This is a genomic window from Parabacteroides caeci (assembly GCF_023656795.1).
Classification (GTDB): domain Bacteria; phylum Bacteroidota; class Bacteroidia; order Bacteroidales; family Tannerellaceae; genus Parabacteroides; species Parabacteroides segnis.
Genome location: NZ_JAMOKT010000004.1, coordinates 115,343 through 170,300, shown reverse-complemented (window position 1 = coordinate 170,300; position 54,958 = coordinate 115,343). Strand labels below are relative to the sequence as shown.

At 43.6% G+C, this 54,958-nt stretch carries 73 protein-coding genes (2 of these 73 cut by a window edge); 7 read left to right on the top strand and 66 right to left on the bottom strand.

The genetic code is table 11. From position 1 onward, the window contains the following. The 10 genes from NBH15_RS03715 to NBH15_RS03670 all read right to left on the bottom strand — a co-directional run. On the bottom strand, positions 1–2,619 hold the 5' portion of the coding sequence (locus NBH15_RS03715; protein WP_250822029.1) for a hypothetical protein. The gene continues 1,875 nt to the left of window position 1, outside the view; the window shows 2,619 of its 4,494 coding nt (coding positions 1–2,619); it begins with the start codon at positions 2,617–2,619; its stop codon lies beyond the left edge, outside the window. A 300-nt stretch (positions 2,620–2,919) separates the two neighbouring features. Continuing rightward, entirely contained in the window at positions 2,920–3,396 is a 477-nt protein-coding gene (locus NBH15_RS03710) for a hypothetical protein (RefSeq protein ID WP_250822028.1), read from the bottom strand. 76 nt (positions 3,397–3,472) lie between these two features. After that, positions 3,473–3,787, bottom strand: coding sequence for a hypothetical protein (locus tag NBH15_RS03705; protein ID WP_250822027.1), 315 nt, complete (start codon positions 3,785–3,787; stop codon positions 3,473–3,475). 266 nt (positions 3,788–4,053) lie between these two features. Continuing rightward, positions 4,054–4,584 carry a hypothetical protein gene (locus NBH15_RS03700; RefSeq protein ID WP_250822026.1) on the bottom strand — a complete coding sequence of 177 codons (531 nt, stop codon included), beginning with the start codon at positions 4,582–4,584 and terminating at the stop codon, positions 4,054–4,056. 21 nt (positions 4,585–4,605) lie between these two features. Further along, a complete protein-coding gene (locus NBH15_RS03695) occupies positions 4,606–5,658 on the bottom strand; it encodes a YbjQ family protein (protein ID WP_250822025.1) in 1,053 nt (350 codons plus the stop codon). 242 nt (positions 5,659–5,900) lie between these two features. Then, complete coding sequence (locus NBH15_RS03690) at positions 5,901–6,308, bottom strand: pilus assembly protein HicB (RefSeq protein ID WP_250822024.1); 408 nt, start codon at positions 6,306–6,308, stop codon at positions 5,901–5,903. A 55-nt stretch (positions 6,309–6,363) separates the two neighbouring features. After that, complete coding sequence (locus tag NBH15_RS03685) at positions 6,364–6,546, bottom strand: type II toxin-antitoxin system HicA family toxin (protein ID WP_250822023.1); 183 nt, start codon at positions 6,544–6,546, stop codon at positions 6,364–6,366. Between the two features lie 200 nt (positions 6,547–6,746). Beyond that, a complete protein-coding gene (locus NBH15_RS03680) occupies positions 6,747–7,127 on the bottom strand; it encodes a hypothetical protein (protein ID WP_250822022.1) in 381 nt (126 codons plus the stop codon). A gap of 216 nt (positions 7,128–7,343) precedes the next feature. Next, the gene (locus tag NBH15_RS29485) at positions 7,344–8,720 is read right to left on the bottom strand and encodes an LPD29 domain-containing protein (RefSeq protein ID WP_443146934.1); all 1,377 of its coding nucleotides are present in this window, start codon (positions 8,718–8,720) and stop codon (positions 7,344–7,346) included. A gap of 48 nt (positions 8,721–8,768) precedes the next feature. Continuing rightward, entirely contained in the window at positions 8,769–9,011 is a 243-nt protein-coding gene (locus NBH15_RS03670; RefSeq protein WP_250822021.1) for a hypothetical protein, read from the bottom strand. 173 nt (positions 9,012–9,184) lie between these two features. On the opposite strand from NBH15_RS03670, the gene NBH15_RS03665 reads away from it, so the two are divergent. After that, positions 9,185–9,484, top strand: coding sequence for a helix-turn-helix domain-containing protein (locus NBH15_RS03665; protein ID WP_250822020.1), 300 nt, complete (start codon positions 9,185–9,187; stop codon positions 9,482–9,484). Between the two features lie 78 nt (positions 9,485–9,562). Here NBH15_RS03665 and NBH15_RS03660 read toward each other — a convergent pair whose 3' ends face one another. From NBH15_RS03660 to NBH15_RS29480, 5 genes are all read right to left on the bottom strand, one after another. Beyond that, entirely contained in the window at positions 9,563–9,787 is a 225-nt protein-coding gene (locus NBH15_RS03660; RefSeq protein WP_250822019.1) for a hypothetical protein, read from the bottom strand. A 20-nt stretch (positions 9,788–9,807) separates the two neighbouring features. Beyond that, positions 9,808–9,963 carry a helix-turn-helix domain-containing protein gene (locus tag NBH15_RS29320; RefSeq protein WP_350472264.1) on the bottom strand — a complete coding sequence of 52 codons (156 nt, stop codon included), beginning with the start codon at positions 9,961–9,963 and terminating at the stop codon, positions 9,808–9,810. 23 nt (positions 9,964–9,986) lie between these two features. Beyond that, on the bottom strand, positions 9,987–10,400 hold the full coding sequence (locus NBH15_RS03655; protein WP_250822018.1) for a hypothetical protein: 414 nt from the start codon (positions 10,398–10,400) through the stop codon (positions 9,987–9,989). Between the two features lie 207 nt (positions 10,401–10,607). Further along, positions 10,608–10,796: a helix-turn-helix transcriptional regulator gene (locus NBH15_RS03650; protein WP_250822017.1), complete on the bottom strand. Its 189-nt coding sequence runs from the start codon at positions 10,794–10,796 to the stop codon at positions 10,608–10,610. A gap of 192 nt (positions 10,797–10,988) precedes the next feature. Beyond that, the gene (locus NBH15_RS29480) at positions 10,989–12,947 is read right to left on the bottom strand and encodes an LPD29 domain-containing protein (protein ID WP_443146933.1); all 1,959 of its coding nucleotides are present in this window, start codon (positions 12,945–12,947) and stop codon (positions 10,989–10,991) included. Between the two features lie 196 nt (positions 12,948–13,143). Here NBH15_RS29480 and NBH15_RS03635 point away from each other — a divergent pair, with 196 nt between their 5' ends. Further along, complete coding sequence (locus tag NBH15_RS03635) at positions 13,144–13,458, top strand: helix-turn-helix domain-containing protein (protein WP_250822016.1); 315 nt, start codon at positions 13,144–13,146, stop codon at positions 13,456–13,458. 50 nt (positions 13,459–13,508) lie between these two features. Here NBH15_RS03635 and NBH15_RS03630 read toward each other — a convergent pair whose 3' ends face one another. From NBH15_RS03630 to NBH15_RS03600, 7 genes are all read right to left on the bottom strand, one after another. Then, positions 13,509–13,925, bottom strand: a complete 417-nt coding sequence (locus tag NBH15_RS03630) for a helix-turn-helix transcriptional regulator (protein WP_195286867.1) — start codon at positions 13,923–13,925, stop codon at positions 13,509–13,511. A 13-nt stretch (positions 13,926–13,938) separates the two neighbouring features. Further along, positions 13,939–14,232 (bottom strand): type II toxin-antitoxin system HigB family toxin, encoded by a 294-nt coding sequence (locus tag NBH15_RS03625; protein WP_195286868.1) that lies wholly within the window; start codon positions 14,230–14,232, stop codon positions 13,939–13,941. A 521-nt stretch (positions 14,233–14,753) separates the two neighbouring features. After that, positions 14,754–15,863: a hypothetical protein gene (locus NBH15_RS03620; protein ID WP_250822015.1), complete on the bottom strand. Its 1,110-nt coding sequence runs from the start codon at positions 15,861–15,863 to the stop codon at positions 14,754–14,756. Positions 15,864–16,504: 641 nt separating this feature from the next. Next, positions 16,505–17,158, bottom strand: coding sequence for a hypothetical protein (locus tag NBH15_RS03615; protein ID WP_250822014.1), 654 nt, complete (start codon positions 17,156–17,158; stop codon positions 16,505–16,507). 127 nt (positions 17,159–17,285) lie between these two features. Continuing rightward, positions 17,286–17,732 (bottom strand): hypothetical protein, encoded by a 447-nt coding sequence (locus tag NBH15_RS03610; RefSeq protein ID WP_250822013.1) that lies wholly within the window; start codon positions 17,730–17,732, stop codon positions 17,286–17,288. Beyond that, positions 17,729–17,962: a hypothetical protein gene (locus NBH15_RS03605; RefSeq protein WP_250822012.1), complete on the bottom strand. Its 234-nt coding sequence runs from the start codon at positions 17,960–17,962 to the stop codon at positions 17,729–17,731. Before NBH15_RS03605 ends, NBH15_RS03610 begins: the two co-directional genes overlap by 4 nt. Before the next feature lie 237 nt (positions 17,963–18,199). After that, entirely contained in the window at positions 18,200–18,643 is a 444-nt protein-coding gene (locus NBH15_RS03600; RefSeq protein ID WP_250822011.1) for a hypothetical protein, read from the bottom strand. A gap of 88 nt (positions 18,644–18,731) precedes the next feature. On the opposite strand from NBH15_RS03600, the gene NBH15_RS03595 reads away from it, so the two are divergent. Beyond that, positions 18,732–18,893: a hypothetical protein gene (locus NBH15_RS03595; RefSeq protein WP_250822010.1), complete on the top strand. Its 162-nt coding sequence runs from the start codon at positions 18,732–18,734 to the stop codon at positions 18,891–18,893. Here the strand turns inward: NBH15_RS03595 and NBH15_RS03590 are convergent. The 35 genes from NBH15_RS03590 to NBH15_RS03420 all read right to left on the bottom strand — a co-directional run bounded on the left by NBH15_RS03590 (position 18,890) and on the right by NBH15_RS03420 (position 42,952). After that, positions 18,890–19,216: a hypothetical protein gene (locus tag NBH15_RS03590; protein ID WP_250822009.1), complete on the bottom strand. Its 327-nt coding sequence runs from the start codon at positions 19,214–19,216 to the stop codon at positions 18,890–18,892. The two genes, NBH15_RS03595 and NBH15_RS03590, sit on opposite strands and share 4 nt — an antisense overlap. A 166-nt stretch (positions 19,217–19,382) precedes the next feature. Beyond that, positions 19,383–19,895 carry a hypothetical protein gene (locus NBH15_RS03585; RefSeq protein WP_250822008.1) on the bottom strand — a complete coding sequence of 171 codons (513 nt, stop codon included), beginning with the start codon at positions 19,893–19,895 and terminating at the stop codon, positions 19,383–19,385. Then, a complete protein-coding gene (locus NBH15_RS03580; protein WP_250822007.1) occupies positions 19,888–20,775 on the bottom strand; it encodes a hypothetical protein in 888 nt (295 codons plus the stop codon). The genes NBH15_RS03585 and NBH15_RS03580 overlap by 8 nt, the downstream gene beginning before the upstream one ends. Before the next feature lie 96 nt (positions 20,776–20,871). Further along, entirely contained in the window at positions 20,872–21,465 is a 594-nt protein-coding gene (locus NBH15_RS03575) for a hypothetical protein (RefSeq protein ID WP_250822006.1), read from the bottom strand. A gap of 2 nt (positions 21,466–21,467) precedes the next feature. Further along, the gene (locus NBH15_RS03570; protein ID WP_250822005.1) at positions 21,468–22,709 is read right to left on the bottom strand and encodes an InlB B-repeat-containing protein; all 1,242 of its coding nucleotides are present in this window, start codon (positions 22,707–22,709) and stop codon (positions 21,468–21,470) included. Positions 22,710–22,734: 25 nt separating this feature from the next. Continuing rightward, positions 22,735–24,144: a S49 family peptidase gene (locus NBH15_RS03565; protein WP_250822004.1), complete on the bottom strand. Its 1,410-nt coding sequence runs from the start codon at positions 24,142–24,144 to the stop codon at positions 22,735–22,737. 135 nt (positions 24,145–24,279) lie between these two features. After that, positions 24,280–24,726 carry a hypothetical protein gene (locus NBH15_RS03560; protein ID WP_250822003.1) on the bottom strand — a complete coding sequence of 149 codons (447 nt, stop codon included), beginning with the start codon at positions 24,724–24,726 and terminating at the stop codon, positions 24,280–24,282. A gap of 79 nt (positions 24,727–24,805) precedes the next feature. Next, a complete protein-coding gene (locus NBH15_RS03555) occupies positions 24,806–25,387 on the bottom strand; it encodes a hypothetical protein (protein ID WP_250822002.1) in 582 nt (193 codons plus the stop codon). A gap of 11 nt (positions 25,388–25,398) precedes the next feature. Then, positions 25,399–25,788 carry a hypothetical protein gene (locus tag NBH15_RS03550; protein ID WP_250822001.1) on the bottom strand — a complete coding sequence of 130 codons (390 nt, stop codon included), beginning with the start codon at positions 25,786–25,788 and terminating at the stop codon, positions 25,399–25,401. Positions 25,789–26,587: 799 nt separating this feature from the next. After that, entirely contained in the window at positions 26,588–27,130 is a 543-nt protein-coding gene (locus NBH15_RS03545) for a hypothetical protein (RefSeq protein ID WP_250822000.1), read from the bottom strand. Positions 27,131–27,263: 133 nt separating this feature from the next. Beyond that, the gene (locus NBH15_RS03540) at positions 27,264–27,710 is read right to left on the bottom strand and encodes a hypothetical protein (RefSeq protein WP_250821999.1); all 447 of its coding nucleotides are present in this window, start codon (positions 27,708–27,710) and stop codon (positions 27,264–27,266) included. Next, positions 27,707–27,928: a hypothetical protein gene (locus NBH15_RS03535; protein ID WP_250821998.1), complete on the bottom strand. Its 222-nt coding sequence runs from the start codon at positions 27,926–27,928 to the stop codon at positions 27,707–27,709. The genes NBH15_RS03540 and NBH15_RS03535 overlap by 4 nt, the downstream gene beginning before the upstream one ends. 521 nt (positions 27,929–28,449) lie before the next feature. Further along, positions 28,450–29,034, bottom strand: coding sequence for a KilA-N domain-containing protein (locus NBH15_RS03530; RefSeq protein ID WP_250821997.1), 585 nt, complete (start codon positions 29,032–29,034; stop codon positions 28,450–28,452). An 11-nt stretch (positions 29,035–29,045) separates the two neighbouring features. After that, a complete protein-coding gene (locus NBH15_RS03525) occupies positions 29,046–29,267 on the bottom strand; it encodes a hypothetical protein (RefSeq protein ID WP_250821996.1) in 222 nt (73 codons plus the stop codon). A 155-nt stretch (positions 29,268–29,422) separates the two neighbouring features. Next, positions 29,423–29,671 carry a hypothetical protein gene (locus NBH15_RS03520; RefSeq protein ID WP_250821995.1) on the bottom strand — a complete coding sequence of 83 codons (249 nt, stop codon included), beginning with the start codon at positions 29,669–29,671 and terminating at the stop codon, positions 29,423–29,425. A 17-nt stretch (positions 29,672–29,688) separates the two neighbouring features. After that, on the bottom strand, positions 29,689–29,847 hold the full coding sequence (locus NBH15_RS03515) for a hypothetical protein (protein ID WP_250821994.1): 159 nt from the start codon (positions 29,845–29,847) through the stop codon (positions 29,689–29,691). A 241-nt stretch (positions 29,848–30,088) separates the two neighbouring features. Further along, a complete protein-coding gene (locus tag NBH15_RS03510) occupies positions 30,089–30,571 on the bottom strand; it encodes a TRM11 family methyltransferase (RefSeq protein WP_250821993.1) in 483 nt (160 codons plus the stop codon). 4 nt (positions 30,572–30,575) lie between these two features. Further along, on the bottom strand, positions 30,576–30,818 hold the full coding sequence (locus NBH15_RS03505; protein ID WP_250821992.1) for a hypothetical protein: 243 nt from the start codon (positions 30,816–30,818) through the stop codon (positions 30,576–30,578). A gap of 363 nt (positions 30,819–31,181) precedes the next feature. After that, the gene (locus NBH15_RS03500) at positions 31,182–31,580 is read right to left on the bottom strand and encodes a hypothetical protein (protein ID WP_250821991.1); all 399 of its coding nucleotides are present in this window, start codon (positions 31,578–31,580) and stop codon (positions 31,182–31,184) included. A gap of 1 nt (position 31,581) precedes the next feature. Beyond that, complete coding sequence (locus NBH15_RS03495; protein ID WP_250821990.1) at positions 31,582–32,100, bottom strand: hypothetical protein; 519 nt, start codon at positions 32,098–32,100, stop codon at positions 31,582–31,584. Between the two features lie 3 nt (positions 32,101–32,103). Then, positions 32,104–32,460: a hypothetical protein gene (locus NBH15_RS03490; protein ID WP_250821989.1), complete on the bottom strand. Its 357-nt coding sequence runs from the start codon at positions 32,458–32,460 to the stop codon at positions 32,104–32,106. Then, positions 32,457–33,761, bottom strand: a complete 1,305-nt coding sequence (locus tag NBH15_RS03485) for a hypothetical protein (protein ID WP_250821988.1) — start codon at positions 33,759–33,761, stop codon at positions 32,457–32,459. The genes NBH15_RS03490 and NBH15_RS03485 overlap by 4 nt, the downstream gene beginning before the upstream one ends. A gap of 28 nt (positions 33,762–33,789) precedes the next feature. Further along, entirely contained in the window at positions 33,790–36,789 is a 3,000-nt protein-coding gene (locus NBH15_RS03480; protein ID WP_250821987.1) for a CHC2 zinc finger domain-containing protein, read from the bottom strand. After that, on the bottom strand, positions 36,786–37,526 hold the full coding sequence (locus NBH15_RS03475) for a CHC2 zinc finger domain-containing protein (RefSeq protein WP_250821986.1): 741 nt from the start codon (positions 37,524–37,526) through the stop codon (positions 36,786–36,788). The genes NBH15_RS03480 and NBH15_RS03475 overlap by 4 nt, the downstream gene beginning before the upstream one ends. Positions 37,527–37,641: 115 nt before the next feature. Beyond that, positions 37,642–37,899, bottom strand: coding sequence for an HU family DNA-binding protein (locus NBH15_RS03470; protein WP_250821985.1), 258 nt, complete (start codon positions 37,897–37,899; stop codon positions 37,642–37,644). Positions 37,900–38,196: 297 nt separating this feature from the next. Then, positions 38,197–38,460: a phage antirepressor N-terminal domain-containing protein gene (locus tag NBH15_RS03465; protein ID WP_250821984.1), complete on the bottom strand. Its 264-nt coding sequence runs from the start codon at positions 38,458–38,460 to the stop codon at positions 38,197–38,199. 62 nt (positions 38,461–38,522) lie between these two features. Next, positions 38,523–38,888: a hypothetical protein gene (locus NBH15_RS03460; RefSeq protein WP_250821983.1), complete on the bottom strand. Its 366-nt coding sequence runs from the start codon at positions 38,886–38,888 to the stop codon at positions 38,523–38,525. Between the two features lie 318 nt (positions 38,889–39,206). Beyond that, positions 39,207–39,779, bottom strand: coding sequence for a KilA-N domain-containing protein (locus NBH15_RS03455; RefSeq protein ID WP_250821982.1), 573 nt, complete (start codon positions 39,777–39,779; stop codon positions 39,207–39,209). A gap of 64 nt (positions 39,780–39,843) precedes the next feature. Next, positions 39,844–40,032, bottom strand: coding sequence for a hypothetical protein (locus NBH15_RS03450; RefSeq protein ID WP_250821981.1), 189 nt, complete (start codon positions 40,030–40,032; stop codon positions 39,844–39,846). A gap of 247 nt (positions 40,033–40,279) precedes the next feature. Further along, positions 40,280–40,651, bottom strand: a complete 372-nt coding sequence (locus NBH15_RS03445) for a hypothetical protein (protein ID WP_250821980.1) — start codon at positions 40,649–40,651, stop codon at positions 40,280–40,282. A 6-nt stretch (positions 40,652–40,657) separates the two neighbouring features. Next, positions 40,658–40,903, bottom strand: a complete 246-nt coding sequence (locus NBH15_RS03440) for a hypothetical protein (protein ID WP_250821979.1) — start codon at positions 40,901–40,903, stop codon at positions 40,658–40,660. A 23-nt stretch (positions 40,904–40,926) separates the two neighbouring features. Then, positions 40,927–41,355, bottom strand: a complete 429-nt coding sequence (locus NBH15_RS03435; protein ID WP_250821978.1) for a hypothetical protein — start codon at positions 41,353–41,355, stop codon at positions 40,927–40,929. 60 nt (positions 41,356–41,415) lie between these two features. Continuing rightward, positions 41,416–41,607: a crAss001_48 related protein gene (locus NBH15_RS03430; protein WP_250821977.1), complete on the bottom strand. Its 192-nt coding sequence runs from the start codon at positions 41,605–41,607 to the stop codon at positions 41,416–41,418. A gap of 32 nt (positions 41,608–41,639) precedes the next feature. Beyond that, a complete protein-coding gene (locus NBH15_RS03425; protein ID WP_250821976.1) occupies positions 41,640–42,539 on the bottom strand; it encodes a hypothetical protein in 900 nt (299 codons plus the stop codon). A gap of 188 nt (positions 42,540–42,727) precedes the next feature. After that, the gene (locus NBH15_RS03420; RefSeq protein WP_250821975.1) at positions 42,728–42,952 is read right to left on the bottom strand and encodes a hypothetical protein; all 225 of its coding nucleotides are present in this window, start codon (positions 42,950–42,952) and stop codon (positions 42,728–42,730) included. A gap of 105 nt (positions 42,953–43,057) precedes the next feature. On the opposite strand from NBH15_RS03420, the gene NBH15_RS03415 reads away from it, so the two are divergent. Beyond that, the gene (locus NBH15_RS03415; RefSeq protein ID WP_250821974.1) at positions 43,058–43,465 is read left to right on the top strand and encodes a hypothetical protein; all 408 of its coding nucleotides are present in this window, start codon (positions 43,058–43,060) and stop codon (positions 43,463–43,465) included. Between the two features lie 413 nt (positions 43,466–43,878). Next, positions 43,879–44,187, top strand: a complete 309-nt coding sequence (locus NBH15_RS03410; protein ID WP_128133226.1) for a hypothetical protein — start codon at positions 43,879–43,881, stop codon at positions 44,185–44,187. 76 nt (positions 44,188–44,263) lie between these two features. On the opposite strand, the gene NBH15_RS03405 is transcribed toward NBH15_RS03410, so the two are convergent. The 9 genes from NBH15_RS03405 to NBH15_RS03365 form a co-directional block, all read right to left on the bottom strand. Continuing rightward, entirely contained in the window at positions 44,264–44,521 is a 258-nt protein-coding gene (locus NBH15_RS03405; protein ID WP_128133227.1) for a hypothetical protein, read from the bottom strand. A gap of 96 nt (positions 44,522–44,617) precedes the next feature. Then, positions 44,618–45,361, bottom strand: coding sequence for an alpha/beta hydrolase (locus NBH15_RS03400; RefSeq protein ID WP_128133228.1), 744 nt, complete (start codon positions 45,359–45,361; stop codon positions 44,618–44,620). 49 nt (positions 45,362–45,410) lie between these two features. Further along, positions 45,411–46,268: a helix-turn-helix transcriptional regulator gene (locus NBH15_RS03395; RefSeq protein WP_233566795.1), complete on the bottom strand. Its 858-nt coding sequence runs from the start codon at positions 46,266–46,268 to the stop codon at positions 45,411–45,413. A 292-nt stretch (positions 46,269–46,560) separates the two neighbouring features. Next, entirely contained in the window at positions 46,561–47,961 is a 1,401-nt protein-coding gene (fumC, locus tag NBH15_RS03390; protein WP_128133230.1) for a class II fumarate hydratase, read from the bottom strand. A gap of 56 nt (positions 47,962–48,017) precedes the next feature. Further along, the gene (locus NBH15_RS03385; RefSeq protein ID WP_128133231.1) at positions 48,018–49,337 is read right to left on the bottom strand and encodes an MATE family efflux transporter; all 1,320 of its coding nucleotides are present in this window, start codon (positions 49,335–49,337) and stop codon (positions 48,018–48,020) included. Between the two features lie 380 nt (positions 49,338–49,717). Beyond that, a complete protein-coding gene (locus NBH15_RS03380; RefSeq protein ID WP_250821973.1) occupies positions 49,718–50,086 on the bottom strand; it encodes a VOC family protein in 369 nt (122 codons plus the stop codon). An 89-nt stretch (positions 50,087–50,175) separates the two neighbouring features. Next, on the bottom strand, positions 50,176–51,015 hold the full coding sequence (locus tag NBH15_RS03375) for an AraC family transcriptional regulator (protein ID WP_250821972.1): 840 nt from the start codon (positions 51,013–51,015) through the stop codon (positions 50,176–50,178). A gap of 42 nt (positions 51,016–51,057) precedes the next feature. Next, on the bottom strand, positions 51,058–51,429 hold the full coding sequence (locus NBH15_RS03370; protein ID WP_350472262.1) for a DUF4907 domain-containing protein: 372 nt from the start codon (positions 51,427–51,429) through the stop codon (positions 51,058–51,060). Continuing rightward, positions 51,404–52,405 (bottom strand): Kelch repeat-containing protein, encoded by a 1,002-nt coding sequence (locus NBH15_RS03365; protein WP_186961955.1) that lies wholly within the window; start codon positions 52,403–52,405, stop codon positions 51,404–51,406. Before NBH15_RS03365 ends, NBH15_RS03370 begins: the two co-directional genes overlap by 26 nt. 416 nt (positions 52,406–52,821) lie before the next feature. On the opposite strand from NBH15_RS03365, the gene NBH15_RS03360 reads away from it, so the two are divergent. Beyond that, positions 52,822–54,144 carry a DUF4270 family protein gene (locus NBH15_RS03360; RefSeq protein ID WP_250821970.1) on the top strand — a complete coding sequence of 441 codons (1,323 nt, stop codon included), beginning with the start codon at positions 52,822–52,824 and terminating at the stop codon, positions 54,142–54,144. After that, on the top strand, positions 54,131–54,958 hold the 5' portion of the coding sequence (bamG, locus tag NBH15_RS03355; RefSeq protein ID WP_186959389.1) for a BamG family beta-barrel-assembly machinery protein. The gene runs 375 nt beyond the window's last position; 828 of the gene's 1,203 nt are visible here — the first part of the coding sequence; it begins with the start codon at positions 54,131–54,133; its stop codon lies beyond the right edge, outside the window. Before NBH15_RS03360 ends, bamG begins: the two co-directional genes overlap by 14 nt.

The following is a 54,958-nucleotide window of genomic DNA, read 5'->3' as shown; positions in this document are numbered from 1 at the left end:
CGCATCATCCGCGTATTTCAACCAGGTATAATATTGTATCCCGTCATCCCCTTTAGGACCAGGAAGACCAGGAGAACCGGGTAGGCCATCTTCAGATAATAATTGCCAGGGGTGATTAGGATCTCCGGTATATAGTCTTTTACCGCCAGTGGTAAGGTATTTGCCGCCTGTGGTAAGATAGCCTCCCGGATTCTTTCGCGGCTTAACTCCTTGATTATCCCTGTTAGCAATATAAGAGGCTCCATCACTTCGAACTATGTTACCTTTTACATAAGATCGATTAGGATCCCATTCACCGACAGCTTCAGCACTGGTTCCATCTTTTCCGTCTTCGCCTTTTGAAACGCGTTTGAACCAATCAGGATTACCGTCAACCGGTTCCGATGTTGTTCCATCCGGATTAACGCATAACCAGGATGACCCATTATAGGTTACTTCGTCATAATAGGCATATTCACCTTGTGTCCAAGCTCCCTTGAAAAAGGGAACTCTCTCAACGGATGTACCATCAGCCGACATCTGGTTGATCACACCGGTCATGTAGATGTTATTCAAGAAAATAGAGTATCCGGTCATGTTATATCCATGTACCGACAGATTGGTTAGATCACCAAACTGAGCCGCTATCTGACGTTTTTCAAACTCCCAACCGTCTACATGATAGAGATAACGCGTGTAGGTTCGGGTTGCATAATTAGATGTCTGACGGTCTTTATTGGTAAAGTTACCATAAGCGACAAAGTGCATGGCCTCACAAGGATGAAACTCGTGAGGATAACTAGCCGAAGAAGGACGAAGCTGATATTTGAAAGTTTGGTTTTCCTTATCCAGTATTTCTGTTACAGTAAAATAGGCTGTAAAAAAACCGGCAAAGGTGAACACACCTTTACTATCATCCTTATCCTCCGTAGCGTTTTCCGAAGAAGTGAGAGAATGGAATATCCCCATACAAATATCGCCTACGGCAACTGCTCCAAATTCTCCGTCTTCCAGTTTCAGCCGGGCAATCCTATTAACAGTGTCAACAGACTCAATAATTCCACCACCGGGAGCGTTCCAACTAATACCTGTAAAGACTTCTGCCCGATTAAATCTTATTTCAGGCACTTCCAGGAATCGGCGTATAATAAGAGACTCCAATTCTCCATTTCCAAAAGCGTCAATCATGCCGCCCTTGCCGGTCAGGATACCAGGGATAAACTCTCCGAATTTTGTCCCTTTCAAAAAGTTGATCAATTCCAGGGCAAAATCTTCAATGTCTTTCCTCAGACGTTTTTCGTCTTCATTTTTCGCCCGAAGGGCCGTATAAACATTATTGTCGCTCGGTACAGTTATTGTATCGGTTGATTTAATGGTTTCAATACCAGTACCACCCTGAGATGTATTTAAGTCTAATCCTTCTAATTCTGTAATAAGATCATTTAAAACTTTGTCATGTATCTGCCCTGTAGTTGTTGCCCCCCACACCTCGGTATGCGGTTCCTGTACCGGAATCAATAGATCCGGCGAAAGCGAAGGCTTCGGGAACTCAGCGAGACGTGGGGGCAAAAAAAAAGTTTCACCCGTCGGTACAGGGATTACCAGGTTCTCAGGAAGGTCCGTTCTTCGTTGGATATCCAGATAAGGACGGTTGTCTGCCAGCCGGTAGGTAAAGGAGTAGGAAGTGGGCGGATTCGCGCTGTCCGTCTTTGCGTCGCTCGACGTGAAGACGATCCGGTACAAGCCGGATAGGGTGTACACGTATTTGCGACGGGCAACAAACATGTCTTGCAGCCAACGAGCCTCTTCAGGGGTCAGCATGCCCGTGTTTCGCGTAAGCAGACGGTTAGAATCTATCCTGTATTCCTCACTCTCATCGCCGAAAGAAGCCAAGTTGTGCGTATATTCGGGATCATCTTTCAATGCGCCGTAGGCACGCAAGCTGTCAATACCTCCCAAGCTGTTTTCAAACAGGTACCAGTTCTCATCTTCTCCCTGCTTTTCGCTTGCCAGATAACGCTGCACATAGCTCAGGCGTGCTCCGGAGGCGTTTTCTACCCAGACATCATAATACATCGGGCGTTTGGGGGTGAACTTGCCGTAAATAACAGCGTATTGCAGATTATAGGTTACGCAAGTGCCACGGCTTTGCGTAGAAAGCGTGATGGAAGTGTTCGTCCCGTCTTCCCAGTAGGCCCGGAGGCGCACGGAGCAATCGTCTGTGGCGTAATAGGTGAGCCATTCGGGACTGTAATAGGTGACTGCCTTTTGCGTGGGTTGCCAGGTAAGGAAATTGCCTGCCAGGAATTGCGAGGCGGATTCGTTCAGGTTGAGTTTTCCGCTTTTTATGCAACTGAAGGTATAGGTCTCAGAGTCGTATGTGACAGAAAACTCAGCCGCCAACCTGGGTTGTATGAACACATCTGAAGAAGGTAGCGTGAAAGAGAGGTAAGATTCAGCAACCTCACGGAAATCCACATGGATAAGATTCCCGTTGCCGGGATAATAGGCTTCCTCCAGGATGGTCTGACCGCCTACCGACAGTTTTACAAGAACCGGGTCGGCGCTTTGTAAAATCAGATCCTTCATGTTACCGCTCATCGACAGGCTATCGGGTTTCTGTACAGTTACTATTGACATGCTATCTGTTGATACTTGTTTTACGTTCTATAAGCAAATATAAACAGACGACTTGGGGCATTTAAGGACAAAAACCGCATGTCTATCCCGTATATCGTGTACGTAATTCCGTCAAACGTCTGCCTATCGGCCGGCAGGGGGGGGGCAGGGGGAGGGGCAAACCGAAAAGGGGATGAGTCCGGCTACCGAACCTACCGTATATAAAAAAGCCGATGGAACAAGACTGCCCGTTCCATCAGCTTTCAACAATATGGATAAATCCGTAATATTACAGAGATTCCATAGGCGAATTAAAAAGGATCACTCCCATCCATTGATTCCGTCCGGGCTGTAATCCGGAAAGCATTCATTCATAGGTGTATCCAACGAACTGCGAATGAACAGTTCGTGTGAAGCAATGATCGCATTCGTAATACGCTCTATCACCGGATCAGACAATTCCGGAAGCAGCATTGCCGCTTCGGCTACATAGATACCCGGCTCCTTCGACCGCACGCTCGACATCATTTTTATGTCCGGATACTCGCGATGGATATTCTCCAGGTCACGGAGCGCACAAGAAGATATGCCTACCAAACGGGTAAACAGTTTGACCATCTGACGGAGCGAAGCACACACGTCCTGCGCTCCCAAAAGCGACTTCTCGTAATCGCTTACCATGTCCTGAAGGTCTTTACCCTCCGTGTTACGTTCCGCCTTCAGTACTCGCAAGGCACGGAACAATTCATTCTCCAAGCTTCTGTAGTTTGCCGGGAGCAAATATTTATTCTCTTTCATTTTGTATTCTTTTTTTGAGTGTATAAAAAATCTTTAGGGTAGCAGCTGCTGCACGTCTACCCCAAAGATACGATTGTTAATCTTCAGGAAAAATCCGTGATATTTCCGATGTACCATAGGAAGCCAGAGCGTCGTAATACGCCCGGCTATCCATATATTCATCCACTATTTCAGAGCGTGTAGCGCGGTCTCCCAGCTTCAGGGCAATTTCCTCAAAGGCAGCATCCGGAATGGAATAATAAACGTCGTCGATATAGTCCGAATGTCCCGCCATGCCTAAGAGGGCAAAGAATACAGATATAAAAAGGATACCCTTCGCAAGGGCAGACAATCCCGGCTTTACGGGAACGGCTTCCAGGGTGGAAGCGGTTGCTTGGTTTTTTGATATCATAATGATACGATTTGTTTAGCTATTAGACAGAAAAACGGCTGTCATTTCCCGTGTCGCTAAACAAATCGTACCATAATAACGCCAAGGCGGTATATAATACATGGGATAGACAGCCGTATATTTTATGGGCATAAAAAAAGCCCGTATGTTTTTCGAGCTTTAACCGCGCCCGAGACGTCATTATTTACATAACGATTTGTTTAGCACTGCAAATATGGGGATTATATTTGAAGTTCGCAAACTATTTCCGATAAAAGATGCTTCTCTTATTTGAATACATTTAGTAATTCGCTTTCGGCTTCAATATTTACCTCATGTTCCCCTATAGCCTTCAAATAAACACTGAATTTGTTATTCAATTTTTTTATGCAGTCATTATGGTATTCCTCTCTTCCTCCAGACAATACAGATTTGAATTCTGTAGAATTCAAAATCTCTTTATACAATATTTTTTTAGCTTCCTCTTTTTTATGAAGTAAAACTAATAAGGCAAATTCTTTTTGCCAGTCCAAGCCATTACCTTCTTTCATTTTTCGAATGTTTACAGCTATTTCCGCAATGATGGATAGTAACGACCAGCTAAGAAGAGTAGCCATCACGATATAGATAAGCGAAGAAAGGCCAAGCCAGTTAAAGCCTTCAATTCCTTTTATTTCCCCTGAATAAGAAGAACGCTCCCAAATAAAACAGTTTCCAAAAAACACCACGATGGATCCTATTAATCCCAATACTAATACAACTGTTGCCATTGTAGACAAACTTTTTTCTGCTGTTGTAAATTCAATTTTTGTTTTCATTTTTATACTATATCAAAATTATTAATTGTTTGTTTCAAGCAACGATTCTAATGCTTCCACCTTTTTATAGAAAAGATCAATAACGTCTTGTTCCTCTTTATTAAAACCTTTATTATTTTTCTTACATTCTGGGCAATACTCTTTATCCGCGTCAAAACTCTTGCCGCACGCACATTTAATAACCTCTTTTTCTTTGCCGAGTAAGCTTTTTTTCGATAGTCGTACATGAAGATCTGGAAAGCTATTCAGTTTCAACTGAATTTTTTTCATGTACAAAAGTTCGTCTGATGTATAATTATCCCTTTCAGCAGACATTAAAGAGATTAACAAACAATTGTTTAAACCTTTATCCATCAACTCGCAAATATGTTTTGCAGAAAACAAATTAGATTTAACAATAATAGAAGAAATCTTGGTTCCTTTCTCTAAAACAATGGGATACAAAAGGCTAGAAGCAATATTTGAGTCTATTGACAGAAAATAAGAAATAAGATTATTAAGCATTAAGTCTTTTTCTTTTTTTCTAAAATCATCAAGATCATTATCTAATTCTATATACTTATCTAACAATGCTTTGCCTATTTCAGGTATAGACAAGTGTTTTATGTTCTCCCAATCATCCTCCGAGGGAAGAATGCCTTTTTCATTTATCTTATAAATAAGTAAACGTCTATTAGCTTCATTCACCAAATCTTCATTGTCTACGACGCCAGGAATTATACTCTTTACCCCTTTTTCAAACTCTATAATTGCAGCAGTTCCTGAAGATGCAATCATAAACATAGATTTTCCTTGAGATGATATTTCATCAAAGTCTACGTTAAAATTCAATATACAATTGGCTCCTTTATTGATAGATTTTTGAATAAGTTCTTCTCTTGCTTTCTCATAGATCAATTCCAATTTTGATTTATATCGACCAGAATAGCCACCAAAGAAATCAGAAAATGAAGCTATTATATCAGAAAAAACATTTGTTCCTATAACAATATTTGTAGAAACAACTCCTAAATATTTAACGACTGTCGCATTCTCGACTGACGGGGTTGTTGTAACTAATAAATCTCCTTTCATGGTATTAATTTCAATATATAATTATCAATTTGTTCTTTATCAAAAGTAGGAATAGGTTTATCAATGATTCCCATGGTTTTAAAGTTTTAATTCGTTCACGCAACAAAGATAATTATTATTATTTTGGTAATAAATAATTTGTGTATAAATGATTGCTTTCCAATCAAAAAAAGCCCCGACCCTTCCGGATCGGGGCGCATTAATAAAAGCTCTATGTTTCGAGGCCTCGCGGCTTGGATCTGTCAAAGTGTGGCCGTCTGTAGTTCCTTACTTAAATCCTGAAGGGTTTTCAGGATTTTCTTTGTAGTCGTTTCGGACGCATACGCCAAACCTGCTTTATATTGTCTCATCTTCGATTCGTTTACGCCTGCCCTCTTTGCAAACTGGCTGACATTGATCCAATCGAAATAATTAAACAATGCAGGGATATCATACCGGAAAGACACTTTAATATCTTCCGCCTCTTTCGGGATTTCATCACCTCTTTCCGTTATAATCTCTTTCGCCTCCTGGATGCTCTTGTAAAAGTCCTCCTTTGCCTCTGCCACGGAATAGCCGTAGCCTCCAAAACAACAGCCCTGCAACTCATCGTCCGAGCTGATTTGATAGTAGTTGTTTTCGTTTTTTTCGATGATTGCGATGATTTCCATGTTGAATGTTTTTAGAATACTCTCCTCTATCAGTTTCCGGTTGAATAGGCGGGGATCAAATCCCCGCCTTGCTCTTGATGCTTTCGAGCGTTTTCGGCTTTAAATCTTCCGTTTTATGGCGGGAAACAGGGAATGTTTTGCCAGTCAACGGACTGAACCAAATATCATGGTTTCCTCCTCTCCGGTAGATGGTGCAGCCGGCAGCTTTCAGCAACCGTACAACCTCTGAAACTTTCATATCAAAGAGCTTTATTATTACGCTGCAAAGGTAACAATTTCGTTACTGCAAAGCAAATAAAACAGTAACTATTTTGTTACTGTTTTAGGATTCGCAAGAAAATCCGTGATATTTCACAAGTTCCATAGGCGGGATTAGGTTGTTTTGGGAAAATCAGTGATATTTCAGAAAGTCCATAGGACATGTAACCTTAATCACAATCAAACAAATTCGGGGATACCTATTTCTTCACTGTATTTCACGTAATCCTTATTACGGGCTATATCCCTGAAAGCGTCATTAGTTTGTAGCATTTTATCGAACGATGGGGCTTTTATCTTCTTTTGTTTTTTGCTTCTAATCGTCCAGCCGTGTTTTTTCAAGTCATCATATAGGGACCCTTTATTGATGCAGTAAGTAAAGTGCATTTCAAATGTTTGCTCGAAAGCCTTTCGCGCATCTTTTTCATTTTCTCCATACGCCGAAAGATCTAAAGCCGGGCAATACACTATATATGCTCCATCTTCTTGAAACATATACATTTCAAGTTTTGCCCGTATGGTCGATCCACCCGTTGTAAATTGTCCTGAAAAAACTAACATAATATATCGTAGTGTTATCTTGTTGTTGTCGCAAAGATAATCCTTTTCAGTATCAAAAATAATAATATGTAATAATATTTTGTTGGTATTTTGTTGGTATTTTGTCTTTTATATGAAAATCCGTGATATCTCCAATAGTCCATAGGTTCCGATCAGGCAGCCGGAGACTTTACCCTTTTTCCCACGCCCAAAAAACGGGAATTATTATTACATAGACTATGGAAATGCCCCTACATTCCCTGTATCATACATCTTAATAATATTATTACCCTTGAACAACGCGTAACGAAGTGTATCGGAAGCTATTTTAGGGTTACTATCTGCATCAAAAACAGCCTCTTCATCGCTTTCGGCGTAAATACATTCAGCTGTTATCCATGTACCAAAGAAATACATTAATCGGTATTCCTTGGTATTTGGTTGTTTGATTTCATTGGGCACAGTGAATAATATTCCAAGTTTATGCCCTTCTTTTCTGTTTCCGTCAAAATTTCGTGATATTTCAGAATCTCCATAGGCGACCGAAGGCGTTTCGACTGGTTCGGGTTGTTCTGTGGCTGAAGCTAATCCGGTAGGCTGGATAGGATCAGCAGGCAATGCCCTGCGTAACTGGGCTAAGTCTTTTTTCAATCGGTTCGCCCGGGTTTGTTCTGTGTCGGCAAACTCATAATTTCCGATACTCCGGTAAAATTCGGCGTTTTCGGAAGCATTCGTAAACGCCCGTTCTTTAGCCTCGATCATTTCGATTATATCCTTTTGATCGCCGCTTTCTGTCAATTCTTCTAAGTCTGTTTTCTTTACAAGCACACAAACAGCAGAAGGGGTAACCTGTTCGGCCTCCACGGATGGAGCGAGCAACGCCCGCACATTGTCCGCCTGTTTTTTGCTGAATATCCAGCCGGCACGCTTTGTTCCGTTGTGCTTTAACGACGGGTTAAAACGTCCGCCGAGGCTCTTTAATTGGTCTTTGACGGTTTTAGTGTTGCCAAATAAGGCGATCGCCTTTTCGGAATAGTCCACGATTTCGACAGCGTTAGAAACCGGTGATATTTCCGTATCGCCATAGGAGCCGGGGGCGGCTGTTTTCTTTTCCGGACGGGTCGGTTCTACGACCTGGTACGGCTTGTCTGATTCTCCTACGTTCATCCAGCAATAGAAATTTGTATCAAAATAATCTATCATCCCGTCACAATCAGAAAAACGATAAGAACTTACAAATGTGTGTATTTTGTCGCAAACGGCTAACATTTCATCGGTTATTCTCCCTCTATATTGTCCCCCAAATCCGCTTATACTGCTTTCGAAACTATGGGGGTTACCTTCGCAAAGTGCCTGTATAGGACCGGAAAGAATAGTTATATACAGAGTGTCGGCAGTCATCCCCCATTTTGAACGGACGGAAAATTTAAAGCCCGGAAATTCTTTTTTTAAGAAGGCGCGAACCTTTACGGCTATTTCCTTTGCACCTAATTTCTGGTCGTAGTTTGATCCGGCCCAACCGTTTTGCGTGTAAAATTCGTATTTCAGAGCTTCTGACGCTTCGTTTAATTCACGATTAATTGTTACTACTGTGTTGTTAGTTGCTGTTTTCATGACTGTTTATTGTTTTTTGTTATTACTCTATTTGTAAACTATTAATATTTAAGCAATTCCCATTTCTTTTAAATAGACATCTGTAATTTCATGTACTTCATCAATCAGACTATCGGCGGAAATAATCACCTTTCCACCCATGCAGGCGGGTTCGTCTGCTACATTCTGCAACATAACATTCAAATCTTCCATACATAACCATTCGCAGGAGTCGAAAACATTTCCGGCATTGTCTAAAATAGTGATAACTACGTTTGAAGAACTTGCAATGTTTGAATTACTTGTTTTCATTACTTTAATTTTTTATTGTTGTTGTTTTGTTTATTATTATGACGCAAATGTAAACACTATTATTTACACATGCAAGAATTAAGCAACAAATATATTTCCGATTAACTATTGTTAGTAAATAGTTCTATTTACATTAATTCCATTAGTATAACTTTGCACCAAAATATAAAACTATGACAAGAATTAAAGAAATATTAAAAGAGAAAGGAATGAGCGTTGTTCAATTGGCAGACGCTTTAAACATTAGCCGACAGGCATTAAGTAAACAAATTGGGGGTAAAATGCTTGTAGAGACAGCCGAACGTATAGCCACCGCCCTAGATGTTCCCCTATGGCAACTATTCGCATCCCCTGAAGATGTTGCAGGAAAAGAAGAATTAACCGCCCTTATACGGTACCGAGGGCAACTTTACCATGCGGATAATATAAAAGAATTGAAAGATGTTATACACAAAATAGAGGGGCAAAGCTAATAAATAAACCCCGGTAAAAATTCCGCCGGGGTTTATTTTACTAGTCCATCTCTAACTGGATGTCTAAAGCTTCTAAGATTAGAGATAATAATCACAAGACGGGGTTATATCATCTCCGTACTTTTCAGCGATTTCTTTCATCACAAACTGGATATCTAATCCAAGAGTTTTATAATTATTAATCTGTTCTTTTACAGTCCCATTTCCATCCAGTGACGTTTTTCTAAGACTGCCCGAAAGAGTATAAATCAAAGTTTCTAAATCATTTAATAAGATTCTCAGTTCACCTATTTTTTCATTCATGATTTTCACGATTTGAGGTATTATTTTATAACAAGTTCTATATTGAGATACCTTAGTGTAGCTTCTATTTTATCTTGGCTAAGATTCGTCTTTCCAGAAAGAAAGAGAGACATACTACCCCTATTTATCCCTATTTGCTCCGCGAGGTCTATGGCCTTGACTTTACGGAGACTCATTGCTTCTTTAATTGCTTTCCGTATCATTTTTTCAACATTTGATTTCTCATTTCTTCTATACCTTCCACTGTATTAGGATATACTGTCCATCCTCTTCTCAATAAAGAAAGAAGAGAATCACATTTTTCATTAACAAGTGCGTTACTTACTTCTTTGTAGGTTGATTTAAGTAATCTGTATTCGTTATAAGAAATTTTTCTAACATCACCCAGACAAACTTCATCGTCACCACCAAAACCAACGATAGTACCTTCATAGTAGTATTTTTTACGACCATAAGCTCCAGAAACGGCAAATGAGCCAACTTCTTCCATATAACCCACCTGAGCCATTGAAACCCCACATTCATACTGTCTTGTTTGAGTATTAAATGATCGCCCGCATTCAGGAGCTTCACCATATCTGTATCCTACTATTTTACTACCTATAATGTTCATGTCTTATTTGTTTTATGATTACACTACAAAGATACAAAAATGTTTAGTACTACAAAACATTTAGTCAAAAAAAAGTTCACCATTACTAAACATTTAATTTTTGAGAACAATTACAGAGAATAGCTCGCATCTTTCCAAAAATGATAATCGACGGTATTACCCCTATCTATTTGCTGGATAAATCTTGGGTCCAGGGGTTCATTTTGATTAGTCAATCTCTAACCGGATGCCTAAGACCTCAAATATCTTTTCAATTTTTGGAAGGCTTAAATTTATCTTTCCATTTATAAATAATGACATAGAAGATCTTGATATCTCTATCTTATTTGCCAGATCAACAGGCTTAACACCTTTATCTGCTATCGCCTTTTTTATAATTCCCCTAATCATCTTCATAATCTTTTAAAAAATCTGTGATATTCCAAAGAATCCATAGGGCATGATAAATAAAAAAAACATCAATCCCCACTCCGGTAAACTAAGTTTTATTCTTTTCATTTCTATATCAAATGCAAAGATGATCCCTATATTGATTTACACAAAATAAGATGTAAAAAAAACGCGATATTTCCGAAAATAGGCTACCTATCAGGTAACCGATCGCTTTCGTTTAGCCTTTTCCGGATATTTTCTCCGGAACTCTTGTAAGCGGTCGGCGGCACGTTCGGCCAAGCGTAGCACCTTGTTATTTTTCTTAACTGGAAACGATGCAGGACCGACAACCGAAGGAGAGGCAACACGCGCCATTGCATTCAGCCATGCGATAAGCAAAACGCGATATTTTGCAGCATAATCGGCGCGGTCTGTTTCCGAAATATTATTTAAATCGTCCGTTATCTGGCGGCTATGCCTGTCAAGCGTTTCAGATCCGCGTTTATCCGGTTCCTGACTTTGCAAGCGATAGGCGGCGCGTGCTGTCTCGGATAGGTCGGAAAGGTCGGAAAGCTGTGATATTTCAGAATCTCCATAGGTCGCCGTTTGGACTTCAACACGTTCTAACGGCTCCGTATCGACATCCGATCCGGTAGGATGGATCGAGTCCGCAGGTAATGTCCGGCGTAATTGGTCTAAGTCTTTTTTTAATCGGTTCGCCCGGGTTTGTTCTGTGTCGGCAAACTCATCATTTCCTATACTCCGGTAAAATTCTGCGTTCTTTGATGCATCAAAAAAAGCCCGTTCTTTTGCCTCAATCATCCCGCGGATAGATTGTTGATCGTTTATTTCTATCAATTCCTCTAAGGCTGTTTTATCCTTTGTAAAATAAGATTCAACCTTATATCCGTTTTCCTCTTTGGTATAATATCCTTTTTTCTGTGATATTTCAGAATCTTCATAGGCTGCCTCGATAGGGGCAGTATCTTTTGTTTCTAATTCTCGGATTAAACCGGTATATTCTTCTTTCGAAAATTTTTTGTTTGGCTCAGAATATGCACCTAATTTCCCAATATTAGCGACATAGGTAGTATATATATCATTTATAATCTTTTCTCTTTTAAAACTCCAATACCAATTACGCCCAGCATTGCCGTTTAAACGGCGTGTCTGGTCTATTATATCTTGCAAACTTTTACCACGTTTAGCAACGTCATTCGTTTTTTTCTGTTCAGTAAACAGCGCCCGCACTTTATCCGCCTGTTTTTTACTAAAGATCCATCCGGCGCGCTTTGCATCGTTATGCTTTAACGACGGGTTAAAGCGTCCTCCGAGACTCTTTAACTGATCTTTAAATTCTTTGGTGTCGCCAAATATGGCGATCGCTTTTTCTGAATAATCCACAATTTCGATAGCGTTAGAAACCTGTGATATTTCGGAATCCACATAGGACGATGAGACGGAAGAAGCCCCCGTAACCGTCGAATCTACAACCTTGTATGGGCGATCGTAATCACCGATATATATCCAGCAATAAAAATTAGTATCGAAATAATCTATCATCCCGTCACAATCGGAATAACGGTAAGAACTTACAAATACATTAATTTTTTCGCAAACGGCTAACATTTCGTCCGTTATACGGCCTTTGTAGGCATCGCTAAACCCGCTAATGCTACTTTCATAGTTATGGGGGTTGCCCTCACAAAGACCCATTATTGGACCGGAAAGGATGGTAATATACAGCGTATCAGATTGCATTCCCCATTTAGAGCGAACCGAAAATTTAAAGCCGGGGAATTCTTTTTTTAAAAAAGCGCGAACTTTTACGGCGATTTCCTTCGCACCTAATTTCGGATCATAGTTAGAACCAGCCCAACCGTTTTGCGTGTAAAATTCGTATTTATTCGATTCTGATGCTTCCGGATCTTCCAACGTTTGCGGATCATCAAAATATTCAAATTCAAATTCTTCCTGGGTCAAGGAATAACCGAACATGTCACAAAAATAATTTCTACCCTGACCTATCTCATTATCATTAAAAGCCCATTTCCCCGGCTCCAGTTCTACCGCTTTGATAGGAGATTTTTTTACTATATCACTGAAAAAGCTATAGCTTAATTCGTTTAATTCTCTCTTGATTGTTAATACCGTGTTGTAAGTTGTTGTTTTCATGACTTTAATTTTTTATTGTTGTTGTTTTGTTTATTATTATGATGCAAATGTAATGCTATTCTTTAATACTGTAAAGAAAAAATTAAAGTATTTCCATACGTTTAATGTTTATTAGTAATACAATTCTTTAATTTTACTTTTGTTTGTAATATATAGCCTAACTTTGCAGGGGATAAACGTAATACAATACTTTAAGATGAATAATCGGATAAAATTTCTATTGAATGAAAGAAACATGACGGCTAAAGAATTAGCGGAGCTATCAGGTATTTCGCGCGTAAGCTTGTCTAATATCATGACAGGAAAACAAGAAGCATCTGCAAACACATTAAACACAATTGCGGAAAAATTAAGCGTACCCTTTTGGCAGCTATTCACCGCCCCGGATGAAGTTTCAGAAAAGCCCGAATTAACCGCCCTGATCCGGTTCCGTGGGCAGCTTTACCAGGCGGATAGCATAAAAGAGTTGGAAAACGTTGTAAAATGGATCAGGGAAGAGGGGGAGAGATGAAAGAGGAAGCAAATAAAGCCAGGCGAGAAAATCGCCCGGCTTTATTTATCTTATGCAAACCGCAAAATTAACCCCGGATCAATACCTAATTTTTCATATAGCCGTTTTGCTAAACGCATGGAAACCGGCCGTCTACCTGTCATTATCTGGCTAAATGTTGATTCTTTGACATCCAACAGATCGGCTGTTTGACGTTGTTTTAGGCTACGCGCTTTCATCTCCTTCTCAATCGATTCTATCAACGGATTTTTAAATACAATCGCCTTTGCCTTATAACACATAGATTCGTAATCGGCACACATAACACCTACCCGGCCAATCTCCCGCGTATATACATTATCCGCCTCCGGATCATCCAGCGCACCGCATTTAGTAGCCTCATTAATAAGGCTGTTTAAATATAGCTTAACTTTTTTGTAAACAATAGGCGATGTTATCGCGGTTATATCTGCAAACTTTATTTCCATAACAAAACCCTTTCTAAATGTTTTTACAATTTATTTTATCATAATCCTTGTGTGTCCCAACAAATTGAACAACCAATAAACCCGCCACAAAAATAACAACTACAACCAATCTATAACTATTTCCTTTTATGTTAAATACATACCGGCTATTCCCGACATAGTCGGCCGAAGGAAACGAAGCCTTTAAATCCGTGTGCGATTTCCATTCTTCACGCTCTACGATATCCGCCCATCTTTGCAACGGGCGCAAAGCGTCTGCGTGCCTATAAGCAAATTCATCTAACCGTTCTTTATTAGCAATCTTCATCGATGTTATTCTTTTCTGCAAAGATAACAAATAACTTTACAAAATGCAAAGTTATTCTTATTTAAGAAAAAGAAAATATAAAAGTTTATCCGTCTGGACAGATCGCAACCGTTTCCCCTTATCCGCCTGTCTTTCCGTCCGGCCGTCCTTCCTTTCGTGCCCTCGGTGACCGGCATATTTGCGCGGATTTCCTCCCGTCCAGACCGGATACTTCTTAGGGCGGCGCGGGATCGATCGTGCGCCCTATGCACCGAAATCGTCCGTCAAGGGATCTATCCGAATCAAATCCAAATAAATGAGTGATTTAATCTGTTCGGCAAACTCCAAATCGTTCCTAAGACGGATATTTAGAAGAAAAAGTAAGCAGAAAGACATAAAAAAACCGCCACATTCACATGCGACGGCTTAATCAATCATCCTCTAATTCTAAAAACCAAATCAAATACCATGGAAACACAATTATCTTTGATTATGCAAAGGTACTAAAACATATTCAAACATAATATTTTACAAAAAAAAAATCAACGAATACTCAACCCCGGATACAGCAGCGAACCTTCTCTGTAGAAATTGTTCATTCCTATAAACAAGTCATCAAAGGCATCTGTTCCGTCAGTACGGAGTTCGGCGCGGTCTTCTTCGGTTTCCGTTTTCTTCTCTCCGGATTTGTCTTTGCCGAAGCCGTCGTATTTTTCTCCGGTTTCGGTGTTTTCGAGGGCGGCGATCAGGAACTCGTTGTTGTCGTAGTTCAGGTAGGGGAACAGGTTGGGTTTCCCGCGCTTGCTGTCGTAACGGTGCATGAAAGCGTTGTAGAGCAGGTAAAACTTGGTCATGTGGTACATGGCTTCGCCCATGTCGACCGCGTTCACGTTCCAGCCGCGGGCACGCAGACAGGCAATGACCGTTTCGTAGAACTGCTCATTCTTCTCGTGGTTGGCATACTTACGCTGCTTGGCAGTCTGGTTGTAGTAGTAGTTCACGCGATTGTTGCGCTGGCGGTGTGGCTCGTAGTAGTCGCACCAGTCGGAAACAAGTTCGGGGATCTGCCTGCCGTCCTTTACGAACATGGAGCTTAGTCCCATCATGCGCTCAATGCCGCCGATCGTCTGCCGCTGACCGGTCACAATCCAGTTGATGCGTTTGTTGTAGTCGAGAGCTATGTTCAGGCTCTGCTTCGGGTCAATGTCAAGGTCGAGGAAGCAGGTTTTGTTCTGTTCTTGCAGGGATTTAAAGTCGTAGGTACTGTATGTCCCGCGTACACGGCTACCCGAAGGAGGTTTGACCGATACGCGGAAATCTTCCATTTTTTCAGCCGTTTCGACCACGTAGGTATGGCGCGTACTGTCGAACGCACTGTAAAAGCCGTCTGCGGTGCGTTTCAGACGTTTGTTCAGGATGGATATATCAAAGATACGCTTAGGTAATATTCGTTCCATATCCTTGAGATAATCGATGCCTACGACCGCTATGTTCATGATGGTGTTGAACTCACGGTATAGGTAGCAGTCTCGGCGCATTTCGTTCATGTAGCGGAACTCCGCGTCCAGCTTCTTCTGTGAATAGATCCGGTCCTTGTTGGCGTTGTAGTATTCCATGAAGAGGTAGAAATCGATGCTTTTCTTCAGCTCCATTTCGATTTCGGGGGTTGCCTGGCTTTCGAGGTCGACAACCCATTGCCCGGAGCGGGTGATGGGGCGGTCGGTGGTGATCCAGATGGATTTCTTCAGGGGGCAGTCGTCGAACTTGCCGGGCGTGCCGGAGATGGCAAGCATCAGCTCGTTGTCTATCTTCTCCTTCTTACTGTCTTTGGCTTCGTCGATCAGCCCGCCGTCGAGGGAGAGGGAGTTGGCGGATAGTTTCACGTCCTGGCTCAGGATATGGGTGACATGACCATTGAACCAGTGGATGCAGTGTTCCCAATTCAAAGGGGATACATAGGGAGTGGGAAAATGGCAGCTTTGAGGGGCTTTGCAGCCGACAAAGAAGTGAGTGCCGTTCTTCCACCCCGTAATATCTTCTATGGCGGCAATCGTGCCCGGTATGGTTCGTGTAAGCCCCTGTTTGAAGTTGGAGCAATAGATGAAGCTTTTGCCGCGTGGCATGTAGGTGACCAACCGGATCAGGAAGGGACCTTGCAGACCGTGTGTCTTCCCGAAGCGGCGGGAACATATACCCACGAAACGGCGGGGCATGAGGTTGAATACTTCAAACTGGCCTTCGTTGAGCCAGAACTTCTTTTCGGCATCGCCTATCTGTTCGCGGAAATTCTCTATCATATCGTATCGTCCTCCGGTTCTTGTTTTTCGATATCCATCTTCGATTTATCCAGTGGGTCGACATACGCGCGTTGTTCGATTTCTTCGAACTCGGTGTCTTCCGCCAACCGTTTCGCCCACCTCTTTTCGGCTTCTTCCTTCATTTGTTTCAGTATATCGGGGTTTTCGAACTTTGCGTTCAGGTACTTGGCATCCAGTGTCGGACGGGCGGAAAGGGGTACCATACCTTTGTCTACCGGTACGGGGTCGTCTTTGTCCAGGCGGTTGATGGCGGCGTATATCTTGGCGTTCCGGGCATATCCGGAGGCATCCTGCCTCTCTTCGCACAAAGACATCATGCGGAGCAGGCCTTCGGACAGGTTGCGTTTCTTATATTCTTTGTCGTCTACCGAAAACGCACCTACCGCTATCTTCAGGTCTTGCAGGTCGTATTGCGCCTGTCGTTCGCCGATACGATACTTGCTGCGGAGCCACGACACGTAGTAGGATGACGGGCGGGTCGGGTTCAGCAGCACTTCGCGGTCGAGGTCGCGAAGGCGCATAAGTCGGGTTATTTCGGGGGCGGAGAAGTTCTCTTTGAGTTCATCTTCGTTGGCCCAGAAATGGAGGCAGATTCTCTCCTGGAAAGAGGTACGGCTATTTATTGACATATGTTTTTTTTATTTTCAAGCGAATATAACCACCCGTAAATGCTTGTTTATAGGACAAAAAACGCCCTGCACGAACCTCACGGCGGGTGCAGGGCGGTAAAAAAAAATTGCTTGAAAATTTATGTCGTTATTCGAACGTTTCCACGTATTCCTGGAGCGGATCGTTCAGATATTCCTTGTTGAATAATTCCGGGGTACATAACATGGCCGCTTCGATACGGTCGATAACATGTTCGTTCAGGTCGGCCAACATCATGCCGAGTTCGGAGATTGCAGCCGACGGGCTTTTGTCTCCCGGAAGGGAAGCCAGCAGATAGCCGATATCCTTGTTCTTATGCGCCATGTCTTCAATGCTGCTGATAACGTAGGCGGCCATATGGATAGCTTTTGCACCGGTACTGGCAATTTCACGAAGTTTGCGGTTCACGTGGTCGACCCCGCGGCGTTCTTCACTCATTCGCCGGGCTTTCTCGCGTTCGTCGGTAGAGTAGCCCTTCCTTATTATATCTAAAATATCAATGGCATTGTACCGGTCCGACCATTCGGTAGACCTCTTTGACTGGAAGGGTTTCATAGCGCACCTCCTTCCTCTATAGCTGCCAATACAAGAGCAGATAGGATAACAGCCAAAGCTTTCACATAACCTTTCGCATCGGCTTCGGTTTTACACTCACATATACCTAGGGGCATTGCATTCAATACGCGGGCTACATTCGCCCAGGAAAAGATTCCCGTTTCGTGGGATAACGTTGCTTGTTGGGTACTTTTATTCACCGGCAAACAAATGTTTGTGTGTTTGGACATAACTAACATTGTTTTCGGATGGCAGGAATAAAAAAACGGTTCCGCCTGTCCCTTTGTCCTACACCACACAAGGCAGTTACGGCCATTAAGCCGTATCAAGGGGGTACGAAACCGTTATATCTTTATATATCGTATGGGCATAAAAAATGCCGATACAAAAAATGTTCGGCGGATCTCCCGCCTTGTGTGTTATAGGACACTGCAAATATGCCAACTATATTTGAGATGTGCAAGAGTTTAGCGGATTTTTATCAGCATACCTGAAATTCTATACCCATTTACTGTTTGAATACCAAAGGAGTTTACCTTTACATTTTCCACAATAGGTTTTATGTCCAATTTGATAGCTCCGTTAGCCCCTTTTGCCGTCGCTTGCTTTTGAAATTCCTTCATGGCATCTTCCAGTTTTGCCTTGACATATTTCCCGTATTTTATGTTCATTCCTCCGGTAAATTCGTCTACTTTTTCACTGAGAACCTCATTTCCTGATCGCAACTCGACCTCCATGTGCCCCACTGCATCATAATCGAAAGGTGCGGCATCCGATTCTGTTACAAAAAATCCATTCTTGGTGAAAGTCGTGTAATCGATGTAATACGTATTGTTTACAAACGGGATTTTCGTGGAACATCCACTTAACAACAAAACGCTCATTAGAGTTAATACGAGATAATTCTTCATTTCTTTTATTTTTAAGTTAAACATCTGTTTGTTATATATTTAATCCGTATATTTGTGTCATACATTAACCCTATAAAAAAAAGAGATTATGATCCGAAAATTAATTATCCTATACAAGCAATGGCATGAACGCCGCCTTCGTAAATGGTGCGTAAAGATGGCGGTGAAAGGATTGAAGTCAGAGAATCCTAATACCGCCTGGTATTCTGCAAAATTGGTATATGACTTTATCAATGGGACGACCGATTAACTGAAATTAAAAGTCAACGGCATCTTAAACGATATTCTATTCTCGCTTTCGTCTTCTGACGATTGTACTTTATTGATTCCGCTTCCAATAATACCGGCCACTACTCCTATGGCGGATTTGGAATCGGAATTTTTTTTCAGGGATAATTTCAGATCGAAAGAAACGCTTAATGTAACAGATCCATGCGGTCCTGCCGACTCTCCGACCAACGGATATTTGCAAACCTTCACCTTCTTATTTTGAGCATCCATCTCTTGATTAAACTCCGACTGCGCTTCGACAATCTCAGTCAGAACTCCCTTTATAAATTCTTTCAGTTCCATATTTCCACGGTATTTAAAACAAATAAGCCTGCATTTCAAGGAGGGCATTCCTTTACCGTGCAGGCTATTTCATCCTTTACAGGATGTTATATTCTTATATTAGAAACCGACCGCATGCCCTCGGCTGTTTCGTTTGTATTCCGAGGGCAAAGATAAATCTTCTTTTTTAATTATTTCCAAGTTGCTTCCTATATTTAGAAAACAGCGTCTTCCTGATCAATGCCTGGTCGGCGGGATCGTTGTGCAGGGTGAACATTTCCAGTCCGTGGCTGCACAATCCTTGCATGAACAGACCGGAGAGGGTTATGGAGCGATGGTCGTTGTGTGCTTGCACGATGAAAGCGTTCATGGCGCACTGGACGACACGGAGATTCCCATTCATTCCTATATCAGTTTCAGACGCGTTGATCGTGCAGAATACCATAGCCATGTCGAAAAGCCCTTGTTCCATCAGTGCCCGTATATGTTCGACCGTTTTCTTTTCCAGCCGGTAGGTGCATAGAATCAAACAACCGCCGCCTGCCAGTTTGGAAAAGGCGGTAAGCAGCCGTTCCAGCGTGAAATCGCCGTTGGAGAAGAATACCGGCGAACCGGGACGTTCCGACAACGCCCGTAGGCTGTTTTCGAAGCATCCCGGGCACGGTTCCAGGTAGGGGTAACTATCAGGCAAGTTATTCATCTTCTTCCTCTTTTACCTCTTCTTCATCCATGTCCGGTACTGGTACGCCCCATTCCTGCAATTCACGGATGCGAAGGGCTAGTTCGTCCGGATCTTTGGGCTTCATGAGGTCTTTGCGGGATATAAACTTGCGGTTTGCCGCGATGCGCTTCTCTTTTGACAGGGCGGCGCATACAGGGTTATAGGCTTGCATCTCTTCGATTTCCGCCTTGCAGAAAGAGCCTGAAGGCTTCACTTCTTCGTATTTGTTCGTCTCCGGTTGCTTGCTGCCGGACATGAAAGCTTCCACACGGTCGAAGAACCCGGATATCTGAGCTTCCTGCGCGTCCATTTCCGCAAGGGTAGCGGCTATGGTTTCCTTGTTAACCCCTTCCCGCTCCTGGTTCTTTGCCAGGTCATGCAAGCGACGGCGGTTGGTGAACCAGGTGAGCAGTTCTTCCCCTTCTTTCTGCAAGGCAGGGGAAAGCTGGTCCTTGTAGCTGTCAAAATCCATGTAGCGGTTCCACTCCTTGGGCGTTTCCGGGGGTGCAATTGGTTCTGGTGCAGGTGCACCGGGTATCTGCGGGGCGGTAGACGCGGGAACGTTGGCAATATATAAGGGCTTTGCCGGGCGTTCCGGAGTGATCAGGCGGGGATAGCGCGTCATATCTTTGATACGTTTTAGGACAGCGCGAATGCGTGCCATGTAGACGCTCGGGTCGCCACGGCGGAATACATCCACCTCCGACTGGCTCAGTGTCCATGCGCTCAATGCCTTCACATGTTCGTCGTACAGATTGCTGAAACTATGATATTCTTTCAGATCGGTGGCCAACAGGGCTTCCGTACGGGCTTTCAGGTCGTTCCATTCTTCGACTGTCATCATTCTATATATTAGCATATTATACGTTTTTATTAAACAAAAAGGAGAAGCCTTGCGAGTAGGCTGCGCCCGGCTTCTCCTTCTATTTATGGAAAATCAACAAACAAAAAAAAACTATGCTCCTGCTGCGGGGGTCGTAGTGACCGTACCGAAGTAGTAGGTTTTCGGCAAACGGGTCGGCAAAGTGACCGTGACCGTCGTACCGGAATCGTCGCCTGCCGCCTTGCCGGAATCGTAGGAGATACCACCATCGGCGATATTCACGTTACGGTCAGGATCATAGATGGCTACATAGTGGCCCTCTTCGGGGAACAGGAAGAAGACATCTTTGCGGTTATTCAGGTTACGCATGAGGGCGGAAAGCTCCGGTGTCATGTTCTTCATCATGAAGGTGAAGGTTTGTTCGTATCCTTTCTGTTGTCCTTTGCTGGTAGACGTGAGCTGTCCGGATTCCGTATCGAACTCCCATTTGTAGAAATGCTTGCCTTCCTTGAACTTGAAACCAGGTGTGTCCTCGATCTTCGCGTAGTCTTCCAGGGCAAACTCCGTATCTGCCGATCCGGGAGACATAAGCTGGGGTAACGGGTCTACCAGGTCGTTCTTGAACCCTACATACACGGTAGTAGAAATACCGCTCAATGATTCGCCGCAACCAGACGCTGCGGTCTGGTCGGCGAAGTCGCACAAAGTTGCTTTCGTTGCTGCCATGTCTATTTCGCTTTAAAGGTTGCTGTCAATTCCAAATTACCGCTCACGGAGAAATTCCGGGTAGCGTCCAGGGAGCCGTCAGACCATTTTTCGAACTCGTGGGTGGAGTCGTCGGTCGGGGTGGCGGTCAGCTTGACCTTGTCACCGTAGGCATACTTTTCCTTTTCGGGCGATTTGGTTACCGTTCCGTTCTCACCGGCGTTGACGGTAAGCGTATAGACTTCAGACGGCTTGGTGTCGCCTTCGTACGATTCAGGGCTCAATGTGCCGGTCGTACATGCGAAGCCTTTCTGGTGGAAGGTTTCATATTGGAAGCCTAAGCGCATTTGCAGCCAGTAGTCGATGACGTTCGGGTCTTTGTCGATCTGGCGGGCCAACAGGTATTCGTCGTCCGAAACGGAGTCGAACCCGTACATCATGTTACCGACCTGCGTGATCTGCATGAAGTCGCCGAAGCCCATTGAAAGATTTGGATTCCATGTAACGTTCGGGAACTCGGGGAGCACGAACGAGCCGTAACGGTCCGGATCCTTGTAATAGCGGCTGGCGTTTCGCATAGCCTGCTGGATGGCAATACCGGTACCGACCGTCAGGTTTACTACAGGTTTGCCACGGAGCAGTGCCGGATTCAGACGTTTCAGGAACTCAAGTGCTTGCATGTAAGCAGTCGTGTCGGTTTCGTCTACCGGGTCGGTGATCGGACCCACATCGATCAGGTTGCGATTTTCCGCGCTGATTTCGCCCGATTCGCGTGCCTTGCGGATCAGTTCGAGGAAACCGTCGGCCAAATCGGACGTGGTATTCCCGTTTTCATTGCGGATCATGAACCACATGCGGTTCAGCATGGCTTCGGAGACGCCCTGGAAAATGGAATAAGAAATAAGGCGTTCAGCCGGATTCTTATATGTCTTATTCGTGCCTAACAGGGTGAAACCGGCTGCATCGGTATGTACATAATCCTGGATGTTATCCTGCGCCGTTGTGTTGGAGAGGTATACCTTCAGGATGTTTTTCTTGATTTCGCCCACAGGCGCGTTGTCGTATGTGCGGTTCGCCTTATAGGGCATCATGTTGATGGAGTGTCGCAGGTAGCTGTACATTTTCAGCTCATCCTGGATGCCGGGGATCATCGCGATACCGGCACGTGACATTTCATCCCCCATGAAAACGGACGGAAGCATAAAAAGGTCCTTCCGGGTCTTCTGGAATGTTTCATTTAAAGAGGAAACGGTTACTGTTGCCATAAAATAAATCTCTTTAAAGGGTTAGTTACTCATTGATAAATCCGTTGCTTGCCAGAACGCCTCTCAGGGTTTTCATGTCGTTCGCATAGTTGCCTTTCCGTCCGGAAACGATCGGGCCGTCTATTTCGGCGGATGCCTGCTCCACGACATTGTCGTTCGAAGGGGCGGGTTGCGTGATACCTTTGCCGGTAGCGTCGGCAAGCTCTTTGATGGACTGCTCTTTCTCCTGGATTTGCTTCTTCAGGTCGGCAATCTCTTTTTGCTGAGCCTCCTGTGCCGAGAGCGCGGATTGCGTATTGGCGAGATGGGCTTCAAGGATGCCTGACTGCTCTTCGGTGAGCACCGGGTTGCCTTTTTCGTCCACCGATACGGCTCCCATTCCCGGAATAGCTTCTAATACTTCTTTCTTCATTGGGATAATCAGTGTTTGAGGGTTATTATTTAAAAGCTGCTCCGGTTCCTCCGTTCCGGTGGCAGGCTGGGTTGTTTCTGCGGGTTCTTTTATAGTGCCCAAGGTCGTCACACGTCCTTCGAATTTACGGTCGACACCGGCCAGTTCGAAGATGTAGTTGACCGATTCGTTATACGACTTGATGCCGTCTACCAGTTCTCCTACCACGTCCGAAGCCTTATACATGCGTCCCGTAAGCTTTTCGTCCGGCACATTCGGCCAACGACGTTTCACTACGGAGCGGAACTCGGTCTCCATTTTGTTAAGCGACTCGACAGTCGGGGCGGTGTTGTCGTTCTGGATGGCTTCGCGATACTCGTTGTTCTTCATCGTGGAGTTGTCGGCATAGACTTCATAATACACTTCATTGAAGGTGTTTATGCCATTGCGTGTTCCTTGTAATACTGCCATGACTCCTACACATCCGATTTCCACATCCGGGCGTTCGGCAAAGACATGGGGTATGAAAGATGAAATCCAAACCCCTTTGCTGGCATTCATACCGCGGATAAGCGCTACGACCGGTTTGCGGGCGTTTGAGAAAACTTCGTCCAAGTCGTTGGCAACAGCCGAACCGCCGGGGGTATCGAGTATGACCAGGTGACCTACCACGTTTTCCTGCAAATCGACATAAAGGAAGCGGTCTGCCAGTTCGCGTGTTCCATATGAACATACAGCTCCTCCATGTGTGATAGCTCCCTTTATAGGCATTACATGAATGATCTGATTGTTTGCACTTTCTTCTTCTGGAGGGAACCAGTTTGGATGAGATGTCTGTATCAACCGTTCTTCCGGTTCTGCCTGTCCGGGTTTGAAAACGAGCAAACTGCCTTCCGCGCGTCTTTCTCCCCATCTGACATCGGCCAAGGCTTCCAGGTCGTATCGGGCCGTGGTGAAGATCCCTTTGAAATGATGCAGGGCTACCGGATCCATCATCCAGTATTGGGTTCGCATCACTTCGGATAAAAAGGAGTAATTACTCATCGTGTCAAAAAAATAAGGGTTAGTGATCTTTTTGTGATCTTAATTCTGACACGAATATATATAGGTATAGGAGGGGAATACCGGACACTCCCCGTCCCGGACGTGGCTTTAATAGGTAAAAAGAAGGTTAAAAGGTCAGATAAGGGTCAAAATGGGGTGCCGGCCCGTCACTGAAAACTTCATGGATGTCGTTTCCGTGTTCCCGCTCATGGAGCTGTCCGGAAGGGTACGCCCCGCGCCGCACCAGTTATAGATGAACTTCCGGATGCCTCCGTAGGTGGTTATCATATAATGGTAACGCCCGGAGGAAAGGATTCCGATTTGTTGCAACGTATCCGGCCGGTTGTCGTCAACCTGCCAGGTGAGTGAATTATCGAACCGGTCTCCCGATTCCGATGTTTCCATAGAGCAACGTGCTTCTGCCGTCCCCTCCTTTAGTGAAAGGAGCAACGGGGTGCCTGAAAGGGTAACGGCCGAAGAACGTACCACACGGTCGTGGGTAAACGGGATGGAGAAGTGCACGTCCTTGTCTGCGTACGCTTCGATCTTGATAATATCCGATATGAGTTCTATGCAGTTCATAATAAATTGTATATCAACAAAATAAACTATAAATAAAACTTAATGCCCTGTTTTTGGCGGAAATATAGCCAAACAGCGCCTAAAACCCGGCAAAAGGCGGCTGAGAACGGGCAATATTTTCACGACTATCAAACTTTTTTTTTACATGTTCGGTAATAAATGATTTTGCCTGCCTGTCGAACGCTTTCCGGATACTGTCTTCTTCCGCGCTCAGTATGTGGTACTGGTTGCAGAAATTACGGTAGGCGACCACCTTTCTCGGAGTTTCACCCGGGAATACCTGCCTCTGGTAGATCAGGTCATGGTTGACATATTCGTAAACGTGTGCGCAAAACTGGTTGTAGATGTATTTGGATATCTTCGTCTGCGAATCTGCCGAAAGATAGGTCCTCAGATCGTCAAAACGAATCACCGGATCGGGTTCGATTACTACTTCGAGAAAATTTGCCCTGTCTTTACGCGATTCGGGCTTCAGGATGATGCTATCCGGCCAAGGTTTGTGCCTTAGGTTGTCGATCAGCTGACAGATACGATCTTTCTTGGAAAACCGTACGGGTTCCGGCCCGTACAGTTTATTTCCGTCTTTATCTTCCAGTCCCAGGATGAACTCTTTCAGGTAGGGCTTCATCTTTATAAATACGGTCTTTGTCTTCGATTCCATATCCGTACCGGTTAAAATGGCAAATCATCAATCGTGCCGGCAGTTGCTCCCTGCTCGCTGAATTGCTGGGGGGCCGAATAACTGTCTTCAGCTTCGGGGGTGTACTCTTTCGGTTTCCATACGCATCCCAGAATAGGCAACGCCTTCTTTTCTTCCTCCGTCATGGCATCGCGCTTCTCTTTTGTGAACGATTGCTTGATGAGATGCGTCTGCGTTTCCTTCCCGTCGTAGGGAAATCCGATCAGGTTGACCGAAATACCGTGTTCATTGACCAGCAGGCTATTGTCTTCGATCGGAATGATGATACATTTTTTCGCCTTGCCTGTTTTCGAACTGGTTAGCGTAGTGATCCCGGCATTCTTGAAACGCATGAGATCCAAACTCATTGTGATGTTGCTCATAGTGATATTTCTTTATTGATTTTCAATACAAATATAATGATTTATAAATACATAACACTTTTTGGTTCAATAAAAATTCAATATCAACAGGTTTTCCTGCTCTTTCCGCAGGTTTTATAAACCGTACACGTCTCCAGGTCAATCTACTCGAATGCATTTTTTAGCACTTCAAAAGTTAACGAATGTATCTTGTATGGAAAATGACAAATTGAAATGTTAACGCGAAAAAACATGTATTTATTCAACTTTCGCCTTTTTTCTGACGGAGCTGACGGGATAGGGGTGTTTTGACATCTATTCATCTTATATAAAGCAAATTAAGCTCCGTCAAACCTCCGTTAAAACCTCCGTCAAAGTCCAAAAATAGCTCTGACGGAATTGTTTTTAAATAGAAATTAACAAAATATTCCGTCAGAAAAAAAGGTATCCTGACGGAGGTTTTCGGAGGTTTGACGGAGGTCTGACGGAGCTTGTTTTTATATTATTCCTTTGTATTCAGTCTTTTATATTATATCTATATATATTTCGACAGCTCCGTCAGAAAAAATCAAGAAAAAAGTATTTCTATTTTTTTTTGCCACTTTGAAAGTTTCGTAATTCTTAAAATATATGTAAAAACATTCGTTTTTGACCAATTCCTACAAACCACTTCCTACCATGAATGGAATGGTGGAAAAATGGCGGCGGGGAAACCGGAAAAACGCCTTGGGGAAAAATAAAAACGCCTAAGGATTTCCGGGAAAAACCTTAGGCGTTTTTTATTTTCATCAGGGCGTTTTTTTAAAAAGCCCTATTGTTTTCAAAGGGAAGGGTTATCGCTCCATCCGGCTTCGGATTCGGTCAGGTAGTCGGATTCGGAATAGCAGAGTTTTTCGTATTCGTTGTTCTCGATGGTGCAGAAGACGGCGTGCCATTCGTTGGCAACGGGCCCCAAGGTGTCGTAGCGCACATCGTCGAGCTTCAGCATAGCCAGCGGGCCGGTACGGTCTCCGGAACGCAGGGCTTCTTTCTTCAAGTGTTCGAGGTAAACAAGGAAATGCTTCATGATCCGTTTGCAGCGGTGCTTGGCATCCGCTTGTGCGAGGTAGTCCTTCGGGCTGGCGCGCATGAGGATGACAAACTGTTCTTCGGGATAGTCGACGCGCTTGGAGGTGTCGAAACGTCCTTCCAGGTGGGTGCGAACACCGGCTACGGGCCCGTTGATGTTCTTGTAACGCTGGATAAATTCGTCCAAAGCCATTTCGTCGTTGTAGCGGAAAAAGCGGGGAGCAGATTCCGAATGCCGGATTTCTTTGAACAGGGCTGCCCATCGCTCCATGATGTTGTCTAATCGTATTGCCATGAGATTGTTGTTTTATGAGTTATATGGCGAATGTAGGGATATACGGGGTAGTTAGGATGTACAAAAAACGCCCTGCACGAACCTCACGGCGGGTGCAGGGCGGTAAAAAAAAATTGCTTGAAAATTTATGTTGTTATTCGAACGTTTCCACGTATTCCTGGAGCGGATCGTTCAGATATTCCTTATTGAATAATTCCGGGGTGCATAACATGGCCGCTTCGATGCGGTCGATAACATGTTCGTTCAGGTCGGCCAACATCATGCCGAGTTCGGATATTGCCGCTGATGGGCTTTTGTCTCCCGGAAGGGAAGCCAACAGGTAGCCGATATCCTTGTTCTTATGAGCCATGTCTTCGATGCTGCTGATAACGTAGGCGGCCATGTGGATAGCCTTTGCACCGGTGCTGGCTATCTCGCGTAATTTGCGGTTTACGTGGTCAACTCCAGTGCGTTCGTCGCCTATCCGCCGGGCTTTCTCGCGTTCGTCTGTTGGATAGCCTTTCTTTATGATATCGATAATATCGATGGCATTATATCGGTCCGACCATTCGTTAGACCTCTTTGACTGGAAGGGTCTCATAGCGCACCTCCTTCTTCGATAGCTGCCAATACAAGGGCAGACAGGATAACAGCCAACGCTTTTATATAACCTTTCGCATCGGCTTCGGTTTTACATTCGCATATACCCATTGGAATAGCGTTCAATATACGGGCTACATTTGCCCATGAAAAGATGGTTCCGGCTTTAACGGATGCGGGAACGGTAGTGGTTCCGGCAGCGGTTGTTGTTTGTTTCATCTGGTTGTAGCTTTAGATGAATGAATAAAAAAAGCAGTCCTATATAATCCAAGTTTGCTACAACCACATATATCAAGGATATATGAACGGATTATAATAGAACTGCCTATGCCTTCTATTGTCCTTTGACCTGCTCGCTTGCAGTGCCTATATGTAGTTGTAGCACTGCAAATATACGCATAAAATTTATTTGTGCAAGCATTTAGCCTGTAAACGCGGGCTACATTCGCCCAAGAAAAGATGGTTCCGGCTTTAACGGATGCGGGAACGGTAGTGGTTCCGGCAGCGGTTGTTGTTTGTTTCATCTGGTTGTGACATTAGATGAATGAATAAAAAAAGCAGCTCTATATAATCCAAGTTTGTCACAACCACACATATCAGAGATATATGAACGGATTACGATAGAACTGCCTATGCCTTCTACTCTCTCTTGACCTGCTCGCTTGCAGTGTCTATGTGTAATTGTGACGCTGCAAAGATGGGGTAAATTTTTGGGATGGCAAAGAGAGATTGTGAAATTATTATTCCATACTTGTATTTTCTTGGAACCTAATGATCATCTGTTTATAATCCTTGATTTGCTTTCCCATGCTTACATATCTCTGTTTTGCCTCTTTTTTCTCTGTTTCCTCCAGTAAGAACAATTCCTTGATTCTTTGATCTGTGCTTGGATCATTTTCAAGTTCCTTCCGGATTGTTTCGATACGGGCTTTCCTGCTGGCCGCTTCTTTCAGTTTATTTTTTAATGCTACAAATTCACCAAACAGTATTTGATCGATCATCTTATATACCCAAACTTCAAAAAAGGGATTTAGCCAAGCAGCAAATTTGAGAGCCACGCTCCGCTCCATCCATGTGCCGTTGTTGCGACCGCCGTTGACTACCTTTATCAATTTACCCCGAACGGTAAATTCGTTTTCAGACCGCAGATTTGCGGTCTGACAGTATGCGTTTATATACTCTTTCGTGCTATCTAAACGCAAAAATCCGAAAACGTCCTTATTGAAAGCCTTTGCCATATCAGTGGCATTTATCATTATGTTTTCATCACTGTTCATGTCAAAAGTGATGTCGTTACCGTTGTACTTGAAAATTCGATTTTCCATTTGTTGATGTTTTAATTGTTGGTATTTGATTTTAATTCCTTGATAAGGGCGTCTGCCCAAAACACAGAAGATTTTGCCAATGCTTTTGCTTTGTATTCTATATCCTCCTGTGTGATGGTGAATCCGTGAAGTAATTCCTGCATAGCTGATTTAGCTAGTTCATACCGCCGTTGTTCCCAGTTTATATACGGACGATGGTCGGTGATCTCGATCGATTTGGATCCTATTACCACCTGTCTTCCTCCGGGAATCTCGCATTGGTAATAATATCCATCACATCCACACCATCCGTTTGTGATTTATACTTCCGTACCTATTGAGAGCCTTTCATTTTCTGAAATGGACACTGCTGTTGTTAGTTTTCCTTTCATATCCTTTTTGTTGTTAGTTATTTTCCAATATAATATTCTCTAATTCTTTCATGCTTAGGATTAAAGCCTTTTCCTATAAGACCCATACATACTGCCCTATAAGACCAAATCCCAAAATGCCAACGAAACTTTAATGTTTCAAGGACTCCTTTTTTCTCCGGCTTCCAATTAATAAGAGCTTCAATGTCTCCGACTTTCGGGTCCGGAGGAAAAACATATAAATGGAAGCCTATAACAAACCATTTAATTTTATTCATATCATTCATAATTTTCGTGATTTGAGTCATTCTGTAACCTCTTTTTTAAAGATATACACAGCATGCCTAACGCCTATCGAAAATGCAGAAAGTTCCCATCCAGATAAGCCGAATACGTTCATTTGATAATCTGTCATTAACTCATCCAAAGTTCGTTTTATAACTTTGTATCTAAACTTTTTCATACCTCAGTACTTTTTAAAATTGATAGAAGGCACATCTAAATATTGTCTTATATTTAGATTATCAAGTAATTCGCCAGTTATTTCTTTTTTTATAAATATTCGTTTTTTTCTTTTTTATAATACTTTTGTGCTGCTTTTTCCCTCTGATACTCAGAATATGAATAAAACCGACCATAACCGTACGAATAATGTAAGTTGCAGACTTTCATTATTTTTTTTGCAATTCTAATATTCATGTTTTTTAGTTGTTAGGTAATTTCATAAAACACATCCACATAGTTTTACCGCTTCGACCGGTTGTATGTCCGAATAAAGGCTGTCGGTCAATAGCTTTCAAAACTTCTTTAACGGTTACTTGGTCTTCATTCCATTTGAAAACAAGAACACCGTAATCATCGAGCACCCGAAAGCACTCGTTGAACCCCTGTTTCAGCAACCTTGGCCAATCTTCTGACAATTTGCCGTATTTCTTAGCTAGCCAACTATTCTCACCAACCTTAACCAGATGGGGCGGATCGAATACAACCAGCTTGAAACTCTTAGCAGGGAAAGGAAGATTGGTAAAATCCGCGATGAGATCAGGATGAACCTTCAGGTTCCTGCCATCGCAAAGAATGTGTTCTTCGTCCCTGATATCAGCGAACAATGTCAAAGGATTTTCTTTATCAAACCAAAACATCCGACTGCCACAACAAGCATCTAATATGATCTTTGTTTCATTCATTTTTTTAAAAATGATATAACGTTCCTCTCAAAATGTTTTTAAAATCGGTCATAAGACCCTTATAGCGTTTTTCCGAAGCGTCTAACCCTTGATAGTTTCTGAGGTATATGTCAAAGGCTTTAATGGCTTCCTGTTCGGCTTCGCTGTAGCCTGTGACATAGGCAGTCTCAATTTCGCCTTTGGTGTAGACTCCGCTCTGATTATTTATTCTTCCGGAGTATTGTTCTGATTTCTGATCTATTGTCATAATATTCCTTTCTTATTAGTTTTTCTTATCGTAATTATTAATCTCTGTATTCCTGATAAACATGCCATGAAACGGAATTCCTACAGCTATGATCAGCAAGAAAGTTCCAAGCCAATGCCAGAAGTCTTGAAATATAAATTGTAATATTTCTATCATGACTCATGCTTTTTTATTTTTTAATGTGTCTGTTATCATCCTATTTCCTCCTTAAACCGTTTGTAATCTTCCGGAAACTCCTCTTTCATAGTGTCCAGGATCTGGGAGGCAAGTATGTATTCTTCTTTTTTGATACATAGGTTGTATGTCATGATCAGATCCTTCAGACGGATTGGACTGAATTTTAAATCAATCAGTTTGAGCCGTTTATTTAATATTACCAGTTGCTTGTGCTGGTTGAACAGCTCGTGAAGTACGAGCATGGAAGCTCCCAGCGCGAAAGCGGATAGCGTCAGGGCTAAAATAATCAGGAATGTTTGCATATTGTTCGTTTTTATATTTATGGATTATTTTTTTGTAATCGCTGGTCATTACGTATGAGCAGCTTTTGTCTTCGGAGATGAAGAGGCAGCAGATCCGTACCTTGGCTTCGATGTCTACATCCGTCCAGGTTGCATCCAACGGATAGAACATCGACACGTCGAGGAAACGCAAATCGCGGTAGATCCGGTCGCGTACGGAATTGAACAGTTCTTCGCCCATCCGATCCTTTACGGAAAGGATGTCGGCGTATGAGTTCATCCGGTGGAGTGCGTAGGTTTCCATATCAGGTATTGTCTGCTATGTCCTGGTACTTTCTGAAATACACCTGTTCGCGGTCCGTGTAAAACTTCGTGCAAAGCAGGTCGCAAAGCCGGATCAGATCGTCGCAGTTGTCGTCGCGGTCTTTCCCGTTGAACATGGCGGCAGAGAATTGTGAAAAGTCCTTGATAGCTTTAGACAATTCCTTGTACCGACGCTCCCATTCCTTCTTGCGTTCAAAACCTATATCTTTAAAGTAGGCGCAAAACATATCCAGCAAATAAAGGGAAGCGTCTGCGCAATTTATCGACATAGAAAGTGTCCGTCCCGCCCAACTTCGCAAGTTCTTGTCCATTTGGGCGGTTGTACTTTCTAACCGTTGAGCCTGCACTTCCAGATCTACCTGTTCCTGGAGGTATTTGTTGCGGTTGAGCAATTCGGTAATCTTCACCCAATTGCCCTTAGCCCGATATCGGGCTATTTTCTTGTTGTTGTCCACTATCTCCTGATGGCAATAGTAGGCACTTATCGTTTCTTTTCTCATAGCTCAAATCCAGTTATAATGAAACGAGATGGCAGTCACGAAGGTTGCTACGGTCAGAAGGGAGTCTATGCAGGTAGCCCATGAACCCAACTGCTGGAACTTGGAAAGGCTCAACAGTATAACAAAGAAGAAGAACGGCCATTCTGCCAGGAAAAGCCCGGCAATGCATAAAACGAACTCTACAATGTCGACGATTGTTATCACACGCAGTTCCGGGCTGTAATCGAGATACAACCCTCGGTCTGCTTTATTCATTCGGCGCAATTTTCTGTATTCCGCCCAAATGTACCGGCAATGAGTAGCCTTACCCAATTCAAATACGGTTAAAAGACCGGTGATGATGTAGAATAGATGTGTCATATTTTTTCGTTTATAAAAAGATACGTACAAATACAGTCTATCATGAATTTATAGAATTTATTCATTTCATATTCCGTGTAATCGTCTATCAACCATTTCCCGAACTCATCCTTAGGAGAGCGTCCTTCCCTGTTTGTACCTTTTGCTAAAGGCAGGTGATAATAATCCGAGAACGAGCAAACCCATATCCTCCTATCGTCTGATTCGCTTGTATTCCAAGGATAAGAGTTAGTCGAAGCGACTATAACCGGACTTTCATCGAACGGTATAACGCGACAATCCTTAAATCGATCCCTCGCTACCATATCGCCTGTTATCGCACCGTATAAGTATTTTAATATTTTAATGTTCGCCATGTCTTCGATAAGCAATACGTCTGTCACCCCATCTTTAATACCTGAAAACAATAAGCTTTTATCCCCTCTACCGAAAAAGATGCCATCTCGGTACTCCACGTTCCTAACTTGTTTTATAGCATGAAGAAACAGCGATTTCCCTGTTGCTGTTACCAACTCATTTCGATTATCATCCACGACCAAAGGTAAATATGCCTTGCTTCTGTCCTTGTATTTCCGGCAAGCATATCCAAGCACGCATACCTTTTGAATAAAATTAAAAGCTATTTCTTTCTTTTGTTTTTCATCCAACTCGATTCCTTGTTCCTGGCCTCTCCAGTAGGTATTTCCTGTGTTGTAGACAAATTGAGCAAAGCTGAAATTGTCCCAATTTATCGACAATGTGAACTTATCCAAAGAATCAAACCCTTCATCGTCCGATATCAGGTATTCTTCGGTGTAGCTTACGGTAAACATACAATTCTCATATCTAATATCGTGATCTATCATCTTATCCGACTTCGGATAAAAGTCTACATCCTGTATATACCTTATTCCTAAGTGATTGGGGGTTATTACTATCGCTTTGTTTCTGAAGATGAGCACATCCCTGTGTGATGAATACAATGGAACATATTCTTCATTATCCGAATTTTGTCCAAACTCTTTGATTATTTGTTGTTCAATTTCATCCTTTCCTGTTTCTTTTAATCTATAAAGGAATGAATATATTCCTCCTCTTTCTGTTTTTTTCCCAAACGTGAACCATGAGCGTTTTTCCGGCCAAACGTAAAAACGGTCGTTCGGTGCATCAGGGAACGGGCATTCGGCTTGAAACACTTTTCCTTTTTTTGTGAAAAGGATTCCAGGTATGAACTTTTTGATTGCTCCCAGCAAATCTTGTTCAGCTCTATCGATTGCGATAATTTCTGCTGAATAATTGTTTTTGATTCTTTTTGTTCTCATTTTCAAATGATTTTAATTGTTATATAATTTAAAATGGTAAATCTTTTTTCTCTTCCTCTATCGAATACTGCTTCGGGGCGTTAGCCGGGCGCGGTTCACGACGGGTTTGCGGAAACGCATAGGAGGTTTGTTCCGGAGAGAGGTCGATGGGTTCAACTGTCTTTTCCTGAAAAGCGGTAATAGTTTCTTCATCCAGGTCACGAGTCTGGATATACCAGAAGAAATCGTCCTTGCCATCACGCCCCTTGCGGTATTCTCCTCTTTCTCGCTCGCTTTGCGAACGGTAAAGTTCCGAGGGATTGAGTACCCAGTGCTTGTAGTCGCAGAATTTCTGTAATTTTTCTTTCAATGTACCTACTGTGATGCGGTCCTGGACTGTTCGGCTGTAGACTTGCTTGAACTCCTCGAATATGCCGTTACGCCAAATGGGGACGTTTAGCCTGTTCTGCGTTTCCTCATATTCGTCGAAATAGTCGTTCATCCAGTCGAATACGTTCTGAGATATGCCGTTTATCAACATACCCTTTTCCACACGATCCATTACCGGTAGTACGCGTTCGTTGATACGCATATAGGTCTGTATGCACTGCGCGAAGAAGTGATATAGTTTGTTCATTTCCTCCGGCGTATAATCAGTCACGATATTCTTCCCGAACTCCATGTCCGGCTTGCGTGCCGGAATGCCCCGGTTCGGGTCTTCCGGGTGGTAATAGCTGCTAAAGGTCAGGAACCAGGCACGGCGGCGTTTGGACCGGTCGATGTCTGCCGGTTTATGGTTCGAGTTTACTATAGTTATAGGGCTATCCTCGAACGGGATTACTACGATATCCTTGAAACGTTTGCGGACGGTCATGTTTCCCGTGACCGTGTTGAACATCATCTGCAAGGGGAAACCTCTTTGTAGGTCGTCGAACCACACCACATCAGTCTTACCCGGTTCCACATTCTGATAAAGCAAATCAGCATCTTTCTTCGGGTCGATCATCTGCCCATCCCTGTAACACAGGCTGCGAACGCACTGTATAGGGTAGTAGAAGAGCGATTTACCAACACCTCCGTTATGTTCTCCGTTCTTATTGTTTTCATCCTCGACACACATCAGCAGGTAGGCACGACTCATCTCCTTGTATTTACGGCAGGCATAGCCTAACGCACATACCTTGCTGACAAAGTTTAAGATGGGTTCTTTCTCCTGCTCTTCGGTGAGTTCCATGCCAAGCTCTTTTTCGCGCCAGAAAATCTCACCGGTGTTGTAGACAAATTGGGCATAACTCAGACCGTCCCAATCTTTTTTCAAGCTGAATCGGTCCAACTGCGGGAACGTATCCGTCTCATTAGATGTGATATATTTCTCCGTATATTCAATATAAAACAGGTCTTCCTTCTCCGGTTTGAAATCCGCATCGATTATCTTATCCTTGTACAGATTGAACGGCAACGATTCCAACGGTATCATTTCCATATCGTTCTTTGTGATTCGGAGCGCACCGTTCCGGAAGAAAAGGAAGTCCTGGTCCTTGCAATCGTACGAGAAGTCCAGTTTGATTTCAGAGATGTTCTGGAGGCTCTGTCCTTTTACTTGGTTGCTCCGGTTGATCGTGTTCAGGAGCCGTTTGTCGAAATAGGTAGGCGAGTTGGTGATGAACTCGCGGAGTATCTGGTTGACTGTCGCCGAAATTTTCTTTTCACCGATCTCTTCCACAATGTTATCGTTTATACGCACGAACTTATATTCATCATCGCTATAGGCGTAACGATGCACGCCGTATGCAGTCAGGAAGCGGAACATCTGTTCGTTGTCGATCTCCACGCCTACGACCTTTTCTTCCGTCCTGTCGCCGTCTTTCACCTCCTTTACCTTATCCATCCAGAATTTGAGGGGCAGAGCATTGGTCACCAGGTGGTCAAACCGCTTGAACTTGTCCATATAGAAATAATCCTGGCGGCGTGCGGCGGAGTTATCGCCGGTGTTCCATTTGATAAAGAAGTCTTTCACGTCCTTGCAAGCCCCGTTTGTCTGGCGATACATTTCTTCCGGTAGCATGGCCAGCTTGATGTTCATATAGCGCAAGGCCATCCGGTAGGCAAACTTGCGCCCGGTATCGTCGAGATCGTATAAAACCGTGATGCTTTTGGCTATTTTCCGAAGCTGGAACTCTTTGTACCAGTCCAGTATGTCGGTCTCGCTGTTTAGCCAGCAGACGTTGAATCCGCCATTGAAATATGTGTTGATGGCATCCGACCCACCGGATACGATAACAAGTTCCTTTATCCTCTTTTCCGAATCGATAGCTTCACCACGTTTTGCCATGGCTAGCAGGTCTGTTGTCTGTTTGTCGCCGAAAATGAAATTTTTTTCCTTTACACCAAAATAACTGAATCGGTTCCCTTTGGATGCTTTAGGCTGGTATATTTTCCCCCATACGGAGCCGTCCGGACGGGTATAACACCAATATAGGATCGGGAACTCTTCCGTGCTGCATATCCGCCATGAGAAATCATCCCCTTCCTTGGCCGGACGGGTAAAGCTCTTCAGGCTTCGGATAGGAAAGACACGCTTCAGGTCGTCCGACGTGATGGTGTCGCGCTCTTCGAAAGAACCGTCTTCCTTCTTGTAGTTTCGTTTCAGGTTTCCCAATAGGCGCAGTTCTTCAGCAGAGAACGAATCGTTTTCTTCGAACACGTATTCATGCACGGGGGATACCTTTTCTGTTTTTGCACTGAATCCGGTCGATGCAGGATTGTACATCCCTTCCAGTTCCGCTAACGCCTGTCTGCGGTCGCATCCTTTGTAGCGCATGATGAACTGCAACGCGCCGCCACGAGCCTCGATTCCGCCGTAGCAAATCCAGCAGCGTTTTGCCGGCCATACGTAAAAACGGGTATCCTCTTCGGAAAAGAAGGGGCATTTAGCCTGGTATACTTTGCCTGTCTCTGTAAACTCGATACCGGGGCAGTAGTGGCGGATGACATCCATCAGATTGTTGTCCGCTCGGTTGATTATCTTTTGTTCGTTGATATAGCTCATTCCAATATTCCTTTCAGATTGATTTCATTGATTGCTCCGTCTCGCAAGCCGCAAGCGAAATCACGTATTTTCTCACTGAAGAAAGCCGTGTTTCCACGGCGTATACCGAAGTTGCGCAGCTGCTTCCCGACTTCTGCTTCCGGCTGGAAGAGAGTACCCCATTCCGACCGATCGCTGTTCTTGTAGCAGAACATCAGGATAGGGTATTGCGATGCTTCCATGATCTTCCAAGAGTAGTTTTCTCCTTTGCGAGCCGGGTTGGTATAACTCTTCAAAGCGAATAGGCCTGTTTTCATGGAATAGATATAGGTATCCGATTCCGTTGCCCCTTGTACGCCGCAAAGTTCCAGGTCGTGGGCGGAAAGAGCCCTGTACTCGAACTGCATATACTGTACGGGTGCAACCTTCACCCATTCCGGACGTTTGTTCTTGGGCTGTGCTACCGGAATCCCCACGATGCTCCCCAGGCGGCGGACGGCTTCGATATAGGTCAGGTTCTCGTAGCGCATCACGAATCGGAGTGCCCCTCCTCCCTCCCCGCAGCCGAAGCATTTCCAGATGCGCTTTGACGGAGTGATGTAGAAACTGGGCGTGCGCTCCCCATGAAGGGGGCAGCAGGCGGTGTAGGATATTCCTTGTCGTTGTAGCTTTATGCCGGGGCAAACCGTTTGTATGACACGTAACAGGTCGTTGTCTGCGGCTTCCAATACCCGGTGTATAATTTCTTTCTGTATCATAATGGATGATTTTTATATTGTGTGGCTCCGCAGGGAGTCGAACCCTGCGCACGGGCGACCATCGGACGACAATCAAGTGCCGACAGCCCTGAGCCTGCCACTCGCGCGTGTATCTTTACAGATCGAACGACGGACGGAACTTAACCACTTTCTTGGCAGGTACATCAACTACCGTTCCTGCCGCGATGTTGCGTGCCTTACGTGCGGCGCGTTCCTTGATGGCAAATGTTCCGAACCCGCGTGAATAGATCTCTTCCCCTGATTGAAGGGTGTCGATGATTACGTCACGCTCTACGTTGATCACGTGTTCTACTGCACTTTTCTCCATACCTGTGATGGAGGCTACTTTTTCGATTAAATCTTGTTTTGTCATGATTGTTGTTGTTAAATTGTTATTATGAATATCGTCATTTGTCACCCTGATTTTTGAATAGAAGTGTAGGTTCGTTTTTGAGTCGTTCCTGCCGAATCTGTTCCAATAATTTCTGTTTTTTAGACAACTCTGATTTAGATGTTTGAATGGATTGCTTTATATCATCAATATCTTCAAGTAGCGATATTTCTATTTTGTTTTGCTCCAAAAGCTTCTTTTGCCCTCCATAGAAGTAGGTGTATAATGCATGATTGCATTCAAATTGATACTTAATCAACGCTTCCCTCGCTTCTTCTTTTACATTGTTTGGATTATACTAAAAAGCCACCCGAATATAAATTCAATAGGTAAACAAAGCATTTCGTACACCTTTCCATCTGATCCAGTTAGGGGCTTCAGCACCCCAACTGAAGAATATATAGGATGCTCCTTTACCTTCTCTTGTTGGCTTTTTCTATCAATCCCCAAAGCCTCGCATATAGGTTTGATAGCAACCATTTGTTCATCACTTGTGGATACGATGTCCACGTTGTTCACTCTTGCGATTAGTTTTGTTTCCATAAATGATAAAAATTTAGATGATTATTATGATTTTATTATTAGGTACGGATATACCAATCCCATTATGCTTCCGCAGTCATTCGGCGTAAACGGTTCGATTCGTAACGTTCACGTTTATTCTTTTGGCAGAGGCTTACGTATTGTTGGTATTCCCTGCGGAGACGTACGACCGTTTCGATCAGTTCAGCGTATGAGTTGGCCCCTGCCGTAAGGGTACGGCCTGAGATGTTGAACACGCCAGTGATGGAGTGTCCATTTGCATTCTGTGATTGATTGTAATTGATTTTGCACCGATGAAGGTCGAAACCGTAAGATGCAATATCCCGGAATGGATTTCCGGTTAGGGATAGGATGCACGTTTCGTGTGCAGACGTTGCTGTACAGGTACTATTGTTCGCTGCATTGCAAAATTCACCGTTCTTGGTCATTGCGCGTGAAATTTGAAATGTATGAATATAAGAAAGGCTGTTCGCCTCCCAAGTTCGACCAAGAACCATACTCATATCGCTATACGGGTATGCGCGGGATTTGAACAGCCTTATATCGTTGTGTAGATACAATCCTGTCAGTACGGACATAAAAAATCCGCATAGCATATATGTTCTATAGTTCTTGGTCTGAACTGCTGCAAACATACTACATTTATTTGAAAGTTGTATCATAATTCGTTGCTATTTTGTGTTTTATTTTAAAAATCGTGTTTTTCTATCCCTTGAAATAAACCTGCATTTGCAGGTTTATTGGTATCATGCCTTTTCTTCCCCGTTCATGGATTCCTCAGAAAACAGGGTTTTGAAACCGTTTATCTTGTGTTTCTTTCGTTGCTCTATTAACTTACGTTTGTGTGCTTCCTCTTTACGTAAGCTATCCAGTTCCTGTTGTTCCGGCAAGGATGCCAAGTACTGTTCTTTCTGTTCGATCTGTTTTTGGATGTATGCGATTTCTTTCAGGTTTTGCTCGTCCTCGATGTAGGAGCCGAAAAGCAGGTAGTCAATGGTGTTGCATACCCATACGGCAAAAAAGGGATTCAACCACATGGCAAATGCGATGGCGACACGGCGGTCCATCCATGTGCCACTTTCGCGTCCGCCTTTCACTACTTTGACAAATTTTCCGGAAGGGGAAAACTCGTTTTCAAACTGCGAATTCGCAGTTTGACAGAATGCCTCAATTAAATTTTTAGTGTTTTCATTCCTGATAAAATGAGCTGGCTCTTTCCCAAAAACATTCGCCATTTGGGATGCGTTTACCATGACGTTCTTGTCATTGATTTCAAACTGTACAACTGTTCCGTTGTATTCAAATTCTTTCTTTTCCATGATAGATGTTTTTTTTGATGTTGATAAAATTGTTTTCAAAGTGAGAATTCTCACTTTGAAAATGCTATTCCTTCTTTCTTATAATCACTTCAAAATCTTCCGCCATGATCGTCGGTTGTTCCTGTGTCAAAGCCCTCACGAATATATTAAGGGCTTCGTGTTGGTGACGGGACAAGGCTAGGAGGTGGTATGCGCCGTTCTCATCAGTGTAGATAAGACCGACATCGCCGGGAGATGCGTAGTTGATGTTCATTTTTTTAGTTGTCAGTAAATACATGGATGAATTTCCCATCAAGATCTTTCATTGTCTTACATGGGCATGTCCCTGCTCGAAAATGGTGGCATTTTGTGTTGCATTCCTCTGTGCATACTCTACCTATTATCTTATAAGGAATTTTGTTCTCGATCAGTGACCCTAATTCATCGCTGTTATTCAATACGTGAATTTGGTCACGGATGTTTATTGCTAAATATTTCATGTCTTTCGTGATTTGAGCTATTTACTGGTCGTTCGGTTTTTCCAAACAACCACTATCAGGTTCCTGATCCAAGCAAGCGATAAAATGCTTCAAGGCTTCTTTCGCTGTTGGGCAGTCTGGTGATTCGAAATAACTCATCGCTTCATTAAAGGCCTCGATAGCCTTTTCTTTCATCACTTCTTTGATAGTTATAGTACCGTCCGCTCCTTGTTCTCCGGGAGGATCGGGATGGCTTAATTGTTGCAGTTGCCATTCGGCGCCGGCGATAAAAGCCTTCTCTAGGTCTTTAGCGCAAAACAGTTTCATATTTGTTTCGAATATGTCGGGTTCTCGTAGTAGATGCAATGCTACTTTGGTAGCATTGACCTTATATTCATGTGCGTTGCTGTTCATAATTTTTCATTTTGAATAACTCTTTTTGTTTGAGGTACATAAATTAAGACCTTCAAATCCTAATACACAACCATCACAGTAACTTTGATCACCCTTATCAATACATAACCTATCCTTTACAACCTCAGATTTAAGCCGGTTGATAATATTTTCAAGTTTCGCATTTTCATCTAACAGGCTATTTCTCATCCTTTCATACTCCTGCGAAGGTATAAGGCTCTTGTATTCTTCTTCTGATAATATATATTGCATATTCAGTTCTATTTAGTTATTAGTCACAAAGCTTTAAGTCCTTTAGGGAACTTTCCGCCAGATGCCACAAAATCAGATCGTCTAACCTTTAATGCGCTCCTAAGAGAATCTATCTGTTCTTTAGGTAGTATCTTTTTCAAAGTCCGATATCTGCCTTTTAAGTCGCAATAATATAGGCATTTCATATCTTCAAAAACCTGACGCTTCAAAGAATAGGAAAGTCCATGTTGCCGAAGGAGGTCGATTGCATTTTGTACAGGATTTTTACCATCCATCGACTTGTTCACCGACAACAACCTCTTTTTTATATCGGAAACTTCTATTTCGGTAGAAGATTTCACCTTGAATTTCTCATCGATATTATCACGACCTACAGCGTCAATAATGATTCTTTCCGCTTCTCGCCTGGTGCAACCAGTTAGGAATTGTATATCTGCGCTAGTTACTTTCATAATTAAACTATTTTTAGATGTTAGCGTAGGGCAGCTATATGGCTACCCTACGAATTTGAATTACAACCGTTCCAATCTGGCTTTTAGGCATTCGTTGTAAGTGTACATTGCTCCGGCCTGTACGAGTAGAAGAGACTTCTGTACCGGATCAATCTCGTTGACCTTTTCGCTTTGATTGAAATCATTCAGCTTGTTCAGCTTTTCTTCGAGTTGTGCCTGTTCTTCGATTAGGCGTGATTTAAAATCGCTCATATGAATATGGGTTTTACAAAGCCGCCCAAGGCTCAGTTATTTTTAGATTTTAACCATTCTTGAAAATACCATAGTTGTCCACATCCACCACCTATATCGTCTTGTCCGGCAGGGTTGAATACACGTATAGAATATTCGGCATCAATCATCATTTGTGAAAATGATTTTATTCTATCCAATTGTTCGTTAATGGCCGCTTGCATGGTATTATCTTTCTCACAGATTACAGACAATGTACATTCCCAAACGTCAGGGATTAAGTTTTCTGAAAGTCTTAGTACGTCGTCGTAAGAATTATTCCCTTCATGTACACAGTAATTAAAAAAGGGTTTTCTCCCAGTAGCTTTCGCCCAATTTTCACCCAAAACTCCTATATCCTGTAAACTGGTTGTCAATGAAGGTATAAGTCTTTTCCTTGCTACATCCCTACTTTCATGAACTGAAAACTGAATACCAATTTTGGAAATATTTTGGCTTAATTCAGTGAAATCGTTAAAGTGCTTACCTATGAAGTGAGCTGGGGCAGTTGTGCTTATAAGTAACTGCGCATTTGGGTATTTATCATTTAGAGTAATAATAGCCTTCTTTACTTCGTCGTAGTTAAGAAAGGGTTCACCCATACTCATAAACATTATTTGAAACTTCTTTATACTCCAAAGGTCGCAATCTATCGTAGAAAGTGCTACGTCTATTTGCTCTACTATTTCGTCGGATATTAGGCTACGAACAAAAAATTTTCCAGTACCGCAAAAAACACAACCTATGGGACAACCGCATTGTGTTGAGCAACAAATAACAGTTCTTTCTTGGTATGAATTATAACGGTATAAAACTGCTTCTACAGCAATACCTTTTAATTCGTCTACGTTTTCTTTCTCAAAAACAAATTTAGAAACATTTGTATCTGAACTATTGAATATTCTATATTTCATAATTCAACTATTTTTAATTATGCGCTATTGATTATATTCTCTATTTATATCTTCTAATAAAAGAGCGAGACCTATAATTGATCCTATAAGAAGTGCCAAAGTCCAATGGAAAAGGTATAGCCAGTACAATATGATACTGACAATAGCAATACAACATACGCCTCTCAGTATATATATTATTACCTTCTTCATCTCTTTTTTTTCTGAAACTCCTTAATGCATCCTAAAAGTCCGATTATTTTAAGGAATGGCATTCTCCTGCATTCCCCTCTCATATAGACATAAAGAGTGTTGTCTCCCATGCCTGCTTCGTTCATGAACTCCATGAACGATTTTCTTTTTTTCATATCCTCCTTGGTGCCATCCCAAAAGGACATGATTTCTTTTCTCATCTGCTCCTTTTTTTCCTCCATTTTTGTATTATTTATTATTATATTTGTGATTGCAAATATATGGATCGTTGAACTAATATTGAACTAATATTAAACTTTTCTTGAATTAAAAAAAGTTAAACATCTATGACAGAGTATTATATCTTCAACGCTGATCAATTTGGTCGCGACATGCAGGAACTCATGGGGGGGCGATACATCAGTATTCTTGCCGACATAACAGGCACAAGTTATAATGGAGCCCTTAGATGGTGCAAACAGGAAAAAGCGACTAAGAATGGTCCCAATAAAGACCGTCAAATGCTTATTTCCGAATTTTTGAAAAAAAATTATTCCGTAGATATCAAATGGAATGATTATCTGATAAAGAATACCTCCATCGACCAGTCTTCTGAATCCAGAAAAGATCTTTTGAAAAAGATAGAGGACCTTTCCGGAAAAATAAAAGCCTTGGAAAAGGAACTAGAGGCGGAAAGAGAAAAAAATTTAGCTTTAAGAATTGAGTTGTGTGGAAAACAAAATGTAACTATCTGAAAGTTAACAAATAAAAATGGAGGATAATTCTATACTAAAATCACAATCGGAACTGGTTCGGAACTATTTATACGTTTCAGAACTGTTCTGTTTGAATATAACTTATTGATTATCAAACAAAGCACATTTCTGAATAGAAGGGGTATAAGTCCCCCCGCTTCCGCTCCAAAGGCTGTTAGTCGAAAGATTGACAGCCTTTGTTGTTTTATCCCTAAAACGAACCTGCCATTGAGGAAAATTTCATCACATTTCCCCAATTCCACATCCCCATTCTACAGTCTGGCACAATCACAAATACACATAATTTACTGATTATCAACAATTACGCAATCAGACCATCCGTTTGGCACACAAATTGAATTACATTAAGCGTATTAGTAATAAAAGATTGTTGAATTAAAAAAATTAAGATCATGAAAAAGGTATTAGTAGTAATGGCAATGGTTATGGGTGTTGGTTGTATGAGTGCTATCGCAGCAGAAACAAGTGTTGATTCAGTAGCTTGCTGTCAGTCTACTCAGGATGAGTACACAAAGATTGAAGTGGCAGATGTTCCTGAAGTAGTGAAAACAGCAGTTGAAAAAGCCTATGCAGGCCAGACCATCAAAGAAGCCTCTGTAGCAGAAAAAGACGGAGCCAAGACTTATAAACTTGTTATCGCTACAGCCGAAGGTACGGAAAGCACGGTTACCTTCAATGACAAAGGCGAAGAAGTAAAATAAAATTTAATAACAACAGTTATGTCGGTTAAGACAAACGTCCGGACGTCCCCAGGGAAGTCCGGACGTTTTGTTGTTTTTAGTTCTCATGTTTTTCAGCCCATTCAAATATAACCGGACTCTGCACATCCACACCGAACTCCGCTGCTTTTTGCAGGATACGGTAAGCCAGCAACGGCTTCTTATCCTCGGGTGCATATCTGAAATAAGATTCGGCAGCCCTTACATGGGCCGCATCGGGCATAGGAAACTCACGGGTTTCCGGAAGGCCAAAATCAGAGGAAGGAAGTTCCTTGCGTTCCTCTGTCGTCAACTTGTCACTAAACCTGTTTGCCATAATCATTTATTTTTGATTGTTCAGTATAACCCACTCAACAACCAAAAGGCTCATTTCTATTGCCAGATTTAGCAATTATTCTATTAAAACAGGGAATCAATCCTCTTTCTTCAGCAAGATGATATCCAGAATGGAACTGACTGTATCCGCCTTTTTGACCACCATCAGATGATCGCCTCCCTCAACGGGAAAGACATTTTCAAGCCGGTCATAAGGAAAGATCTGATCGGACGTGCCATGAATATGGTAAAGGTGTTCGCTCTTATTGTCCGGTACCCAGTCAGTGATCTGTTCTACCGCCCATTTGATATATATGGGATCGGTAACAGTCATATACTCTGCCAGATCGGAATTGGAGGCATTATATACCAGGCGGTTAAAGGCATTGGTAATAAAGTCGGTCGACGAGAAAAGCCGTTTAGGCATAAACTCCATCAGATTGACTTTCCGGACTGCCTGGAAAAGAATAGGGATTTCCCTTTTGCTTTTAAAGGAAGAAATGATAACGCACTTCTCCGGTTTCAGGAAAAGTGTCATCTCCTGCATGATAACGGCACCAAAAGAATAACCGATCAGGATAAACGGACGCGAGGTGTCGATCGTCTTTGCCATCTTATGAGCATACTCCGACAATGATTCGTCGGGGCTGGGAATAAACCATTCGATATAGGCTTTTTTATACCCCTTCGGAAGCCGCAGTTTGTCAAAGACCTTACAGTTATAGCACATCCCGGAAATAAAATAGACAGTAATATCTTCCGCCTCCTTTTTCCAAAGCCAGTTTACCAACGACGACAAACGTCTCCATAGTCCGGGTGATTGCACTTTACTTCCTTCCATATATCATTTTTACTTTATAAGCATAAAGATAGTGGTTTTGTTCAAATGATCATCTATCGGCTTTCAGCTGACGTAATAATTCGGAAGGAGTGCAGCCAAACTGCTGCTTGCAGAAACGTGTAAAATGAGTCGCCGAGTTAAACTTATACAACTGCATAACATCACTCAGCGTATTTCCCGGTTCGGCCAGTTTAAAACGCACATGTTTTGCTTTTTGTTTCAATAACCATTGATGGGGAGAGATTCCAAACTCTTCCCTGAACTTATTATTAAAATTCGTACGTCCCATACCGGCTATTTTTGCCAACCCGTCCACCTGGTCCACCTTCAGATAATTTTCAAGTATAAGGGAACGGAAATCCAGCGATTTTCCAACGATAGGATGAAATAAATAAGCCAACTCTTCTTTTCGATAAAATCCCCGAAACAGCAAAAACAGCTCCATCGACTTTATCTCATGCAAATGCTTGCAGTTCATCTTCGACTCCAGGTATTCTATGATAGTCTCCAGGAATAAACGTAAAGGCGGATATATAACAGTCGGCTGATAATCATATTCGATCTCACGACTAAGGGGAGCCAGCGATTGAAGTTCCAGTTTATTGCAAGCACCGGGGAAACGGTCAAACGTAAATATAACAAGGTTGGAATCAGATACTATCTTACAGAAAAAATCAGAGGACTTCGGGATCAATATAAACTCATCCGACCGGATGATTCTGTTTCTTTGCTCATTACAACAAATAACAGCTTCACCTTCCAGGAAAAAGATCAGATGATGGCAATCCTTGTCCTGCTCTTTCAGTTCACTCTCCTCTCTTACTATACGATGTTTAAATCCAACTAAAATATCCGGAGAATAATCTTTACAAGATATATACTCTTCCAAATAAAGTAACTTTTTCATTACATCCCCCATTTTTAATTCCGACATTAGTGTTTCCTCATATTTACCTTTACAACGGTATCGCATTCAGTCGGTTATTCACTCACTATACAAAAGGCTCATTTCACAATTTGAAACAAATGTATAACTTTTTCCGGTTAAACAACTCACATATCCATCGTTAATGTTTACATATCTGCTACGGAAATACGGCGAGGCTATTATTGTCCGGCGCTTTCCGAAAATAAAAAAGCGCAGTTCCTGCATATACTACAAAAACTGCACTTTATCAATCACTTACAAGAAGATTAAGTTACTCAATCCTGCCTACCATTCCGGAAGGATCTACCCATTCATCGAACTCTTCGGCCGTAAGCAACCCGGAATCAACGGCTGCCTGCTTCAACGATTTGTTTTCACGAAATGCTTTCTGGGCAATCGAAGCTGCTTTATAATAACCGATCTTCGGATTGAGTGCCGTCACCAGCATCAGGGAGTCGTCCAGATGTTTCTTTATAGTCTCTTTTACCGGCTGGATACCGACAGCACAATGGTCGTTGAAACTCCGGCAACCATCACCGATCAACCGCGCGCTGTGCAGAAAATTATAAATAATCATCGGCTTGTACACATTCAACTCAAACTGTCCCGACGCACCGCCTACAGAGATCGCCACATCGTTCCCCATGACCTGCGCCGCAATCATGGTGAGAGCTTCGCACTGGGTCGGGTTCACTTTCCCCGGCATGATAGACGAGCCCGGCTCATTTTCCGGCAAGCGGATTTCACCGATTCCCGCACGCGGACCGGAACCCAGCATACGGATATCGTTGGCTATCTTCATCAGGCTGACTGCGACACCTTTTAACGCCCCGTGCGTTTCAACGATCGCATCATGAGTTGCCAGCGCCTCGAATTTATTGGGTGCCGTGACAAACGGCAGACCGGTTAGTTCCGATATTTTCTTTGCCACCTTCTCCCCGTAGTTTTCCGGAGTGTTGATACCGGTACCGACAGCCGTACCTCCCAGCGCCAGTTCCGCCAGATGCGGCAATGTATTCTTTATCGACTGGATGCCGTATTCCAGTTGGGCGGCATACCCGCTGAACTCCTGCCCCAAAGTCAAAGGAGTCGCATCCATAAAATGGGTACGCCCGATCTTGACGATCGGCATGAACTCCCGGCTTTTCATGACGAGGGTACGGTGCAACAACTCCAGAGACGGAATCGTATTCTCCCGAAGCATCTTATAAGCGGCGATATGCATAGCCGACGGGAACGTATCATTAGACGACTGCGATTTATTCACATCGTCGTTAGCCATCAGAACCTTCACCTCATCGGTCAGTTTTCCGCCATTCAGGACATGTGCACGGTTAGCAATCACTTCATTCACATTCATATTGGTCTGCGTGCCGCTACCGGTCTGCCAGACCACCAGGGGAAACGCCTCATCCAGGTGGCCCGCCAGTATCTCATCGCAGACACGTACTATCAGATCGCACTTTTCCACCGACAGCACACCCGCATCCTTATTGGCCAGCGCAGCTCCTTTTTTGAGGTAGGCAAAGGCATAAATAATCTCTTTGGGCATACGGTTTATATCTTGTGCAATCTCAAAGTTTTCGATACTACGTTGCGTCTGCGCTCCGTAATAAGCATCCGCAGGAACCCTGACGGTTCCCATGGTATCTTTTTCTATCCGACATTCCATAACTTCTTCTTATTAGTTTTTCTTATAAAACCATTCAGATTATGAATTGTTTACGATTACAACCGGTATGTCTTTTTATATACACACTTCATGTACCAATAAGATAAGACGAAGAGAGACAGAACATAAAGATGTTCCGTCGTCCAATACACAGCGAGAGGGAGATTCGGGGTCGCGGACAATACATACAGGTATATCACATAGAAAACCGTCGTGACCACTTCAAAAAGGAAACCCGTACGGGTCCTTCCGGTTCCGGTAACGGCATTGCAATAAATATGAGCCGGAACCGAAAAGAGGTAATTAGCCAGCATGACCGTAAAAGGCCAGAAGGCAATCCGGATCAACTCCTCATTCTTCGTGTAGACGCCCAACACCGCATCGGAGAAAAAGAAGGTCAGCACAATCAAAGGAAGTCCTACAAAATAACCCAGGCAAACCATTTTACGGCACAAAGGCATCACCTTTCCGTATTCGCCTGCCCCTATCAGATTGCTGACCAACGATCCCGTTGTTGTCGAGAACGAGCAGACGATCACAAAAAAGACCGTCGATATGCTCCGGATGATATTGGCTACAGCCAGTATGTTTTCTCCCAGATGTTCAATCATCACGAAAAAGAAGAACCAGGGAGCCACACTGATAAAAGCATGCATCATACTCCACACGGAGAGATGAAGCAAACGGAGCAATAACCGCCCGTCATACACAGGCCGCAAGCCATACTGACGTTTGTCTACCTCCCGGAAGATATAGACAAGAAAGACGATTAAAAAAGACAATTCAGACAAGGTCGAAGCCAGAGCGGCACCGGAAATACCCAATCGTGGAAACCCTGCATGACCAAATATCAACAGGTAATTCAGTAGAATATTGGTCGTCACCATAACCACAGCCCCGACAGTCAGCACCCTGGTTTTGATAATCCCGACAAAGAAAGAACGGAAAGCCAGCGCCGGGAAAGTAAACAGAAGCCCGAATGTCCGCCAGTCGAGATAATCTATTACAGCACCATAGACCTCATCCGAAGTGACCAATCCAGATAAAATAACCGGTGCAATCCATTTGGATAACAAGAACAGGAAAGCCGCCAGCACTACCAGGAAAAACAATCCCTGAAAAAACACCTTTCCTGTTTCATCGTATTTCTGTTCGCCGTTACGGCGTGCCACCATGACCTGCAATCCGAGGCTAAAACCAAAACCCAGCATATAAAGAATCAGGTAATACATGCCGGCCAGGGCAGAAGCGCCCAGTTCAACCTCCCCGTAATGCCCCAGAAATATAGCGTCGGTAATATTGATCAGTTGTTCCATTAAAATGCTCATCATCACGGGATAGTTGATGAGCCAGATCTGTTTGTATGTGAAATTCATAATTCAACTTAATATATAGCGTCGGCATACGTTCCCGCCAGAGAACATACCGCGACCATGAATACTAAAAAATAAATAGATTGTACCCTGTATAAAATAGGATAGCGAAAGTCAGGCAAAACAGTTTTTTGCCTTATGTCCGGGAGAACGACGCTATATACAGAGTTGCCACTTCATAAGTTGAATAATCGGATTATTTGATTCGGGAACAAATGTAGGAGTTTTTTCAGGAAATAACAAGGAGGTGCCCAAAGTCTCTATCCTGTCATCCCGGGCTTGACCCGGGATCGCATACTAAACATTGTAATCAATATAGTATAAGTTGTCGGACCAAGTTCGCCATGACAAAACAGATTTTGCAGCACCTCCTTCAAGCATGTTTACTTATCAGAATACAATCCCAGCGTATTTCCTTCGCTATCGGAAAACATTGCGAAATAGCCGCGGTCTTCGGATTCGATCTTTGTCTTTTCGCGGACGATGCTGCCACCGTTGGCTTTGATCAGAGCAAGCGTTGCATCCACGTCGTCCACATTCAGATGGACAAGCACACCGTTCTTTGCCGGAAGGAAGTCGGCCGCCCATGAGATAGCACCCGGAGCCAAGCCGTCCTCGTCGGGGAAGAAAGCCATCTTTTCGGATTCGCATTCCATCACGCTCAATTCCAGGTTCAACACTGTTTCATAAAACTTCACGGCTCTGCCAAAATCTGCCGTAGGGATCTCGAAGAAAGAAACTAACTTTTTCATGTTCACTTTTTTTGTCGTTAAATTATTTCTGCCAATTGACAATGCAAAGGTAGGACACGCCGCAGGGGCAAACTTGGAAAAAAAGGACATTAGTCGTTTTCGGTAGAAAAATAATCGGAATAGGGTGCACAGAGGGACAGGTATTCCTTCGGCGTATAGCCGGAGAATATTTTAAACTCGCTGATAAGATGGGGCTGGTCGTAGAAACCGCATTCGCAGGCCAGCCGCGAAAAGGTCATGCCCGGAACAGACTGCAACATATACAAAGCATACTGGAAACGGACTATACGCAGGAAATCTTTGGGACTGATCCCTATATGCCCGGTAAACACACGCTGAAACTGCTTGGTACTTAAAAAGACGGAAGATGCCAGGTCGGATACACGTATCTCCCCTTTTTCACGGTCGATCGTCGAGACCACAGAACGCATGCGCTCCAGGTTATACGATTTCAGGGGATTTAACCGGCGAAGGAGGAATTGTTCGACCAGACGGATACAATTCCGGTCGTCTGCTTCGTATAGGAGGCGGTCTTCCAGTTCCAGCAGTTCGCGGTCGCCTGCCTCATCGGCAGTAACCTTCCGGTCGCAAAATTCGCTGACCGGCATACGGAAAAATGCATTGGCGGCATAGGTATGGAAAACGACAGCCAGTATCTTTATATTTCCAGTATAGCTCAGGTCGGAGAAGCCGACGAACTGCCCGCACAAGACGGACTGGCTATCCAGGCGGCGGGTATCCTGCCGGGAAGAAAGCGAGACCGGATTTCCGCGGTAGAAAAGCATCTGGATATTACCACACGGAATAATACGCTCGGTACTCCGGGCAATGCTATCCGTTTCCAGCAACCAGTAATGCCTGATATAAGGAGCAAGTGCCGGCGATGGTAATATGAGTTGAAAGGATTCCACGCCGGCAAATATACTCATTAAAAAGAAAGGGCGACCATCACTGGCAGCCCTTTCCGACGTTCACGTTGAATTATCGTTTGTTTCTAAATCAGAGAGTGAATGTTTAATATCATCAATTGTTATTGAAAAATTTTCATTGTTGTTGAGCCTTTCCAGGACCAGCGCGCCGATCTTACGGGCACTGGCCTCATCCGGAAAAGACCTTAGCGTGTCAATTGCAGGAATGGTGGGCTGATATATCAACACCTTCTCATTCATCACGATCCGATAGCCCCAGCCATCCTCCAATTGAAACGTTTGCAACTCCGGTTGCCGGCCGTCCGGAGCCCCCTTTTCTCCGGGACGGAAATAAATAAGTAAAATAAGTACCGGTAGCAGCACCAAGCCCCAAAGAGCTTTTCTACCTTTAATAGTCATCATCGTCGTATTCATAAGGGTGAAGTTCCCAAACGTCATCAAAACGGTAAGTGCTGCTTTTACCCGTTGCCACAAATCCCCTCTCACCATTGGAGAAGCCGACCGCAACCGTACGGGCCGTACCTTTGAATTTGGCTACATTCTCCCACAAATCGGTTGCAGGATAATATTTCCAGGTGTCAGAACGTATGCTCCCGCTTTCACCGCAGGTCAGGTAGACAGCTCCGTCGATCACGAAAGCCGTACCATATTTACGTACTATATTATAATCATCGTCATAATCATCATCCGATGTATCGGCAATGTCGCGCAACTGGGTCCATGATTGCGTGGACGGGTCAAACATCCAGAAATCGTCCACATAAGTCCCGTTGTTCACGCCGCAGCAAACGTATGCCTTGTTGTCCAGAACAAAACTGGTGGCACCCTGCCGCTTCGTACCTCCTATGCTGACGATCTGCTGCCAGCTGTTGGAAGAAGGATTGAAGGCATAGAAATCTTTCAGATAATTTCCGTCGTAACCGCAACCGATATAGGCCTTTCCGCTGACACCGAAAGCCACCGCATCGTAACGCGCCGTTCCGGGGAAGTCTGCTTTCTGCGTCCAGTTATTGGCTGTAGGATCATATTCCCAGAAATCATTCAGCTTATTCGCTCCGTCATAGCCGGTTCCAAAATACCCCTTACTATCTACGGTCATAGCCACCCCTGAGTTTCGGGCCGTACCGGGGAAGGTTGCTTTTTGTGTCCAGGAATCCCGGTCCATATCATACTCCCACAAGTCCGACAGGCGGTTTGTTCCATCATACCCGCAGACCAGATACCCTTTATTTCCGATTGAAAACGAAGAAGCATCACTACGTGCCAGACCGTCGAAGTCGGATACGCGATACCACTTACCCATCAAATCATCATCATCGTCATCCCCACAGGATACCATTACCAGAGGCAGCAAGGCCAGCAGGAACAGAAATAATCTTTTTCGTGTCATCATATAACGTGTTACTGTTTACGGTTGCAAAAGAATAAAGTATCCAAAACACCGGCAAATTAAATCGACAAATGGCGGTTCCTGTCCGATGAACGGGTATTTATGGGAGGTAAAAGGCTTTTTCGGACGTTGTTTCCGGCTTAGCGCCGACTAATCTCCGGAATCAGGCGATTAACAGAGAAATCCGGGGCATTGGCAGGTTATTCTTGCACAGAAGATATCAAATATAGTTCTTTGCTCCCAAAAATGAGCTATCCAATTATAGTCATGGGAGTAACCTTTCCCCTCTTGAGAGGGGGCAGGGGGGGTTAAAGCTTGCTGATAAGGCGAAAAGATAACACACCCCTTATCCCCTCTCGAGAGGGGAAACAGTTACCATCAGTCACTATAAGTCAACGAAACAAACAAATTCAAATATGAAAAGAAGCCTTTTTCTGCTATGGATATGCCTGGCAACAGACGGTTGCCTCTTCCAATCCTGCTATGACGAGAGTAATAAGTATGGTAACGGATTAGTATCTTCGGCATTCCGCAATATCAGTACCGACACCAGTACGGTGACAGTCGCAGCCATGTTGATCGACTCGCTGGAAACCTCCGGCAAGGAGCTCGTCCTGCTGGGTGAATATACGCATCCGGTATGGGGCAAAATGTCCTCCTCCGGTTATGTATCCTATAACCGTCCTTCCTATAATACCGATATAGACGAGCGCGTCGTACTCGATTCGCTTATGCTCACCTTCAGGTACGGAGGTTATTATATCGGTGACACGCTGAAGGCCCAACGCTTCAACGTACACAGGCTAACCCAGAAACTCAGGCTGGGAGACAACGGTTATCTTTATAACACCTCTTCGTTCACCTATGAAGCCGAACCATTGGCAAGCCATAGCTTTATCCCGCGGCCGAACAGCGGGGAAGAGGTGGAAGTGCGCCTCCCGGACGAAATGGGCCAGGATTTCCTGACCCGTTTCCACAGCCGCGACGTACAGGTGAACTCCGATTATTTCGAAGATTATTTCAAAGGGCTGGTCGTTATTCCCGAAGGGGCCGACAACCAGTCGCTCCTCTCCTTCCAGGTGGCCGACAGTTCAGCCGTACTCGTTCTCCATTACCATATAATAGATGAAAAGGAAAATGAACAGGAACTGACCTTTACGCCCAATACCAGCACCCAGTTCAACCATTACGAGCATGACCGGAGCGGTACGACGATGGAACCGTTTCCTCCCGGCCAGAAGGAAATCCCTTCCTCCCAACTGGATAACAGGGGTGTTTTATTTGGCGGACTGGGATGGTATGCCCGCCTGGAATTTCCTTATATCAATAATATCCTTATGCAGGGAGAGCAGGTGGCGATTGAAAGCGCACTGCTAAAGATTTATCCTGAACCGGGCACGTTTTCGGCAACGAATGCCCTGCCCGACAGCCTTTATCTTTATATCGCCGACGAGAACAACGTGGTTACCGATGCCGTGACCGACTATCTCGGTGAAGAGGTGCAAAGCGGAACACTGGTAAAAGACGATACGTATGATGAAAATACCTATTATTACTTCGACATTACCAGTTTCATGCAACAGGAACTGGGAACTTTCGGTATGTATAAGCATAACCTGCAACTGGTATTCGACGAAGATACTTATACAAAGACATTCCGCAACCTGACCTTCAGCGACCAGCAAGGCCGTTCGCCCATTGTTTTACAGCTAATCTACAAAGTATATGAAAGTTATTAAGCATCTGACTCTATTCCTTTTACTGACCCTTCCCGTCCATGCACAAAATATAATGACCTCGTCGCCTTACTCGATGTTCGGGATCGGCGAGATCGTAACGGGATTGTATGGTTCCAATTCGGCAATGGGAGGTGTATCGACAGGTATGCGCGGCACCTGGTTGCTCAATACGGAAAATCCGGCTGGCCTGACGGGGCTCGACACGCTCCGGTTGTTTGCCGAGACATCGGCCTTTATGAAAAGCGAGTCGTACCAGTCGAAAAACGGTAACAGCAATGCTTTCACCGGGAATATGTCGGCTTTCACGCTGGCAGGACGTATCATGCCGCACTGGTATATGGCAGCGGGATTGACCCCTTATTCATCGGTCGGCTATTATTTCCAGAGTACGGAACCGCTGGAAGGTTCACCCGGTTCATACTATACAAGTACGTTCGAAGGATATGGCGGACTGTCGAAGGTTTATCTGACCAATGCATTTATGTTGGGCAAGAATCTATCGGTCGGCGTCAACGTCAGTTACATCTTCGGAAACACCAAACTTACGGAAAGCCAGAGCAGCATTTCCGTAGAGAACAGAATGTACACGCATGCATTCTATGCTGATTTCGGATTGCAGTATCACCGCCAGATCGGAAAAGAGACGGCTTTTACAATCGGGGCCGTTTACGGATATAAACAGCGCCTGAGCATTGAAAACTCAATTGCGATCGTTTATAGCAGCAGCGAAACGGAGGAGAGTAAAAGGAATACAACCCAATATCTGCCTCAATTTGCCGGCATAGGCGGCTCGCTGGCCTACAAGAAATGTACT

Coding starts and splice junctions, on each gene's coding strand:
- NBH15_RS03420 (WP_250821975.1), bottom strand. CDS start 42,952: ATGGAGGAAAAAAAGGAGCAGATGAGAAAAGAAATCATGTCCTTTTGG.
- NBH15_RS03550 (WP_250822001.1), bottom strand. CDS start 25,788: ATGAGCAACATCACAATGAGTTTGGATCTCATGCGTTTCAAGAATGCC.
- NBH15_RS03410 (WP_128133226.1), top strand. CDS start 43,879: ATGAAAAAGGTATTAGTAGTAATGGCAATGGTTATGGGTGTTGGTTGT.
- NBH15_RS03360 (WP_250821970.1), top strand. CDS start 52,822: ATGAAAAGAAGCCTTTTTCTGCTATGGATATGCCTGGCAACAGACGGT.
- NBH15_RS03440 (WP_250821979.1), bottom strand. CDS start 40,903: ATGCAATATATATTATCAGAAGAAGAATACAAGAGCCTTATACCTTCG.
- NBH15_RS03565 (WP_250822004.1), bottom strand. CDS start 24,144: ATGAGTAATTACTCCTTTTTATCCGAAGTGATGCGAACCCAATACTGG.
- NBH15_RS03465 (WP_250821984.1), bottom strand. CDS start 38,460: ATGGAAACAAAACTAATCGCAAGAGTGAACAACGTGGACATCGTATCC.
- NBH15_RS03425 (WP_250821976.1), bottom strand. CDS start 42,539: ATGAAATATAGAATATTCAATAGTTCAGATACAAATGTTTCTAAATTT.
- NBH15_RS03570 (WP_250822005.1), bottom strand. CDS start 22,709: ATGGCAACAGTAACCGTTTCCTCTTTAAATGAAACATTCCAGAAGACC.
- NBH15_RS03710 (WP_250822028.1), bottom strand. CDS start 3,396: ATGAAAGAGAATAAATATTTGCTCCCGGCAAACTACAGAAGCTTGGAG.
- NBH15_RS03480 (WP_250821987.1), bottom strand. CDS start 36,789: ATGAGCTATATCAACGAACAAAAGATAATCAACCGAGCGGACAACAAT.
- NBH15_RS03655 (WP_250822018.1), bottom strand. CDS start 10,400: ATGAACATTATAGGTAGTAAAATAGTAGGATACAGATATGGTGAAGCT.
- NBH15_RS03455 (WP_250821982.1), bottom strand. CDS start 39,779: ATGGAAAAGAAAGAATTTGAATACAACGGAACAGTTGTACAGTTTGAA.
- NBH15_RS03545 (WP_250822000.1), bottom strand. CDS start 27,130: ATGGCAATACGATTAGACAACATCATGGAGCGATGGGCAGCCCTGTTC.
- NBH15_RS03625 (WP_195286868.1), bottom strand. CDS start 14,232: ATGAAGATTGCTAATAAAGAACGGTTAGATGAATTTGCTTATAGGCAC.
- NBH15_RS03700 (WP_250822026.1), bottom strand. CDS start 4,584: ATGAAAACAAAAATTGAATTTACAACAGCAGAAAAAAGTTTGTCTACA.
- NBH15_RS03370 (WP_350472262.1), bottom strand. CDS start 51,429: ATGAATACGACGATGATGACTATTAAAGGTAGAAAAGCTCTTTGGGGC.
- NBH15_RS03445 (WP_250821980.1), bottom strand. CDS start 40,651: ATGAACAGCAACGCACATGAATATAAGGTCAATGCTACCAAAGTAGCA.
- NBH15_RS03615 (WP_250822014.1), bottom strand. CDS start 17,158: ATGTCAATAAATAGCCGTACCTCTTTCCAGGAGAGAATCTGCCTCCAT.
- NBH15_RS03365 (WP_186961955.1), bottom strand. CDS start 52,405: ATGACACGAAAAAGATTATTTCTGTTCCTGCTGGCCTTGCTGCCTCTG.
- NBH15_RS29480 (WP_443146933.1), bottom strand. CDS start 12,947: ATGAAAACAACAACTTACAACACGGTATTAACAATCAAGAGAGAATTA.
- NBH15_RS29320 (WP_350472264.1), bottom strand. CDS start 9,963: ATGAGTCTCCGTAAAGTCAAGGCCATAGACCTCGCGGAGCAAATAGGG.
- NBH15_RS03620 (WP_250822015.1), bottom strand. CDS start 15,863: ATGGAGCTGAAGAAAAGCATCGATTTCTACCTCTTCATGGAATACTAC.
- NBH15_RS03610 (WP_250822013.1), bottom strand. CDS start 17,732: ATGAAACCCTTCCAGTCAAAGAGGTCTACCGAATGGTCGGACCGGTAC.
- NBH15_RS29485 (WP_443146934.1), bottom strand. CDS start 8,720: ATGAAAACAGCAACTAACAACACAGTAGTAACAATTAATCGTGAATTA.
- NBH15_RS03405 (WP_128133227.1), bottom strand. CDS start 44,521: ATGGCAAACAGGTTTAGTGACAAGTTGACGACAGAGGAACGCAAGGAA.
- NBH15_RS03505 (WP_250821992.1), bottom strand. CDS start 30,818: ATGACAATAGATCAGAAATCAGAACAATACTCCGGAAGAATAAATAAT.
- fumC (WP_128133230.1), bottom strand. CDS start 47,961: ATGGAATGTCGGATAGAAAAAGATACCATGGGAACCGTCAGGGTTCCT.
- NBH15_RS03380 (WP_250821973.1), bottom strand. CDS start 50,086: ATGAAAAAGTTAGTTTCTTTCTTCGAGATCCCTACGGCAGATTTTGGC.
- NBH15_RS03585 (WP_250822008.1), bottom strand. CDS start 19,895: ATGAATAACTTGCCTGATAGTTACCCCTACCTGGAACCGTGCCCGGGA.
- NBH15_RS03685 (WP_250822023.1), bottom strand. CDS start 6,546: ATGAAAGTTTCAGAGGTTGTACGGTTGCTGAAAGCTGCCGGCTGCACC.
- NBH15_RS03605 (WP_250822012.1), bottom strand. CDS start 17,962: ATGTCCAAACACACAAACATTTGTTTGCCGGTGAATAAAAGTACCCAA.
- NBH15_RS03680 (WP_250822022.1), bottom strand. CDS start 7,127: ATGTTAGTTTTTTCAGGACAATTTACAACGGGTGGATCGACCATACGG.
- NBH15_RS03450 (WP_250821981.1), bottom strand. CDS start 40,032: ATGAACATCAACTACGCATCTCCCGGCGATGTCGGTCTTATCTACACT.
- NBH15_RS03635 (WP_250822016.1), top strand. CDS start 13,144: ATGAATAATCGGATAAAATTTCTATTGAATGAAAGAAACATGACGGCT.
- NBH15_RS03520 (WP_250821995.1), bottom strand. CDS start 29,671: ATGAATGATATGAATAAAATTAAATGGTTTGTTATAGGCTTCCATTTA.
- NBH15_RS03515 (WP_250821994.1), bottom strand. CDS start 29,847: ATGAAAAAGTTTAGATACAAAGTTATAAAACGAACTTTGGATGAGTTA.
- NBH15_RS03665 (WP_250822020.1), top strand. CDS start 9,185: ATGACAAGAATTAAAGAAATATTAAAAGAGAAAGGAATGAGCGTTGTT.
- NBH15_RS03595 (WP_250822010.1), top strand. CDS start 18,732: ATGATCCGAAAATTAATTATCCTATACAAGCAATGGCATGAACGCCGC.
- NBH15_RS03485 (WP_250821988.1), bottom strand. CDS start 33,761: ATGAGAACAAAAAGAATCAAAAACAATTATTCAGCAGAAATTATCGCA.
- NBH15_RS03690 (WP_250822024.1), bottom strand. CDS start 6,308: ATGGAAATCATCGCAATCATCGAAAAAAACGAAAACAACTACTATCAA.
- NBH15_RS03460 (WP_250821983.1), bottom strand. CDS start 38,888: ATGACCAAGAACGGTGAATTTTGCAATGCAGCGAACAATAGTACCTGT.
- NBH15_RS03590 (WP_250822009.1), bottom strand. CDS start 19,216: ATGGAACTGAAAGAATTTATAAAGGGAGTTCTGACTGAGATTGTCGAA.
- NBH15_RS03430 (WP_250821977.1), bottom strand. CDS start 41,607: ATGAGCGATTTTAAATCACGCCTAATCGAAGAACAGGCACAACTCGAA.
- NBH15_RS03555 (WP_250822002.1), bottom strand. CDS start 25,387: ATGGAATCGAAGACAAAGACCGTATTTATAAAGATGAAGCCCTACCTG.
- NBH15_RS03475 (WP_250821986.1), bottom strand. CDS start 37,526: ATGATACAGAAAGAAATTATACACCGGGTATTGGAAGCCGCAGACAAC.
- NBH15_RS03415 (WP_250821974.1), top strand. CDS start 43,058: ATGACAGAGTATTATATCTTCAACGCTGATCAATTTGGTCGCGACATG.
- NBH15_RS03385 (WP_128133231.1), bottom strand. CDS start 49,337: ATGAATTTCACATACAAACAGATCTGGCTCATCAACTATCCCGTGATG.
- NBH15_RS03670 (WP_250822021.1), bottom strand. CDS start 9,011: ATGAAAACAAGTAATTCAAACATTGCAAGTTCTTCAAACGTAGTTATC.
- NBH15_RS03470 (WP_250821985.1), bottom strand. CDS start 37,899: ATGACAAAACAAGATTTAATCGAAAAAGTAGCCTCCATCACAGGTATG.
- NBH15_RS03600 (WP_250822011.1), bottom strand. CDS start 18,643: ATGAAGAATTATCTCGTATTAACTCTAATGAGCGTTTTGTTGTTAAGT.
- NBH15_RS03650 (WP_250822017.1), bottom strand. CDS start 10,796: ATGAAGATGATTAGGGGAATTATAAAAAAGGCGATAGCAGATAAAGGT.
- NBH15_RS03435 (WP_250821978.1), bottom strand. CDS start 41,355: ATGAAAGTAACTAGCGCAGATATACAATTCCTAACTGGTTGCACCAGG.
- NBH15_RS03705 (WP_250822027.1), bottom strand. CDS start 3,787: ATGATATCAAAAAACCAAGCAACCGCTTCCACCCTGGAAGCCGTTCCC.
- NBH15_RS03500 (WP_250821991.1), bottom strand. CDS start 31,580: ATGGAAACCTACGCACTCCACCGGATGAACTCATACGCCGACATCCTT.
- NBH15_RS03660 (WP_250822019.1), bottom strand. CDS start 9,787: ATGAATGAAAAAATAGGTGAACTGAGAATCTTATTAAATGATTTAGAA.
- NBH15_RS03530 (WP_250821997.1), bottom strand. CDS start 29,034: ATGGAAAATCGAATTTTCAAGTACAACGGTAACGACATCACTTTTGAC.
- NBH15_RS03490 (WP_250821989.1), bottom strand. CDS start 32,460: ATGACACATCTATTCTACATCATCACCGGTCTTTTAACCGTATTTGAA.
- NBH15_RS03375 (WP_250821972.1), bottom strand. CDS start 51,015: ATGAGTATATTTGCCGGCGTGGAATCCTTTCAACTCATATTACCATCG.
- NBH15_RS03495 (WP_250821990.1), bottom strand. CDS start 32,100: ATGAGAAAAGAAACGATAAGTGCCTACTATTGCCATCAGGAGATAGTG.
- NBH15_RS03575 (WP_250822006.1), bottom strand. CDS start 21,465: ATGGCAGCAACGAAAGCAACTTTGTGCGACTTCGCCGACCAGACCGCA.
- NBH15_RS03630 (WP_195286867.1), bottom strand. CDS start 13,925: ATGGAAATAAAGTTTGCAGATATAACCGCGATAACATCGCCTATTGTT.
- NBH15_RS03560 (WP_250822003.1), bottom strand. CDS start 24,726: ATGAACTGCATAGAACTCATATCGGATATTATCAAGATCGAAGCGTAC.
- NBH15_RS03395 (WP_233566795.1), bottom strand. CDS start 46,268: ATGAAAAAGTTACTTTATTTGGAAGAGTATATATCTTGTAAAGATTAT.
- NBH15_RS03510 (WP_250821993.1), bottom strand. CDS start 30,571: ATGAATGAAACAAAGATCATATTAGATGCTTGTTGTGGCAGTCGGATG.
- NBH15_RS03535 (WP_250821998.1), bottom strand. CDS start 27,928: ATGAAACAAACAACAACCGCTGCCGGAACCACTACCGTTCCCGCATCC.
- NBH15_RS03695 (WP_250822025.1), bottom strand. CDS start 5,658: ATGAAAGGAGATTTATTAGTTACAACAACCCCGTCAGTCGAGAATGCG.
- NBH15_RS03400 (WP_128133228.1), bottom strand. CDS start 45,361: ATGGAAGGAAGTAAAGTGCAATCACCCGGACTATGGAGACGTTTGTCG.
- NBH15_RS03580 (WP_250822007.1), bottom strand. CDS start 20,775: ATGCTAATATATAGAATGATGACAGTCGAAGAATGGAACGACCTGAAA.
- NBH15_RS03540 (WP_250821999.1), bottom strand. CDS start 27,710: ATGAGACCCTTCCAGTCAAAGAGGTCTAACGAATGGTCGGACCGATAT.